We start from the raw sequence: 56,136 nt of genomic DNA, 5'->3' as shown, positions 1-56,136 counted from the left end.
GCCCCTGTATCGTCCAACGGCGTTATCGACGGCCCGCGTCACAGTCGGCTTTCAACTGAGCGCGCAGCTGTGAGCAGGCACACGTCATTGCTCTCTATCCATTTTCCCGCCTTTTCGAGGAAGTCCTATGCGCATCCGAACGAGTCATGTCGTGTTGTTTTTAGCTTTAGCGCTGTCCTTAACCTCTCATACCGCATTTGCAGCGGATCTAGCTGCGCATACTGTTGTTAGGCTGTTTATAGACGCATGCATACCCAACATGGGAAAACCAGAGGATGTGCGAAAGTGGGCAGAAAAAATGCATTTGCGTGAAATCACCGATCCTATCCCGTTGTATGTTTTCGTCGGAGAGGGAAAGAAAGGAAAGGCCTGGGCCGTGCCAACTCGCTACGGAAATTTCGCGCTCGCTATACGCGGACAGACGCAAGCATGCGCTGTCTATGCGCAAGCAGCTAAGGCGGACGAAGTTGAGTCCATGTTCAGAAAGATAGTCGAAGGCAGCAAACGACCCGGGATGAATTTTGACGTGTTAGAAGATAAAACCTTGGAGGAGCCAACTGGAAACACACGTGTACTTGTGTATGAATTGTCTGCAATCGGCGCTTCGACCGGCTTTGTATTTATCATGCTGACTACCGAACATCCGGATGGCGCATTTCAAGCCTCTCTCCGGGTGGCCGCAGCCAACGTCGCTTCTTCATCAAATTAACGGGCACACGTTGGTTGAATCGTTGGAACAAGCGGCGATCCTGAGCGATGTGCAACCGCAGATCGCTGTTGTCGATCACGGCTACAAGGGCGTAGTGATCGACGGCGTAAAGGTTCATCATCCGGGCTTGCGACGCGGTATCACGCGAGATTTACGCGCAATGATCCGACATCGCAGCGCGATCGAGCCGTCCATCGTACACATAAAGTCAGACGGCAAGCTCGATCGCAACTGGTTCAAGGGTACGCTGGGCGATGCGATTCATGCGGTGCTGTGCGGCGCCGGCTACAACCTGCGGATGATCCTGCGCAAGCTGTGGCTTTTTTTGCGCCCTGATGCTCGTCGCTTTGCTCAGCTTCAAAACCACCGCACCGTCAGCGGCCTGAGTTCATCGGAGGCCAAAACGAATTGTTTAGGGCGGACTACGTAATGAGTGTGACGGTCTCAAGCATGATCGGTATGCGAGCCGATTGATGTTGCCAGTGTGCACCGAACCAGCGCTGCCTTAACAAAATTGCGACTCATTGTCACTAACGAGTCCAGTAAATGCGACAGATCAGCCAGCCGCTGCTAACCTCCTCTCCTCGACTTGCGATGCAACCCTTATCTGCCCACTACAGGGCAGCCTTCGCTTTTTCCGCACTCCCATCGCCGTCTAACATCGGCGGTGAAACAACGAACTGCCCGACTTTCGTGTCGCACGAGACGCATAACGTATAAACGCGTTGAAACCCCCAGTATATTCGTATATACTTGTTTATACAATGATAGAAGGAGTGACATCATGGCAAAAACCGCGACGCTCACGATCCAACAGTGGGGGAACAGCCTAGCTGTGCGCATTCCCGCTGCGGTTGCACGCTCAGCGCATTTCCAGGTTGGCCAGAAGGTGGAGGTGACGACGGATGAAGTTGGTGTAACAGTGAAGCCGGTGGGTCCGCGTAAGCTTACGCTCGCGGAGAAACTGGCGCGGTTTGATCCAATAAAGCACGGCGGTGAAGCGATGGCAACAAGCCGCGTTGGTGCGGAGGTGTTTTAATGACAGGTGCTTTGTGGGTGCCTGACCGACGTGACATTATCTGGATTGACTGCAATCCGCAGGTCGGTCGTGAAATGAAGAATTTGCATCCGATGCTGGTCTTGTCACCGAAACCGTTCAACGAGCGAACCGGCATTGTCATCGGGCTTCCGATGACAACTGCCGACTTCAATGACACCAATCCGTTTGCTATCAAGTTTCAGGGGCCGAAAAACGTCACGAGCTACGTGCTTGGACACCAGCCCAAGTCATTTGACTGGCGAACACGGGGAGCAAAGGCACATCCGTGGAAGCGCGTGCCGGATGATGTGTTCGCAGCCGCATGCGAACAATTAAACCAAATTATTGCGATTGGCGATTAAGAAAACGGAAAAAGACAGTCATGGATTATGCTAGGCGTGCGAGCACTGGTCGGGCTTAAAAGTTGACTGTTTAGCAGCGCACACAGAAACGCAGCCGGCGCACGGCATTTGAACCACGCGCTCGCATACACGAGCAGCGCAAAGCTTACCGCCCACCAAGCCAATCAGTCCCACACACTCACCCGCGCGGATGATGTATCGCATGCAGCGCCTTGAGGCGCTCACGTGCAACATGAGTGTAAATCTGGGTCGTCGAAATATCGCTGTGGCCAAGCAGCATCTGCACCACGCGCAGGTCCGCGCCATGATTGAGCAGATGCGTCGCAAACGCATGCCGCAACGTATGCGGCGACAGCGGCACGTGAATGTCAGCGCGCAACGCATATCGCTTGATGAGGTTCCAAAATTGCTGACGCGTCATCGCGCCGCCGCGCGCTGTCACGAACAGCGCGTCGGCGCCGCGCCCCCCAAGGAGCACCGCGCGCGCCTCGCGCAGGTAGCGCTCCAGCCAGCCTCGCGCCTCGTCGCCAAACGGCACCAAGCGCTCTTTTGCACCCTTGCCCATCACGCGCACCACACCCTCGTTCAACCCCACCTCGACCGTCTTGAGCATAACTAACTCTGAGACACGCAACCCGCTCGCGTACATCAACTCAAGCATCGCACGGTCGCGCAATCCAAGTGGCGTGTCCAGATCCGGCGCACCTAGCAATGCTTCGACCTGCGCTTCATTGAGGGTGGACGGAAAACGGGGCGGCTGCCGGGCCGAACGGATGCGCAGCGTCGGATCAGCCGCGACGCGATGCTCGCGTAACGCCCATGCGAAGTAGCGCCGAAACACCGACAAGCGCCGGTTCGCGGAACTGGCCTTGCCATCGCTGCGCACCGCCAGGTAGCCATTCAGGTCCGACTCGCGCGTCGCATCGAGTGTGCGCTCGTGCGTCGCCGCGAGCCAGTCGCAATACAGCGATAAGTCGCGCCGATACGCATCCAGCGTATTGCGGGACAATCCATGCTCGAGCCATAGCGCGTCGCAGAATGCGTCGATCGCCTGCGCGCTCGTGTTGCGATACGCGCTCAACTGTTCGACTTGCACGTCGCTCATGCGTACAACTCACCCTGCTGAGGCACCCGGATGCCTTCATGGCGCAGCAGCCAACACTTGACGTCACGAAAAAACCCCTTGCCCGCATGATGCGCAAAGCCACCGAGGTCGTTTGCTGCCACGACGCGATGACATGGAACGACCAGTGGCGCGAGGTTGGACCCGCATGCCTGTCCGACGGCACGCGGCACCGCGCCGATCGACGCCGCCAGTTGCCCATAGGTCCAAACGGTGCCGGGTGCAATGCGACAGATACCGTCCCATACCCGGCGCTGGAACGTGGTGCCGGCGAGCGACAGCGGCAAGTCGAACACCGTGTCGGCCCGTTCGAAATAGGCGACGATCTGCGCTGCCGCCCGCCGGGCCAGCGCATTGTCCGGTATGCACAGCGGAGTCGTGCCGGGCAGGTAAACAATTTCATGAACGAACCGGTCGTCGCTGCGGATACCGACCCGTCCGAATGGTGCATCGATCACGGCATTGAACATGCCAATTCTCCTGGGGACGCGCGCGGCGGTACGCGGCACGGACGGTCGATTTTACGTCCGAATCGTGTCTACGGCATCACGACGCGGCATCCGCGACGGCCAGCAGATGGGCAATGGCTACCCGTAGCCCAGCGCCCAGCGCACATGCTCGCGCACCAGCGCAGACGGGTCGTCTTCACGCTTGCGCAACGCTGCCAGCACAGCATCACGCCCTGCCGCGCCGCCACCGGCGCGCAGCGCATTGCCGAGTCCGACCGCGAGATTGCGCAGCCAGCGTTCGTAGCCGATCCGGCGGATCGCGCTGCCCGCCAGGCGCGTGTCGAAATCCTGCTCGCTCCAGCCGAACAATTCGATCAGTTGCGCGCCATCCAGCCCATTGCGTACATCGAAGTCCGCGCACCCGCTCGGCTGCGCAAACTTGTTCCATGGACACACAAGCTGGCAATCATCGCATCCATACACGCGGTTGCCAATCGCCTCGCGCAGCTCGACCGGAATGCTGCCGCGCAACTCGATCGTCAGGTACGAGATGCACTTGCGCGCATCGAGCCTATACGGCGCCACGATGGCACCCGTCGGGCACGCGTCGATACAGCGCGTGCAAGCGCCGCAATGCGCGCCCGCGTGTTGCGGCGCGCGCGACGGCTGGCTTTGCGCATCGGTGGGCAACGGCACGTCAACGAAGATCTCGCCGAGAAAAAATAACGAACCGGCGTCGCGATCGAGCAGCAACGTGTGCTTGCCGCGCCATCCGAGTCCGGCCTTTTGCGCAAGTTCGACCTCCAACACCGGCGCCGAGTCGGTGAACACCCGGTAGCCAAGCGGGCCGATGGCGGTTTCGATCCGCTCGGCTAATCGCTGCAGGCGCTGGCGCATCACTTTATGGTAATCGCGACCGCGCGCATAAATCGAGACCACCGCAGCGCTCGGATCGGCCAGCCGCGCATGCTCGCGCGCGCGCCATGACGCCGGCGTCCCGGCGGGCAGATACGGCATCCGTGCGCTGATGACCCGTTGCGTCCCGGGCACAAGTTCGGCCGGCCGCGCACGCTTCATGCCGTGTTTGGCCATATAATCCATCTCGCCGTGATAACCTGCGTCGATCCATGCGGCGAGCGCCGCTTCAGCATGGGACAAATCGGTATCACAAATACCGATTGCGCTGAAGCCCAGTTCGCGCGCCCATTCGCGCACACGCCGCGCCAGCGACACAAGTTCGGCGTCGGTGAGCGTCGTGCGGCGAATTTCAGTATCCGGCGATTGTTTCATCATTTCTATTGTACGCAATGCCAGATGCACAAGCCTCGCCTCGTCCGTTGACAGAACGCGTGTTCGTGCTGCCGGACGAGCACGCGGCTAACGCGTTTGGCGCAACGTTGGCCGCGGCGATCACGGCGGCGATGCGTGCCGCGCCCGCGCATGGCATGCAAGTGCACTTGGTTGGCGACCTCGGCGCCGGCAAAACAACGCTAGTGCGCGCGATGCTGCGCGCGCTCGGGCACACGCAACGCGTGCGCAGCCCAACCTATACGCTTGTCGAGCCCTACACGATCGAGAATGTCGACGGCGCGCCGCTGTCGATCTATCACTTCGACTTGTACCGCTTTGCGGATCCGGCGGAATGGGAGGATGCCGGTTTTCGCGAGTACTTCGGCACTGGGGCGCTGTGCCTGGTCGAGTGGCCGCAGCGCGCCGGCGACGTGCTTGGCATACCCGACCTGCAGATCGACCTCGAAGTCCAAGGCGAAGGCCGCAAGCTGACTGTGCGTGCCTATAGCGAAACCGGAAAAGAGTGCGTTGCCCGATGCTGATCAAACCGTTCCGTTCGATTGAATCCGCGGCCACCGCATCGCATTGCTGGCGACGCCGGCAGATCCTGCGCGCGGGCGCCTCGACGCTGTTGCTGGGCCTGGCCGCGCCGCGCATCGCGCACGCGGCCGCGGTGCTGGGCGTGCGCGTGTGGCCAGCGCGTGACTATACGCGCGTGACGATCGAGTCGGACCAACCGCTGCAGAACTCGCAAAAACTGCTACAGGAACCGGATCGGCTCGTCGTCGATCTCGATGGACTGGAGCTGGACCAAACGCTCAAGGACCTGGTCGCAAAGATCACGCCCAACGACCCGCAGATCCAATCGGTACGCGTGGGCCAGTTCCAGCCGCACGTGGTCCGAATGGTGTTCGACCTGAAGGGGTCAGTCAAGCCGCAGGTGTTCGCACTCACCCCGGTCGGCTCGTACAAGTACCGGCTCGTGTTCGACCTGTATCCGGCAGTGCCGCCCGATCCGCTGATGGAGTTGCTCGCGCAGACGCAACGCAAGGAGGAAGCGCTCGAGCAACGCTCGGTCCCGGGCGCGACGCTGTCGGGCCCGGCGCTCGCGATGCCGTCGCCGTCCGACGGCGCCCCGGGGCGCGACGCGCTGGCCGGCATCGCACCGCCGACCAGCGGACGCGGCCATGCGAGCGACAACAGCGATGCGTTCTTCCAGCGCTTTGCGCAGGCTGATGCGGTGCCGCCACAGAGCACCCCATCGGCCAAGCCTGCCCGACCGCCGTCGGCACCGCCGCAGCCCAACCACAATGCCGATAGGGGTGCGTTGGCGGCGCGCCGCGACAACGACGGCTACGGCTTCAAAGTGCCGCCGGGCAAAACCAGCACGGTCCGCCTGCTGACCGTAGCCATCGACCCCGGACACGGCGGCGAGGACCCGGGCGCGATCGGCGGCGCCGGCACCTATGAGAAGCACGTCGCGCTGGACATCGGCAAGCGACTGCGCGCGAAAATCGACGCGCAGCCGAACATGCGGGCGATGATGACGCGCGACGCGGACTTTTTTGTGCCGCTTGCGGTGCGTGTACAAAAGGCACGGCGTGTCGGCGCTGACCTGTTCGTGTCGATTCACGCGGACGCGTTCACTTCGCCGCAGGCGCGCGGCTCGTCGGTGTTCGCGCTATCCGAGCGCGGCGCAACCAGTGCCGCGGCGCGCTGGATAGCGCAAAAGGAGAACGCTTCCGATCAGATAGGCGGCGTGGATTTCAAGAGTCGGGATGTGACATTGATGCGGGCGCTGTTTGATATGTCAACGACCGCGCAGATCCGCGACTCGCTGAAGTACGGCAATTACGTACTCAAGGAGATCGGTGGCATCAACAAACTGCACAAGGCCAGCGTCGAGCAAGCGGGCTTTGCGGTGCTCAAAGCGCCGGACATTCCATCGATCCTCGTGGAAACCGCGTTCCTCAGCAATCCGGACGAGGAGCAGCGGCTGAACTCCGAAGCGTACCGCGATCAGATGGCTACTGCGATCCTGAAGGGCATCAAGCGCTACTTCGCCGCGAATCCGCCGCTCTCGAAGAACCGGATGGCGTAATGCGTCAGCGCGCCTACGGCTAGTCGGCTCGGCGCCGGCGCAACATCTTCCAGCCCGCGCCCAGCGCCACCGGCACGACCGCCGTGGCCACGCCGACCAGTACGATCGTATTTAGATGATCACGGATGAACGGAATATTGCCGAACAAGTAGCCGCATACCGTGAGCAACACGACCCACAGCAGCGCGCCTAGCACGTTGTATAGCTGGAAACGCGCCGGGCTCATGCCGGATACGCCGGCCACGAACGGTGCAAACGTGCGCACCACCGGTACAAAGCGCGCGAGCACGATCGTCTTGCCGCCGTGGCGTTCATAGAATTGATGCGTCTTCAGCAGCGCGGCGCGATCCAAGAAGCGCTCGCCGAACTTCCAGTGCGCATCGAAGACTTTTGGCCCGATATAGCCGCCGATCAGATAGTTGACCGTGTTTCCGCCAACCGCGGCCACCAGCAACAGCACGTTCAACAGTAGCAGGTCCATTGATCCGGAAGCGCTGAACGCACCGCCGATGAACAGCAGCGAATCGCCCGGCAGAAACGGCAACACGACCAAACCGGTTTCGCAGAACACGATCAGGAACAGCACGACGTACACCCAAGCGCCGTACTGTTGGATAAAGTCGCCCAAAAATTTGTCAATATGCAGGACAAGGCTGAGAAATTGCAGGAAGGTATCCAAAAGGCGTCCTTGAAACCACGAAATTGGCGTGGATGATACCGGAATACTCGGTCTGCTCCGATGAAACCGTCCGGTCGCCAGCGCACCCAACCCCGTCACGACCGAGCAGCGGTGTCTCGCTATAATAGATGAATGTCACAGTCTATTGAGCCGGGCATGTCCGACACGGCACGCCCATCCGTTGACGGCGAATCGCCACCGGCGACGCCATCCTCCCCTGTCGCCGATTCGGCCCCTGCCACCGATTCGGCCCCCGCTGCCGATCCGCCCTCCGTCGCTGATCCGGCTCCCACCGATGGACCTACCGTGCAGCGGCATGGCAGGCCGACGCGCGCCATCCAGCCATTGCCGGATCAATTGATCAGCCAAATTGCGGCGGGCGAGGTCGTCGAGCGGCCGGCATCGGTCGTCAAAGAGTTGATCGAGAATGCGCTGGACGCCGGCGCGACAGCGCTGCGCATCACGCTGGACGAAGGCGGCGTCAAACGCATCATGATCGCAGACGACGGCTGCGGCATCGCAGCCAACGAATTACCGCTGGCGTTGATGCGCCACGCCACCAGCAAGGTTCGCTCGCTGGCGGAGCTTGAGAGCGTCTGCACATTGGGCTTCCGTGGCGAGGCGCTCGCGTCGATTGCATCGGTCGCGCAGACCAGCATCACGAGCCGCACCGCCGACGCGCCGCACGCCACCCGCATCGATGCGCAGACCGGCGCGCTATCGCCGGCCGCCGGCGGCGTAGGCACGACAATTGAGGTGCGCGATCTGTACTTCAGCACCCCTGCGCGCCGCAAGTTCCTCAAGAGCGAGCAGACCGAACTTGGGCACTGCCTGGAGGTGATCCGGCGCGCCGCGCTATCGCGCCCGGATGTCGTATTCTCGGTGCTGCACAACGGCCGCGCCGTCGAACACTGGAACGCGGCCAGCGCCGCCGCGCGCACCGCAAAAATCCTAGGCGAGGCATTCGCGACGTCGCATCTACCGCTCGAGGAAGCGGCCGGCCCGATCGCGATCTATGGTTTCTCCGGCCTGCCGACCGCGAGCCGCAACCGCGCCGACCAGCAATATTTCTTCGTCAACGGCCGCTTCGTGCGCGACAAGCTGCTCGCGCATGCGGTGCGTGCCGCCTACGAGGACGTGCTGCACGGTGACCGCTATCCGGCCTACGTACTGTTCCTCGACCTGCCGCCCGAAGGCGTTGATGTCAACGTTCACCCGTCCAAGATCGAGGTACGCTTTCGTGACTCGCGCTCGATCCATCAGTTTGTCTTCCATGCGGTGCAGCGCGCGCTGGCTCGGCACGCCGGCGCCTCGCCCGACACGACCACGGGCGGCCACGCGGCGCGCCTGACACCTGCCGTGCCGGACACGGCGGACCCGGGGGCCGGATCAGGCGGCGGTGTGGGCGCGGGCTCGCAGGCCGAATCCAGTGCCGTATCAGCAGCGTTGTCCGGCGTGGCGTCGCCCCAGGGCGGGGGGCAGTCCGCCGGGCTTCGCCGTGGCGGGCCTGCCGCGACACCGGGATCCCCGAGCTGGATATCGCATACGCGGATGCGCCAGGGCGTGCTACCGGTCGCCCAACCGCTGGCCGTCTACGATGCGTTGTTCGGCCGGCGCGATGGGGCCACAGCCTCTTTGTTACCCGTACACGGTGACGCCTCTTCCGCGCCTTCGCCGGCACCCGGCTCGGTAGCGGACCAACCATCGTCGCCGACGGACACCGAAAGCATACGACCCAGCCCGTCCGCCACCGACGAGGCTGATTCTGCCTCTGCCACCAACGAGGCCCCTCCCCCCTCTCCCGCTAACGGGCCTGCGGCGGCGCCGGCACAGCCGCTTGACGAGCATCCACTGGGATTCGCGCTCGGCCAGTTGCACGGCATCTACGTGCTGGCGCAGAACACGCGCGGACTGGTGCTAGTCGACATGCACGCCGCGCATGAGCGCATCCTGTACGAGCAATTCAAGCACGCGCTCGCTCAGCGGCGCATCGCTGTACAACCGCTGCTGATCCCGGTGACAATGCAAGCCGATGCGGTCGAGATCGGCGTGGCCTGCGAGGAACGCGAGACGCTTGATGCATTGGGCTTTGACATCGCTTCGCTGTCTCCAACCACGCTGGCTATCCGGGCCGTGCCCGCGCTGCTCAAGGATGCCGACCTAGTCTCGCTGGCGCGCGCGGTGCTTGCGGACCTGCACGCGTACGGCGGCTCGCAGGTGCTGACCGAGCACCAGCATGAGCTGCTCGGCACGCTGGCGTGCCACCATGCGGTGCGCGCGAACCGGCGCCTGAGCATTGACGAGATGAATGCGCTGTTGCGGCAAATGGAAGCCACCGAGCGCGCCGATCAATGCAATCATGGTCGTCCAACCTGGTTTCAGCTCACGCTCAGCGAACTGGACCGGTTGTTCATGCGGGGCCAATAGTCGCGCCGTGGCATCCGCCCCCGTCATCGCATGCCTGCTCGGGCCGACCGCGTCTGGTAAGAGCGCCGCCGCGCTCGAACTGGCGCGCCATGCCCCGATTGAGATCGTCAGCGTCGATTCGGCGCTCGTCTACCGGCAAATGGACATCGGGACCGCCAAGCCGACCGCGGCCGAGCGCGCTGCGGTGCCCCACCATCTGATCGACATCATCGACCCGCTCGACGCCTATTCGGCCGCCCAGTTCCGCACCGACGCGCTACGCCTGTGCGCCCAGATCACCGCGCGCGGCAAATTGCCATTACTGGTGGGCGGAACCATGCTGTACTACAAAGCGCTGGTCGAGGGCTTGAACGAGTTGCCGGGCGCCGACGCGTCGATCCGGGCCGCACTCGACCAGGATGCAGCGCGCGAGGGTTGGCCCGCCCTGCACGCGAAATTGGCGCAGATCGACCCGGTATCGGCGGCGCGGATCGCGCCCAACGATTCACAGCGGATTCAGCGTGCACTGGAGGTCTGGCAGCTGACCGGTCAGCCGATGTCCACGCTGCTGCGGGCGGCGTCCCACCCGGGCGCCGATCCGAGTAGCGGTCGCCAGGCCGCAGGCGACGTCGACGCGCGCGTGACAAAGCGCGCCGGTCTGCCGCCGTCGCCCCGCTTCACTGCCGTTTCGCTGGAACCCTCCGACCGGTCGGTGCTGCACGCGCGCATTGCACGGCGCTTCGACGCGATGCTGGACGCCGGCTTGATCGACGAAGTGCAGCAATTACGTGCACGCGGCGATCTACACCCCGGATTGCCGTCGATGCGCTGCGTCGGATACCGACAGGCGTGGGCGTACCTGGACGGCGAATACGATTATGCAACGATGCGCGACAAGGGCATCTTCGCGACACGCCAGCTTTGCAAGCGGCAATTGACATGGTTGCGCTCGATGCCCGAGCGGATTGTCGTCGACTGTGTCGGCACCGACGCCGGCCCGCGTGCCGTCGACGCAGTGCGGCGGATATGGGCACCGACGTAGCAGACGCCGCGATCAGTGCGGCGGCGCCACGCCAGGGCGTCACACCACGATCGTCTGTGCCTCGCCGGCGTTGCGCTCACGCACTGTACCGAGCGTCCACACTTGTTCGCCGGCTGCCGACAGCATGCCGGCCGCCGTCTGCGCGTGCTCGGCCGCGACAATGACTACCATCCCGATTCCGCAGTTGAAGACGCGATGCATCTCCGCGTCGGCCACGCCACCGTGCTGCTGCAGCCACGCGAACAGTGGCGGCAACGGCCATGCACGGTGGTCCAGTTCCGCGCACAGCTGCTCGGGCAGCACGCGCGGCACGTTCTCGACGAGCCCGCCCCCCGTGATATGGGCGATACCCTTGACCGGGAGTTGCTGCATCAACTCGAGCACGGGCTTCACATAGATGCGCGTAGGCGCCATCAGCGCATCAGCCAGCGAGCGGCCATCGAAATCGGCTTGCAGATCCGGCGCCGCACGCTCGATGATCTTGCGCACCAGCGAATAGCCGTTCGAGTGGATACCGCTGGAGGCCAGGCCCAGCACCACATCGCCGGCGCCGATCGTGCTACCGTCGATGATCTTGCTTTTTTCGACTGCCCCGACTGCGAACCCGGCAAGGTCGTATTCGCCATCCGGATACATCCCCGGCATTTCGGCCGTCTCGCCGCCGATCAGCGCACAGCCCGCCAGCTCGCACCCGACGGCAATACCCTTGACCACGCTCGCCGCCGTCTCGACGTCGAGCTTGCCGCAGGCGAAATAGTCAAGGAAGAACAGCGGCTCGGCCCCTTGCACAAGAATATCGTTGACGCTCATGGCCACCAGATCCTGCCCGACCGTATCATGCCAGTTCAAATGGAACGCGAGCTTGAGCTTCGTGCCCACGCCGTCGGTGCCGGAGACCAGCACCGGCTCGCGGTATTTCTTCGGTACCTCGAACAGCGCGCCGAATCCACCAATGCCCGTCAGCACGCCGTCGCGCATCGTCTTTTTTGCGAACGGCTTGATGCGGTCAATGAGCGCGTCTCCCGCGTCGATGTCGACGCCCGCATCACGGTAGGACAGGCCCGGCGCCGGCGCGCCGGGAGTGGATTTCGGTTGATTCATGGCGAAAGCGCGAGAAGCTCGCGGGAAGGTCGGTAAAATTACAATTTTACCCGATGCGAGTGTGCCACCCGCACGAACTCGTCAAACTGCATTCCAGGACCCTTGCCACCCGTGCCGACCTCGTCTGCTTCCCATCGTCAACTCACACTCGACCTGGGTACACCGCCGCCAAAGACATTCGAAAACTTCTTCGCCGGTGCCCATGCCGAACTGGTCGCCCGTCTCGCCGGCCTGGACACCGCCCTCGCGGCCGGGCCGGTCGCGGACCGCACATTCTACGTGTGGGGAGACGCCGGGAGCGGGCGCAGCCACCTGCTGCAGGCGCTGGTGGCCGGCGCATCCAGCGGCCGCGCGCGCTTTGTCGCGCCACCCAGCCCGCTGTCGGCGTTCGGCTACGATCCGCGTGTCGCAATCTATGCGGTCGACGATGTCGACCAACTCGCCGACGCACAACAGATCGCGCTGTTCAACCTGTTCAACGAGGTGCGCGCCAGTCCAGGCAGCGCGCTGGTGACCACCGGCAACGCCGCGCCACTGCATCTAGCCGTGCGCGAGGATGTGCGCACGCGCCTGGGCTGGGGCCTGGTGTTCCATCTCGGCGCGCTGGCCGACGAGGACAAGGCGGCCGTGCTCAAGCAAGCCGCGCGCGAACGCGGCCTGACGTTCGCCGACGACGTGCCGACATGGCTGCTCACACACTACCGCCGCGACATGCCCAGCCTGATGCACGTCCTGGACGAGCTCGACCGTTTCGCCCTCGAGCACAAGCGCGCGGTCACGCTGCCGCTGCTGCGCGCGATGCTGGCGGGCAGCTTCAAGTAAAATGCGCTCCATGACGAAAACCGCACGCAATCTCGCCCTGTTCGACCTGGACCATACGCTGATCCCCACCGATAGCGATCATGAGTGGGGACGCTTCATGGTCAAGCTCGGCATTGTCGACGCCGACAGCTTCTCGCGCGAAAACGACCGCTTCTACGCCGACTACCAGGCAGGCAAGCTGGACATCCATGCGTACCTGCGCGCGATGCTCACCCCGCTGGCGAAATACTCGCGGCGGCAACTGGACGACTGGCATGAACTGTTCATGCACGAGGTCATCAACCCGCGGATCCTGCCCGCCGCCCGCGCATTGGTGCAAGAGCACCAGGAGGCGGGCGACCTGTGCTGCATCGTGACGGCGACCAACGCGTTCATCACCGCACCGATCGCGGAAGCATTCGGCATCGAGACATTGATTGCGTGCGAGGTCGAGACGACGGACGGGCATCCCGACAGCCCGTACACGGGCAACTCGATGGGCGTGCCGAGCTATCGCGAGGGCAAGATCGTGCGGGTGCAGGCGTGGCTGGATTCGCTCGGCTGCGACTGGACGAGCTTTGCGCACAGCTATTTCTATAGCGACTCGCACAACGACATCCCGCTACTCGAAAAAGTCACCGACCCGGTGGCGACCAATCCAGACGAGAAGCTGCGCGAGTATGCGCTGGCCCGTGGTTGGCACATCCTTGAACTGTTCCAATCGACGTGATTACAAAATTCATCCGCAAGTTGTTCGGCTCGCGTAGCGGCGATGCCACCTCGCCGGCCAACACATCGCGCAGCGCCGACGCCGATCGAGGCGGCGCGAATGCCAACACGGACAGCGCTGCGACAGGCCGTCGGCGCAATACGGCGCGCGACGCGCAGCGCAGCACGCCAGCTGACGCGCGGGGCGCGCAGGACACTAGGCTGCCGTCGCGCAAGCCACCGCGCCGCACGCCGCGCCGCAACACCTTAGCCGCCAGTGGCCATGCCAGCAGCCATACTGCTGCTGATGGTGAAGCCGAAGTACCGGTGATCGTGCCAGCCGACATCCATCGTATCGATCCGGCGCTGATCTCGCGCCATGCCATCCGCGTCACCGACACGCTGCAACAAGCCGGTTTTCGCGCGTTTATCGTCGGCGGCGCGGTGCGCGATCTGCTGCTCAATATCGCGCCGAAGGATTTTGATGTCGCCACGGACGCCACGCCGGATGAGGTCGTCAAGCTGTTCCGCCGCGCCCGGTTAATCGGCCGGCGTTTTCAGATCGTCCACGTCCAGTTCGGACAGGAGATTATCGAAGTATCGACGTTCCGCGCGCTGATGGACGCGGCGCCAGCTGGCACCGGGCCCACGGACAGCGAGCCGGCTGCGCCACCGCGCAAGCTGCGACGCGGCGAGCTGGACCGGCGCACGCATGCGGTGGACGCGAGCGGGCGCGTGCTGCGCGACAACGTGTGGGGCGAACAGCACGAGGACGCGACGCGGCGCGACTTCACCGTCAACGCGATGTACTACGATCCGGCGACGCAGACCGTGCTCGACTACCATCGCGGGATGGAGGACATTCGCCAACGCGTGCTGCGAATGATCGGCGAGCCCACCACCCGCTTTCGCGAGGATCCGGTCAGGATGCTGCGTGTCGTGCGTTTCGCAGCCAAGCTGGACTTCACGATCGAATCGTCGACGCAGGCGCCGATCGCCGAGCTGGCGGATCTGATCAACAACGTGCCGGCGGCCCGGCTGTTCGACGAGATGCTCAAGCTGCTGCTGTCCGGACACGCGCTCGGCTGCCTGAAGCAGTTGCGCGCGCTGGGCCTGCACCACGGGCTGTTGCCGCTGCTGGATGTGGCGCTCGAGCAGCCCGGCGGGGAGCGTTTCATCACGCTTGCATTGACCCATACCGACGAGCGCGTGCGCTTGGGCAAACCGGTCTCACCCGGGTTCCTGTTTGCCTCGCTGCTGTGGCGCGAAATGCAACTGCGCTGGCAGCAATACGAGGCCGGCGGCGAACATTCGATCCCGGCGCTGCATCGTGCCATGGACGACGTGCTCGACCAGCAGACCGAAAAGCTCGCGATCCAGAGGCGCTACACCGCCGACATGCGCGAAATCTGGGGGCTGCAGCCCCGGCTGGAGAAACGTTCCGGCCGCAGCGCGTTGAAGCTGCTGGAGCACCAGCGGTTTAGAGCAGGTTATGATTTTCTCTTGCTACGCTGCGAGGCAGGCGAGTTGGACGCGTCGGTCGGTCAATGGTGGACGGATTTCATCGCCGGCGATCCGGGCACGCGCGAGGCGCTGCTGGCGCAGGGCGACAAGGAGCGCTCGCCGCGCAAGCGCCGGCGCCGTAGCGGCTCGCGCAACCGCAAGGATCCTGGCGAAGGTGCTCAGCAGGCCTCGTCGCCGACCGACGGTGAACCACGTGGCAACGGCGACGCCTAGCGGCTTGCACGAACGCCGGCCATCGAATGCAGGAGTCGACGTCATGACCGTAGCCTATCTTGGCCTGGGCGCGAACCTTGGCGACGCGCGCCAGACGCTAAAGGACGCCGTGGTCTGCCTCGCGCAGCAGGCTCCCGTTACCGTGCTCGCGAAATCGAGCCTGTACCGCACCGCCCCAGTCGATGCCGGTGGCGACGACTTCTACAATTGCGTGGTGAAGATCGATACCACGCTTGCTGCACGGCAGCTGCTCGCCCTGTGCCACGGCATTGAGCATCACTTCGGCCGCGAGCGCCCGTACCGGAACGCACCTCGGACGCTGGACATTGATATTCTGCTGTACGGCACCGGGCAACTCGACGAGCATGACCTGACGGTGCCGCACCCGCGGTTAACCGAGCGGGCGTTCGCGCTAGTGCCGCTGCTCGAACTGGACGCAGCGATTGAGATTCCCGCGCTGGGCCGTGCGCACTGTTACCTGCCTGGCGTCGCGTCGCAGCGCATCGAAAAGGTCGCCCCTTGCCAATGCCCGTTCCGACGCGTCGCTGCTGCGATCGTGGGCGGCAAGTCGGGGCCGCGCCAATGAACCCGTCCACCGTCGTACCACCGCTGACCGTCCATGCGCCGGCGCAGCCCACGCCGTTCGGCTATCTAGTGATCGAGGGGCCAATCGGCGCCGGCAAGACCACGCTGGCGACGCAACTGGCGACACGCTGGTCAATGCAAACGCTGCTGGAGCGCGCGGCTGACAACCCGTTCCTCGAGCGCTTCTATCACGACAACGCGCGCTACGCGTTACCAGCGCAATTAGACTTCCTACTGCAGCGCGAGACGCAAATGCGCGCGATCGCCGATGCACGGCAGCGCGGCACGCCGCTCGTCGTAGACTTCCTGCCGCAGAAAGACGAATTGTTTGCCCGCCTGACGCTGCCCGACGATGAATTCGCGCTGTATCGCGCGCTGGCTGCACATGTGCCGCTCGCCCGGCCAGTGCCGGATCTCGTGATTTACCTTCAAGCCAGCCCGGAAACGCTGTTCGCCCGGATTCAAAAGCGCGCGATTCCGATGGAGACGCATATCACCGATGCGTACCTGCGCGCATTGTGCGACACGTACAGCGAATTTTTCTATCACTACAACGACGCGCCGCTGCTCAGCGTCAATACTGACCATCTGGATCTGGCAGGATCTGACGCAGACCTGGACTTGCTGGTCAAGCACATCGGATCGATGCGCGGCCGCAAGGCGGTATGGGTGAAGGGCACGGCGCGATAACGCTCTCCAAGGATCATTTGTTATGAGCTATCTGCAGAATTCTGGCCGTCGCGCCGTCACTGTTCCGCGCCTTCAGCAGATGCGCGAGGCCGACGAGCCAATCGCGATGCTAACGTGCTACGACGCAAGCTTTGCGGCATTGCTCGAGCGCGCGGGCGTGGACGTGCTCCTCATCGGCGACTCGCTCGGCAACGTGTTGCAGGGCCAGACCACGACGTTGCCGGTCAGCGTAGCGGATATCGCATACCACACCGCCAGCGTGGCGCGCGGCAGCCGCGGCAACGCGCTGGTCGTCTCGGATTTGCCGTTCGGCAGCTATGGTACGCCAGCAGACGCGTATTCAAGCGCCGTCAAGCTAATGCAGGCGGGCGCGCAGATGGTCAAGCTCGAGGGCGGTGCGTGGCTTGCCGAGACGATCCGCTTCCTGGTCGAACGATCGGTGCCGGTCTGCGCGCACCTGGGGCTCACGCCGCAGTCGGTGCACGCGTTTGGCGGCTTCAAGGTCCAGGGCAAAAACGATCTGGCAGCCGAACAGTTGAAAAAGGACGCTCAGTTGATTGAGCAGGCCGGCGCGCAGCTGCTCGTGCTCGAAGCGATCCCTGCCGCATTGGGCGCCCAGGTCACCGCGGCGCTGACGATTCCGACCATCGGCATCGGCGCCGGAGTCGACTGCTCGGGCCAGGTACTGGTGTTACATGACATGCTCGGCGTGTTCCCTGGCAAACGGCCCCGGTTCGTCAAGGATTTCATGGTCGGCCAGCCGTCGATCGAGGCAGCCGTCCAGGCCTACGTGCGTGCAGTCAAGGAACGGACGTTCCCCACCGCAGAACACACGTTCTGAATCGACGTCGCTAAAGGCGAAGAAGGCGAAGTTAACGGCGAAGCAACTGTGCCGGCATCGCACCGCGCAGCGCATTGCAGACAATGAGCGCATCGCGGCGCTCGAAGTCGGCGCGCGTGATCGGCCGCTCGATGGCTTGCCACACCGGATCCGCGAGCAACACCGAGCGCATAACGCCGGGTAATACACCGCTGGCCAGCGGCGGGGTGACCCAGCGGCCGTCGATTCGCACGAATACCGTGCTGCGGCCGCCTTCGGTCAGCTCGCCAAGCCGATTGAAAAACAACAAGTCAAACGCGTGATGGTTTTGCGCCAGCTGCCATGCTCGGTCATAGGTATCCCGGCAGGTGGTCTTGTGACGCAGCAACGGATCGCCCGGGTCCGGCGCAGCGATGCCGTGGTCGGACGCCAGCATTACGCGCACCGGACCGGCCGCAAGCGACGGCAATGGCGTCGCGCTGACGTCGATGGCCCCGTCCTTGCGCAGCGTCGCGCGCATCCGATATGCGCGATCCGGCGCGAGCGCCGCGCAGGCCTGCACGAGCCGTGCCGCAAATACCTCGGCGTCGAACCGGAAGCCGAAATAGCGCGCACTGCGCTCAATACGGGCGACATGTAGACCTGCGTGGCGCACGCCCTCCCGCGTGGCATACATCGTCTCGAATAACTGGAAACCGGGGTCCACCTCGGTTAAGAAGCGCGCCTTTAACGCACATTCGAAATATTCGTCGTGCGCGACGCTGTCCAGCACGATGCCGGCACCCACACCGAGCGTGCCCGCCCGCACGTCGGCGCCCATACCAGTGTCCGATCGCGGTGCCAACACCAGCGTGCGAATAGCCACCGACAGGCAAAAATCGCCAAGCGTGCGTGCGGCAGCACACGTGTCGAGCCACCCAATCGCACCAGTATACAGCCCACGTGGTGTCGTCTCGATTGACTCGATCAACGCCATCGTGCGAACCTTTGGCGCGCCAGTAATCGAGCCACACGGAAAAAGCGCCCGCAGCACGTCGGCAAAACTGATCTCGTCACGCACGCGCGCGTGCACGGTCGATGTCATTTGCCACACTGACGCGTACGGCTCGACCTCAAACAACGCGGGCACGCGAACCGAACCGGTCCGCGCGATCCTGCCCAGATCGTTGCGTAGCAGGTCAACGATCATCAAGTTCTCTGCCCGGTTCTTATCGTCGGCAGCCAATGCCCGCGCTTGCTGCGCGTCGAGCTGCGCGTCATTCGCACGCGGCGCCGTGCCTTTCATCGGCCGCGCGACGATCGTCCCGCCACGATGCTCGACGAACAGTTCGGGCGACAACGACAGCACATGGGTGCCATCGGGCAGCGCCAGCAAAGCGCCGAACGGCACCGGCTGGCGCGCTCGCAAACGTCGATACAATGCAGGCGCTGAGCCGAACATATCGAACGCGAGCCGATACGTATAGTTGACTTGATAGGAATCGCCGTCGCGCAATGCTGTATGAATGCGCGTGATCGCGTCGTCAAATGCGTCACGCGTGACGCTGCTGCGTACGTTCGCGATGCCAGCCACCCCAGGATCCGCGCGGCCGCCGTCCTGCTGCTGCAACCACGCCGCAACCTGCTCCGAGGACAGGCAGCGCAACTCGCGGAACAGAAGAATGCGCAGCGCACCGCCGCCAGCGCGCCTGGCCGAGCATTGCAGCCGTACGCCCCATTCGTAGTCCGCAAGTAACAACGCATGCAGCCCCGTGCGCAAGTCTGCGTCAACTTCGGCGAGCACCGCATCGAGCCGATCGGGATCGGTGCAAGTGCGCTCATGCGAAAACGCCGTGTAGAGACGCGAGCGGCATGCAGGGGCATCAGCCGACGCCTCCTCGGGCGCACAGTCGTCGAGCAGCGCAAACACGCGGGCGCTGTCGGGGTCGCCCGCAGCCTGTGCCACTCCCGCGTCAACTGCCATCATGTCACTCGAAGAAGCTTTTCACGCGGTCGAACCAGCCCTTGCTCTGCGGGCTATGCCGCGCGCCCCCTTCGACCAGCGACTTCTCGAACTGGCGCAGCAGGTCACGTTGCGTATCAGTCAGCTTGACCGGCGTCTCCACCTGCACGTGCACGTACAAGTCGCCCGGCACGCTCGAGCGCAAACCCTTGAGGCCCTTGCCACGCAGACGGAACGTCTTGCCCGATTGCGTGCCCTCCGGCACGGTGAACGATGCCTTGCCAGCCAGCGTCGGCACCTCGATCTCACCGCCCAGCGCCGCGGTGGTGAACGCGATCGGCATCTGGCAATGCAGGTCGTCGCCGTCACGCTCGAAGACGGTGTGCGGCTTGATGTGGATCTCCACATACAGATCGCCGTTCGGGCCACCATTGATGCCCGGCTCGCCGTTGCCAGCAGAACGGATCCGCATCCCCTCATCGATGCCGGCCGGAATCTTCACTTCCAGCGTCTTGTTTTCTTTAACCTTACCGACGCCGTGGCAATGAGCGCACGGCTCCGGAATGTACGTCCCGGTGCCGTGACACTTTGGGCATGCCTGCTGGATGCTGAAGAAACCCTGCGACATGCGCACCTGCCCCTGCCCATGGCAAGTCGGGCATGTCTCAGGCTTGGTGCCCGGCTTCGCGCCGGAGCCATGGCATACCTGGCACGATGCCCAACTCGGCACGCGGATTTGCGTCTCATAGCCATGCGCGGCCTGCTCCAGCGTAATTTCCATGCTGTAGCGCAGGTCCGCGCCGCGGTACACCTGCGGACCAGCCCGCCGGCCACCGCCTGCGGCTTGCCCAAAAATATCGCCGAAGATGTCGCCGAACGCATCGGCAAAACCGCCAAAGCCTTGCGCACCCGCCGCGCCCATGTTCGGGTCGACGCCCGCATGGCCGTACTGATCGTACGCGGCGCGCTTCTGTGAATCGGACAGCATTTCGTAGGCCTCTTTCGCCTCCTTGAAACGCTCTTCCGCCTCCTTGTTGCCAGGATTGCGGTCCGGGTGGTACTTCATCGCCAGCTTCCGATACGCCTTCTTGATATCGTCATCGGACGCATTCTTGGCGACACCCAGCACGTCGTAGTAGTCTCGTTTGGCCATATCGAGTCAATGCCATCAAACAAAATGGGCCCGGAGAGCCGCTAAGCCCGCCAGGCGCTCTGCCTTCGCCACCGTGCTACGGTGCACGATGGCACACAAATGGCCGGCCCGGTGGACGCGGCACGCATCGCGCACCGCGCACCGGCTGCCACCGCCGCTTCGCTCAGTCCTTCTTCACTTCCTTGAAGTCGGCGTCGACGACGTCGTCCTCGGCCTTGCCGGACGGTGCAGCGGACGACGCGCCGTCCCCGGCCGATGCCCCGGCCGCGCCCGCCTGGGCCTGCATGTCGGCGTACATCTTCTCACCGAGTTTTTGCGACACCTTCGACAGCGCTTCGATCTTCGCCTCGACCTGCGCCTTGTCGGACGCGCTCTTCAGCGCTTCCTCCAGTTCCTTGAGCGCAGCCTCGATCGAGCTCTTCTCGCTCGCGTCAATCTTGTCGCCGTAGTCGGACAGCGCCTTCTTCGTGCTGTGCACCAGCGCGTCACCTTGGTTACGCACGTCGGCTAGCTCGCGTAGGCGATGATCCTCCTCAGCGTTCGCCTCAGCATCCTTCACCATTTTCTCGATCTCAGCCTCGGACAGGCCCGAATTCGCCTTGATCGTGATCTTGTTCTCCTTGCCCGTGCCCTTGTCACGCGCATGCACGTGCAGGATGCCGTTCGCGTCAATGTCGAACGTCACTTCGATCTGCGGCACGCCGCGCGGTGCGGGCGGGATGCCTTCCAGGTTGAATTCGCCCAGCAGCTTATTGCCGGCCGCCATCTCACGCTCACCCTGGAACACCTTGATCGTCACCGCCGACTGGTTGTCGTCGGCCGTCGAGTACACCTGCGTGTGCTTGGTCGGGATCGTCGTGTTTTTGTTGATCATCTTCGTCATCACGCCGCCAAGCGTCTCGATGCCCAGCGACAGCGGTGTCACATCCAGCAGCAGCACATCCTTGCGGTCGCCGGAGAGCACCTGGCCCTGGATCGCCGCACCCACCGCGACCGCCTCGTCCGGGTTCACGTCGCGACGCGGCTCCTTGCCGAAGAACGCCTTGACTTTGTCCTGCACCTTCGGCATCCGTGTCATGCCGCCCACTAGGATCACGTCATCGATGTCACTCACCTTCACGCCCGCGTCCTTGATCGCGGTGCGGCACGGCTCGATCGTGCGCTCGATCAGCTCCTCGACCAGCGCCTCCAGCTTCGCGCGGGTGATCTTCAAATTCAAGTGCTTCGGGCCGGATGCGTCCGCCGTGATGTACGGTAGGTTGATCTCGGTTTGTGCCGAGCTCGACAACTCGATCTTGGCCTTCTCGGCCGCTTCCTTCAGCCGTTGCAGCGCGAGCACATCCTTGGACAGGTCAACGCCCTGCTCCTTCTTGAATTCACCGATGATGTAGTCGATGATCCGCTGGTCGAAGTCCTCGCCACCGAGGAACGTGTCGCCGTTGGTCGACAACACCTCGAACTGCATTTCGCCGTCCACGTCGGCGATCTCGATGATCGAGATATCAAACGTGCCACCGCCCAGGTCATAGACCGCGATCTTGCGATCTCCCTTCTCGGTTTTGTCCAGTCCGAAGGCAAGCGCCGCGGCGGTCGGCTCGTTGATGATCCGCTTCACGTCCAGGCCGGCGATGCGGCCTGCATCCTTCGTGGCTTGCCGCTGGCTGTCGTTGAAGTACGCCGGCACGGTGATCACTGCTTCGGTCACCGGCTCGCCAAGGTAATCCTCGGCCGTTTTCTTCATCTTACGCAGCACTTCGGCGGAAATCTGCGGCGGCGCGAGCTTCTTGTCGCGCACCTGTACCCACGCGTCGCCATTGTCCGCCTTGATGATCTGGTAAGGCATCAAGCCAATGTCCTTCTGCACTTCCTTCTCTTCAAAGCGACGGCCAATCAGCCGCTTGACAGCGAATAGCGTGTTCTTCGGATTCGTCACGGACTGGCGCTTAGCCGGCGCGCCGACCAAAATCTCGCTATCGTCCATATACGCGATAATCGAAGGCGTCGTGCGAGCGCCTTCCGAATTCTCGATCACCCGCACCTGGTTGCCTTCCATCAGCGCCACGCACGAATTCGTGGTACCGAGGTCGATCCCGATAATCTTGCCCATTTTTACTAATCTCCTGGCTTTGATCTAGCAGACCCACGCAGCGCGCGGTCATCCATTCACGTCTGCCCACAACGTGGGTGCAACAGTGCTGATTTCAATACCCTGGCATGCACGCGGGCTTTGCCGAGGCGAGACGCCAGCCGCACTCACTTGGGCGCGGCCACGGTGACCAGCGCCGGGCGCAACACGCGGTCGGCGATCACGTAGCCTTTTTGCAACACGCTGACGACCGTGTTGGCCTCCTGCTCGGCCGGCACCATCGAAATCGCCTGGTGCCGGTGTGGATCGAATTTCTCGCCGACCGGATTGATCTGCACAACGCGTCCCTTCTCCAAAGCGCTCGACAATTGACGTAACGTCAGTTCGACACCCTCACGCACCTTCGCCAAGTCGCCGGCGTTGTCCGCCAGTGCAGCCTCCAGGCTGTCGACGACCGGCAGCAGGTGCTCGGCGAAACTCTCGATCGCGAACTTGTGCGCCTTGGCAACGTCGTCCTGCGCGCGCCGCCGCACGTTCTCCGTCTCCGCGCAGGCGCGCAGGAAACTCTCGTGCAGTTCGGCGATCTTGGCATGCGCTTGCTCGAGCGCCTTGGCCTCGGCGGCGGCATCGGCCTCGCCGAATTGCCCATTGTCGGCGCCCGGCTGTGCCGCCGCGGCGTCCTCGCGCTGAGCCTCGGCCGGTTGCACCTGTGCGTCCTGCGCCGTTTGCGTGCCGTTGCCGGCGGGTTCGGTATCCGATGCGGGGCAATTCTGGCTTGCTTGCTTCTCTTCCATGATGGCCGTGGTCAATTTCAGTCAATGGTTCGATTCGGCTATTCCCGCGTCCGGCCGGCCCGACAGGCGCCGGAGCGCGGGAAACCGTAGTTGCGCAATCGACATGGGGTCAACGCAGGCCTTTTCAATAGCTCGCCGCAAAAAGTCACGGCGCGGCGCCGTCTGGCATTGCAATCTACCGTTACACGATTTCCCGTATGTTGCACCGCAAATAGATTGAGCGCCCGCCAACGCTGACCTACACTTCGTTATGAGGCGCTTTAAGACGCGTGTCCCCTGATTGCGTCAACGGCGCTCCCACCGCCCAGCCAAATGCCCGTTTCCGCCCGTGCCATGAAACTGACTTTTGCCATTGGGGTGGTCGCCGTGGTATTGATCGCGGGAACGACCGCCATTTGCCTATCCGGGGCCGTCACCGAATCCACGACTGAGTACGGCGGCGTCCACGCGACGCTCGAGTCGCTATTCAATCCGCACCGGACAATTTGTCAATGATGCGCCGATCGCGCTTCGTTGGCCGCCCGTGAAGTGTCGCAGCAGGCTCCCGAAAAGTCCTGCGCCGCTCCAACTCGGCCAGCCGCCGCGCGTTGCCGGCCGGCGTCTCCTCGTATAGCGTCTGCGCGATCGCCGCCGGACCACGCACATCACATACGCCCCGCACCTGCACTTCCCATACGATGCGCTCGATGTCGATTTGCACAATGTCGCCGACGCGCACCTCCTTGGCCGCCTTCACCGACTCGCCGCCGATGCGCACCCGGCCCTTGCCAAGCGCCTCGGCCGCCAGTGAACGGGTCTTAAAAAACCGCGCCGCCCACAGCCACTTGTCGATGCGCAGCCGCGCGTGAGGACCGGTTAAGATCTTCAAATTCATTGGCGAACTCACGCAGATATCGTCGCTGCCGTGCTCTGTTGCGGCGTAGCAATCGGCCACCCTTGCAGATGGGTGACGACGATCTCGGCCAGCGCGCGGATCCACGGTTGCGCATCGTTGACACACGGGATCCGATGGAACTCGCGCCCCCCCGCCCGCAAGAACGTATCACGACCCTCGATGCCGATTTCCTCGAGCGTTTCGAGGCAATCAGACGTGAAGCCCGGGCAGAACACGTCAACCCGACCGGCTCCGGCCGCGCCCAACTCCTGCAGCGTCGGTGCGGTATAAGGTTGCAGCCATTGCGCGCGTCCGAACCGCGACTGGAACGTGAGCCGGCATTCGACCTCGGTCAACCCGAGCGCGTGGGCCAGCAACGTCGCGGTTTGCCGGCATTGCTCGGCATAGGGATCGCCCAAATCCAACGTGCGCTTAGGCACGCCATGAAAGCTCAACAACAGCCGATCGCCGGCCGTGAAATCAGGTCGGCCGTGCTGCTGCCAATAGTGCAGCACTTGAGACGCCAGCGCCTCGATATAGGCGGGATGGTCCGCATAATGCTTGATCGTGCGGATCTCCAGTTGGTTGCGCATACGCGCCAGCGCGGAGAACGCTGCATCGAATGCGCTGGCGCTGGTCGAGGCCGAATACTGAGGATACAGCGGCACCAATAGCACCCGCTCAGCGCCGGCGCGCTTGAGTTGATTCAGCACATTGCCGATGCTGGGTGTGCCATAGCGCATTGCATAGTCGACGAGCACGGAACACCGGCCTGCCGCCAGCCACTGCCTCAGGCCGTCGACCTGCCGCTCGGTGTGCACGCGCAGCGGCGAGCCCTCCGCGTCCCAGATCGCCGCGTACTTGCGCGCCGACGCGCGGCCGCGCAACGGCAAGATCAGCGCGCGCAGCACAATCTGCCACAGCGGCGCGGGGATCTCAACGACGCGTGGGTCGGACAAGAACTCGGCCAAGTAGCGCCGCACCGCGCGCGGCGTCGGTGCAGCGGGGGTGCCGAGGTTGATCAGCAGCACGCCGACCCGGTGCGATGCGCTCGGCTGCGAGGGCAGCTCAAGATCAAAATGCATGAGAGGATCCGTTGAGCACCGCAATGGTGCACTTGTTATCCGATTATAACGGCCGCTCAGCGCTTGGCGCCGTGGCGCGCCGGCTGGCCATCCGGATAGTGGCGCGCCACGACGAATCGGCTCAGGCTGGAGCCGCAGGCTCGCGTCAATGCTGAGACAACGCGAACGACAGCAGCCGGGCGGTGATGTCCACGATCGGAATCACGCGGTTGTACGCCATGCGGGTCGGACCGATCACGCCGAGCGTGCCAACGATCTTGCCATCGACTTCATACGGGGCGGTCACAACGCTCATTTCCTCGATCGGCACGAGCGTGGATTCTCCACCGATGAAAATCTGCACGCCCTGCGCATGGCTCGATACGTCGAGCAACTGTAGCAGGCTAGTCTTCTGGTCGAAGACATCGAACAGCTTGCGCAGGCGCGCCATGTCGGACGACAGATCAACCACTTCGAGCAGGTTCCGCTCACCCGAGATCAGGACGTTGTCGGATTCGTCGTCGGTTTCCGTGCTGGCGGTGACAGCGGCCTGCATCAGCTGCATCATGTCGCCGCGCAGCGCGTCGATTTCCTCGCGCAGTCGGCGTCGCACATCGTCGAACGACAGGCCCGCATAATGCGTGTTGATATAGTTGGAGGCCTCGGTCAGCTGCGACGGCGAATAGTCGCGCTGGGTCGCCATGATCCGGTTTTGCACGTCACCTTCGGGGGTGACGATGATCAGCAAAATCCGCTTGTCGGACAGCCGCATGAACTCGATTTGTTTGAACACGTGGCTGCGCCGCGGCGTGAGCACAACGCCGGCGAACTGCGACAGGTTGGACAGCACGCTGGCCGCTGCCGCGACGACCTTCTGCGTCTCGCCCGGCTTGAGCTTGTCCTGCACCGCGAGCTTGACCTCGGCTTCCTGGGCGTCGGGCTGCACGGTCAGCATCGTGTCGACGAACAACCGGTAGCCGCGTGGCGTCGGAATCCGCCCGGCCGACGTATGAGGACTGGCGACAAGTCCTAGCTCCTCGAGGTCGGACATCACATTGCGGATCGTCGCCGGGCTCAGTTCGAGGCCCGAATACTTGGACAACGTGCGCGAACCGACCGGCTGACCTTCGGCGATATACCGTTCGATCAGCGTCTTAAGCAGGGTCTGGGCACGAGGATCTAGCATAGTGAAAATTCTAGCGTAAATCTTGCACGCAGCGAGGGTCGGCATCGATCCGACACGCACGTGCGACCCGAACCACGAAAGCATACAGTTTGCCAGACACCTATGGTGTAATGCGGGCATGGAAATGGGCCAATTCAAAACTGTTGCGCTGATCGGCCGCAACAACACGCCTGGCATCGGCGAGCCGCTTGCCGCGCTCGCCGGCTGCCTAACGCAACGCGGGTTTCAGATCGTGTTCGAAGCCGACACGGCGCGCGAAAACGGGCTGCACGCCTATCCGGCGCTCACGCCGGCCGAGATCGGCACGCGCGCCGACGTCGCCGTCGTGCTCGGCGGCGACGGCACAATGCTGGGCATCGGCCGACAACTCGCGCCATACCGCACCCCGCTCATCGGTGTCAACCACGGCCGGCTTGGCTTCATCACCGATATCGCCATCGCCGACATGAACCGGTTGGTACCGCAAATGCTGTCGGGCAGCCATGAGCGCGAGGAGCGCTCATTGTTGGAGGCCCGTATCATGCGCACTGGCGAGCCAATCTACCACGCGCTGGCGTTTAACGACGTCGTCGTGAACCGCAGCGGCTTCTCCGGGATGGCAGAGTTACGCGTGTTGGTCGATGGCAACTTCATGTCGGACCAGCGCTCAGACGGGCTGATCGTCGCCACGCCAACCGGTTCCACCGCGTACGCGCTCTCGTCCAACGGTCCGTTACTGCATCCGCAATTGCAAGGGATCGTGCTGGTGCCGATCGCGCCACACGCATTGTCGAACCGGCCGATCGTGCTGCCCGACACGTGCCGGATCGCGATCCAGATCATCGGCGGGCGCGACGTCAACGTGAATTTCGACATGCAGTCGTTCACCGCGTTGCAACTCGAGGATACGATCGAGGTGCGGCGCTCCAGGCACACGGTGCCGTTCCTCCATCCGGTCGGCTACAGTTATTACCGAACCTTGCGCAAGAAATTGCACTGGAATGAGCACTCGTCGCTTGGCGAGGACGAGCCCGGCTGAGCCGGTGCCAGTCACCGCTGCACGCCGGCTCAATCATTGCAAACCCACCCAATCCGCCTTTCACGACGACCGCTTTCGTTCGCCTATGCTGCGTCATCTGTCGATCCGGGACTTTGTCATCGTCGCCTCGCTCGACATCGAGTTCGAGCGTGGCTTTACCGTTTTTTCCGGCGAAACCGGCGCCGGCAAATCCATCTTGATCGACGCGTTGGCGCTGGCACTGGGCGCGCGAGCCGACGCGACGGTGGTACGCACTGGCCAGAGCCGTGCGGACATCACTGCTGAGTTCGACGCGCATGAGGGCGCCGCGCAGTGGCTGGCCGAGCATGCGTTTGACGACGGCAGCGGGCACGTGGTGCTACGCCGCGTGATCGACGCCAACGGCCGCTCGCGTGCATTCATCAACGGCACAGCCGCCACGCTTGGCCAGTTACGGGACATCGGCGAAATGCTGGTGGACATCCATGGCCAGCACGCCCACCAGTTACTGATGCGCGGCGACGCGCAGCGCGCGCTATTCGATGCGCACGCGGGCCTGACGGCGCTGACCGCGGACGTCGCGCGGGCGTGGCGCGGCTGGCGCGACGCGGCGACGGCCGTGCAGGCCGCGCAAGCGCGGGAGCGCGAGGTGCACCTCGAGCGCGAGCGGCTGGTGTGGCAATTGTCAGAGCTTGAGAAGCTGGCGCCGCAATCCGGCGAATGGGATGAAATCAGCGCCGAGCACCGCCGGCTGTCGCACGCGGCAAACCTGATCGACGGTGTGCAAGCGGCGCTAGGCGCCTTGTCCGAATCGGACGACGCCATGATCACGCAACTGGGTGCCATCATCGCGAAACTGCGCGGCCTGGCCGAAATCGACAGCGCGCTCGGCGACGCATTGGCCGCGCTGGAGCCGGCCGAAATTCAACTGCAGGAAGCGGCCTACTCGCTGACTCACTACGCGCAGCGGCTCGAGCTGGACCCGGCGCGACTCGCGCAGGTCGAAGCCCGGCTCGATGCACTGCATTCGACTGCGCGCAAATTCAGGATGCAACCGGATGCCCTGCCCGACGAGTTGCTGGCACGGCGCGCCCAATTGCAAGCGCTGGATGCGGCGACGGACATCGACGCGTTGCGCGCCGCGCAGGCGTGCGCGGAGCAAGCCTACATGACGCTTGCGGGGCAACTATCCAAAGCCCGCGCCAAGGCGGCCAAGGCGCTGAGCAGCGCGGTGACCACCGGGATGCAGGACTTATCGATGGCTGGCGGGCGGTTCGAGGTCGCGTTGGAGCCCTTGCCTGAAGGCGGCCAGCATGGGCTCGAGCAGGTCGAGTTCCGCGTAGCCGGCCACGCCGGCGTGCCGTTGCGGCCGCTGGCGAAGGTGGCATCCGGCGGTGAGTTGGCACGCATCAGCCTCGCGCTGTCAGTGATCGCGAGCACCGCGAGCCCGACGCCGACACTAATCTTCGACGAGGTCGATAGCGGCATCGGCGGCGCCGTCGCGGAGGTCGTTGGACGACTGCTGCACCAGCTCGGCCAGATCCGACAAGTGTTATGCGTGACCCACCTACCGCAAGTTGCCGCCCGCGGCGAGCACCACTTCAGCGTGGCCAAGTCCACCGATGCGCAAGGCGCAGCGCGCAGCGAAGTGACCGCGCTGGATCGCGCGAGCCGCGTCGAGGAAGTCGCGCGCATGCTCGGAGGCGTCGAGATTACCGCCACCACGCGCAAGCACGCGAAGGAAATGCTGGCCGCTTGAAGCCTCTTCACGCACCGAAGACCTGCTCCCATAGTCGCGTGACCGCGTCGCGCTCGACCTGCACACGCTCGGGCGGCACGCGCGCCTTGTCCATTCCATCGAGCCGCAGCGCATGCTGCAGCTTACGATAGGTCCGATAAGCGCCGCCGACCTGTTCCGCCTGTGTCTCGGACATCAACCCGATGCGGGCCGCATCACGCAGCAACGCGATGTTACCGGTGTTGCGCCGCAGTACGGGATGCGCGCCGGCATGCAGCAGCACCCAGTACTGGACGATGAACTCGATGTCCACCATGCCGCCGCGATCGTGCTTCAGATCGAACAGCGCTGTGGGATTGGGATGGCCTTCGGCCACCTTTTGCCGCATCGTGGCGATCTCCGTGGCCAGCACCCGCGCATCGCGCGGCTGAGCGAGCACCTGGGCACGAATCGCATCGAACTGCGCGCCGATGCGCACATCCCCGGCACAGAAGCGCGCGCGCGACAACGCCTGATGCTCCCATACCCACGCGGTGTTGGCGGCATCCCCCTCGCGCAATTGGTACCGTCGGAAGGCGGCGAGGCTCGTGACCAGCAGCCCGGCCTCGCCGTTCGGCCTAAGCCTCAGGTCCACATCGAACAGCGTGCCGGCGCCAGTGGACATGGTCAGCCACGTGATCAGCCGCCGCGCGAACAGCGCGTAGATCTCTGCGGCACACTCATCGGGATCGTCGTACAGAAAGATGAGGTCCAGGTCTGACGCATAACCGAGCTCCTTACCGCCGAGCTTGCCGTACGCAATGATTGAGAAGCGCGGCACGTCGCAATGACGGCGAGCCAACTGCGGCCATACGGTCTGCAGCGTCACATCCAGGACCGCGTCGGCCAGTTCCGACAACCGGTCGCTGATGTGCTCGACCGATAGATGACCCCTGAGATCCAGCAGCAGGATCCGGAACACCTCAGCCTGGTGCGCGTGACGCAGCAAATCCATCTGATGCTCAGTGCCGTCTGCATCAGCAAGCCGGGCGAGCAGCATCCGCTTGAACTCGGTCCAGTCGAACGGGCTCACCAGCGCCTCGTCGTCGAGCAACTCGTCGAGCACCTGCGGATGGCGAATCAGATAGCCGGCAGCCCAACGCGACTCGCCGAGCACAGCGAACACGCGTGCCAGCGCAGCCGGATACTCAACCAGCAACGCCAGGTACGAGCCACGCCGCGCGACCGCTTCGAGCAGATCGAGAAAACGCAGCAACGTCGCATCGGCCCTTTCATTGCAATGCGTCGGCGTCGCCTCCAATGCACGCAGCACGAGCTTGTCGAAACGCGTCCGATGCCGTTCCGGCAGGCCGGCGTAGCGCGCAGACTGCCAGACCGCATGCAATCGCGACAGGATGGCTGGCGGGTCGTTGAACCCCAGCGATGCAAGCCGAGTGCGCAACTCATCGTCGGCTGCCTCATCGGCGAGTGCACTGCTCCAAATCCATGTGGCGGTCTCCTCCCACGCTGTGCTGCCAATCTTGCCGAGCGCCTGATCGCCTGCGCCGGCCGGCGCCGCCGCGTCGCCACGCTTGTCCGCGAAGATCTGGTCAAACTGCTGCCCGACGAACGCGCGGTGGCGCTCCAGCACAGCCAGTAGTGCCCGATAGTCAGCAAAACCGAGTGATGCTGCCAGTTGCGTGCGCTCGCCTTCATCGACAGGCATCGCATGGGTTTGCGCGTCGTTCACGTATTGCAACCGGTGCTCGATGCAGCGCAGCATTTGATACGCCTGTGCGAGTCGCTGAACCGCGCCACGCGCTATCAAGCCGCGCGCCGCGGCATGATCGAGTACCGCCAGCGTCGGCCGGATACGGAACCCGGCGTCTTGACCGCCCCGGATCAATTGGAAGACCTGCGCGGTAAACTCGATCTCGCGGATGCCGCCGCGACCTAGCTTGATGTCATCGGCCTTGTCGCGGCGCGACGACGCGCGGCGGGTGGCCTCCTGACGGATCTGCACATGCAGCGCCCGGATCGCCGCAATCACGCCGAAATCGAGATAACGGCGATAGACGAACGGCCTGACCTGTGCATCAAGTTGCGCCGCCAGTCGCGCGCCGGCGTCGCTACCCACGTCCGACACCAGCCGTGCCTTGATCCACGCATAGCGTTCCCATTCGCGCCCCTGCACATAGAAGTACTCCTCCAGCATGCCGATGCTGCAGACAAGCGGACCTGAATCGCCGTTTGGACGCAGCCGCATGTCCACGCGGAACACGTATCCGTGCGCGGTATGCTCGGCCAGCGCACCGATCAACCGGCGCCCGACTCGGGTGAAGAAGTCTTGGTTTGAGATCGGCGCGCGGGAGCCGCCCTCGGTTTCGCCGTCGTCCTCGTAGACGAAAATCAAGTCGATGTCCGAAGACACGTTCAACTCGCGTCCGCCGAGCTTGCCCATGCCGACCACTCCGAGCGTCTGCGGCTGTCGCTGCGCGTTCAGCGGCATGCCATACAGCGCGTGCAACTCGGCACTGATCGAGGCAAGGGCGCGGCGGATCGCCACCTCGGCCAAATCCGTCATCGCGCCGGTCACCTCCGACACATCGGCCAACCCGGCCAGGTCGCGCTCCATCACCGCGCAGAATAGCTCGGTGCGCACCAGGCGCAGTGCGCGCTTGAGCACGTTGTCGTCTACGGGCTCGTCCTGCGGCGCACCCAGTTGCGCGAGCCGCTGCTCGATCCATTGCCGCGTCAGCGGCGCGCGCGCAAGTTCACGCACCCGCGCAGCCAGTTCAGGCCGTGCCGCGTACTGCCGGACGGCATAGCGAGAATAGACGGCGCTCAACAGCGGTTCGGCGTCGGAAGCAAGCGGGGAACTTGGCGGCGGCATGTCAGTCATCGTGTCATTGGTACGGCATATGCAATGAAACCCTTGGCGGCGGTAGGTTTGACTCGCATGCCGTATGTTACATTTGGTTTTTCCGCCGCTCCCTATCATACGTTCCGCGCTCCTCGCATGCCCAACCGCCAGGAAACACTCGACCCGAACGATGCGCGCAACGCAAAAGCCGGGGGCGGACGGCTGCACGGGCCGACTGAGCGGATGCTGCGCCGCGTACTCGCGTTCTGCGCGACCCTGGCCATCACACTGTACTTTGGCGCCGCGGCCACGTACGTCGGTCTGCGCTACATCATCTTTCCCCAGTTGGATTCGCTGCGGCCGCGCATCGAGCAACGGATCTCGGATACGCTTCGCGCGCACGTGCACATCGGTCGGCTGATCGGGCGCTGGAGCGGGCTGCAGCCAACGCTGGACATCGAGCAACTGACGATCATGGACCCGGACGGCCAGCGCATGCTCGCGGTGCCTGCCGCCAGTGCAACGCTGTCTTGGCGCTCATTGCCGCGTCTGGCGCCGGTGCTCTCGAGTCTGATAGTGGAACAACCCGAGGTCTTCGCCAAACGGCACCCCAACGGCACCTATACGATTGCCGGCGTGCAGGTGGATCCACGCCAGCACGACAATAGCGCGTTCCTGCGCTGGCTGATGACGCAGCGCGCCATCGCGTTGCACGGCGGCGTCCTGCACTGGACCGACGCGCAGCGCGGCTTGCCGACGCTGACGTTACGCGACATCCACGTGGCCATCGACAACCGCGGCCTAATTCACCGGCTCGGCGTGCAGGCGCAGCCGGACGGACGCTTGCTGCGCGGGCCGCTCGACTTGCGCGCACGCTTGCGTCATTCGCCACTGAAGCCACTCACCGAGCCGGCGGGTTGGACTGGCACGATGTTTGTGTCGAGCAGCGACATGGCGCTGCCCGAACTGGCCCGCTACACGGATGCGCGCCTGGATGCGCAAAGCGGCACGCTGGACGTGACTGCGTGGTTCGACTTTGCGGCCGGTGAATGGAGCGGTGCGCGCGGCGCATTGTCCGGGTCCGAGTTGCGGCTGCGCATGGACCCGACGCTGCCGCGGCTGGACGTGCCCAGCATCGGACTGGACTGGTCGCTGCAGCGCAACGACATGCGCAATCTCGATTACACGCTGAATCTGGGCAATCTGCGCGCCGAACTCGGCGGGCAGCCCCCGCTCGCGGACGGCACGCCGATTACCCGACTGCTGAACATCGGCGAATTCAACGGCCAGTTCCGCCGTGCGACGCTGGGCCGTGGCCAATTGATTCGCATCAGCGGCGATACGGTCGATCTCGGGCTGCTCGCGCAGTTCGTGCGCACGTTGCCGCTGCCACATCACGTGCTCAATGAACTGGACCGGTTCGACCCACGCGGCACGCTGACAAACTACGCGATACAGGTCGAGCGCCGCGCGCCGCGAACCCGCGAGGCCGCCAGCGTGGCGGCCGTCGAAGGCGGCGAGCCGATCGTACGCTATCGCGTCAAGGCCGCACTCGAGGGTGTCAGCGTCAACGCGCAGGAGCCGCCGCCCGGCCTTACACCGGGCGGCCACCCGCACGTGGGCCTGCCCGGCGCGGAAAACATCTGGGGCGAAATTGACGCCGACCAGAACGGCGGTCACGCGGCGATCGATACCCCCCACGCCGCGGTCACGATCCCGGGGGCGTTCGACAATCCACGACTTACGTTCAACCGGTTCGCGGCCGAAGCGACATGGACCGCGCATCCGCTGGCCTCGGACGCGGCCCGCCCGGCTGTTACCGTCAACCTCTCGCGATTCATCGTCGATAACGAGGACGTGCGCGCCAGCGCGACCGGCATCTATTCGAATCCCGGCCACGGACGCGGCAAGCTCGACATGGAGGCGAGGTTCGACCGGCTGTCGCTGCCCCGCCTCGCGCGCTATCTGCCGACCGGCGTCGGCGAACATACCCGCGCCTACCTGGACCATGCATTGACGGCCGGAACCTCGCGCAATGCGACGATCGCCATCCATGGCGAACTGGCCGAGTTCCCGTACACGCACGACCCACAAGCCGGCATCTTCAAGATCGTTGCGCCGTTTCGAGACGGCGGATTCGATCCGACACCGTACCCGCCGAAGCGGATGAGCAACGGCACGCCGCAGGTATGGCCCGCGTTCGACGGCATCGACGGGCTGTTCCGGATGGACCAAAACGTGCTGCGCTTTGATATCCAGCGCGCACGCTACCAACGTGTCGCCCTCACGCAGTTGACCGGCCGCATCGACGATTGGGGCACGCTGAACTCGGATCTGGCGATCAATGGCGTGGCTAGTGGCCCGCTGGCCGACATGCTCGACTACGTGAATCGCAGCTCGCTCGCGGTACTGTCCGACCATCTGGGCGAGACCGTGCAGGCTAAAGGCAACGCGACGCTGGCGCTGCGGCTGGCGATTGCGCGCCATCCGGATAAGCCACATGTCGGCGTGAACGGCTCGGTTACGCTAGCGGACAATACGGTGTCATTCGTGCCCGGCAAGCGGCTCGCGGCGCTGCCGCCGATCACGCAGATCCATGGCAAGGTCGATTTCACCGAACACACGATGACGTTCAGGCGCGCCACCGGCCAATTCCTCGGCGGCGACATCCGCGCCGACGGCGCGATCCAGCAGGATGAATCAAGCAGCTTCGACGTGTCGGGCCACCTGCTCGCCGATGCAGCCCGGACTGCAGTGCCGCCCGGGCCGCTGGCCACGCTGCTCACCCGCATGTCGGGCGGCGCCCCTTACTCGGTGGCCATGCGCACGCGCAAGAACGAACCGCCCGACATCTCGGCCACCTTGGATCTGAGCGGGCTGGCGCTGCAACTGCCGGCGCCATTCAGGAAACCGGCAGGCGCGCCGATGCCGTTCTCGATGCGCCTGCGGCCGACGGCTGCCGGTGAACGACCCACGACAGGCATCAGTCGGCTGGATGCGCGACTCGGTCCGCTCAATGCCATTTATCTGGTGCGGTGCGGCAACCACGACAAGCTGGCCATCATGCGCGGCGCGATCGCCGTGAACCGGAAAGCGGTGCTGCCCAGTGAAGGCGTGACCGCGGCGGTGGATGTGGCGCACTTCGACGCAGACGCGTGGCGCGCGCTGCTCGGCGCCATGTCGGTCCCCGCCGACGCCATATCAACTGAGCCGGTGGCCGCTGCGCCATCCTCGTGCCCCACTGCAGCTTGCGCCGGCCCATCGGTTTGTTCGCCGGACACGGCCACCTCGCTCAGCCTGCCCGACAGCGTCGCGGCACTCGTGCCTACCCGCGTCGGCCTGCACTTCGATACGTTGACATTGTTGAACCGCCGCTGGGAAAACGTGGTAGTCGATGCGACACAAACACCGGGCGCATGGCAAGCGAATATTGCATCGGACGAAGTATCCGGCCATATCGCGTGGCACGCGAAGACGCCGCGCAGCCCATACGGGCAGCTTGACGCGCGGCTAGCCAAACTGGTGATCCCGGACAGCCACGAGGCGACACTGGTGAGTCGCGCGCTCGAAGAGCCGGCGCAGCATGTCCCGGCGATTGACCTGATCGTCAACGAACTTACCGTGCGCGGACACAACTTGGGCAAGCTAGAAGTCAATGCACGCAGCATCGACGAAAACGGCGCGCCAGTCTGGCAATTGGACAAGCTGGATGTGACAAACCCAGCAGCCAAGCTGTCGGCAACCGCGAACTGGAGAACGACGCGCCGCTCCAATGCCAATGCCAGCACTAGCGCCAGCGGCAACAGCAACAGCAACAGCAACAGCAACAGCAACAGCAACAGCAACGATAGCGGCAGCAACGGCAGCAGCAGCGACGATAACCCGCTGTGCACTGTGCTGGATTTCAAGCTCGATATCGCCGACGGCGGTGCCTTGCTCGACCGTCTCGGCCTGCCCCGCACGCTCAAGGGCGGCAATGGCACGCTATCAGGCAACGTTGGCTGGCGAGGCGGACCGACGCACATCGATTATCCGACACTGAGCGGGAACCTGTCGCTCAGACTGTCGCATGGCCAGATCCTGAAGGTCGATCCGGGCGCCGCCAGGCTGCTCGGCGTGCTCAGTTTGCAATCGCTCGCCCGCGTGGCGACGTTGGATCTGAACACATTGTTTGGCGAAGGACTGCCGTTTGACAATGTGTCCGCTACCGGCACGATCCGCAACGGCGTTGCTAGGACCGATGATTTCACGCTGAGCAGTACATCCGCAAAGGTCACGATGCAAGGCAACGCGGATCTTGGACGCGAGCAGCAGGACCTGCTGGTGACGGTGGCGCCATCGCTGAGCGTGGGTACCGCGGCACTGGCCACGGCCGTGGTCAACCCGCTGCTCGGCCTGGGTACCTTCGTCGCCGGCCTGGTCTTGGCGGACCCCATTTCGCAGTCGTTCGCACGCCACTACGCGGTCACCGGCTCGTGGTCACATCCGCAGGTCGAGCAGGTGCCGGGCGATCGCGGTAAGATGGGCCGACCTGAATCTTATGTGTCATGGCAATGAACAACTCCGTTTTCCGCTCAAGCGGTGCCGCGCCCAGCACGTTCGCGCTGGCGGCGCTGCAAATGGTCAGCACGCCGGACGTGTCGCGGAATCTACAGGCCGCCGGCGAGTTAATCGCTGAAGCCGCCGCCGGCGGCGCGCAACTCGTGCTGCTGCCCGAGTATTTCTGCTTCATGGGGCACCGCGACGCCGACAAGCTGGCCGTGCGGGAAACGCCGGGCGACGGCCCGATTCAGCAATTTCTCGCCGATGCCGCGGCGCGCCATCGCGTGTGGGTCATCGGCGGCACGCTGCCACTCGTGGCACCAGAATCCGGGCGGGTGATGAACACCACGCTGGTGTTTGACCCGCAAGGCCGGGCCGTGGCCCGCTACGACAAGATCCATCTGTTTAACTTCGAAAAAGATGATGAGTCGTTTGACGAGACGCGCACCATCCGGCCCGGCACCGACGTCGTCGCGTTCGATGCACCGTTTGGCCGCGTGGGCTTGTCGGTATGCTATGACTTGCGCTTTCCGGAGTTGTATCGCAAGCTTGGCGACTGCGCGCTCATCGTCGTGCCATCGGCCTTCACATACACGACTGGCCACGCACACTGGGAGATGCTGCTGCGTGCGCGCGCGGTCGAGAACCAATGCTACGTGCTGGCCGCGGCCCAGGGCGGCAAGCACGAGAACGGGCGCCGTACATGGGGCCACAGCATGCTGGTGGACCCATGGGGCGAAGTCGTCGCAGTGCGCGCGGACGGTGCCGGCGTGGTAGCGGGCACGATCGATGTCCGACGTATCACGCAGGTACGGCAGAGCTTGCCAGCGTATCGGCATCGGGTGCTGGCATGAGCGCACCGCAGCGTCGTTGCCCGCAAAGCGGCGGCGGCCCACACCGCTTCCAGCAGGGTCGCCCGCGGCTTGAATCGTGCCGTCGCAACGCCAATTTCTGTCCATTTACCAGTCAAACGGGCGAGCCCGCATGAACATCATCGAACCAAACCTCTGCCACCTCGCCACCGCCAAGGACCTGCTGCTCACGCGCTACGGGCTCGATGAGGCCATTCTGGTGCGCACGCTGGGCGAGATTTTCTCCCATCGCGTTGACTACGCGGACCTGTACTTCCAAACAACCCGCAGCGAAGCGTGGAGCCTGGAGGAAGGCATCGTCAAATCGGGCAGCTTCAGCATCGACCAGGGCGTGGGCGTGCGCGCGGTGGCCGGCGAGCGCACCGCGTTCGCGTACTCGGATGACTTGTCGCCGCAAGCGCTGGCACAAGCCGCCCAGGCCACCCGCGCGATCGCCCGTGCGGGTGGCGGAAAGGTTCGCGTGCGGGCGGCCGGTGCGTTGCACGGCGTCGCGGGCCGCGACCTGTACCGGCCGGCCGATCCGCTGCACTCGCTGGATGCGAATGCAAAAGTGGCACTGCTGGAGCGCGTCGAAAAAATGGCTCGCGCGAAAGATCCACGCATCACCCAGGTCATGGCGGGCCTGGCGGGCGAATACGACGTCGTACTGGTGGCACGCAGCGACGGAGCACTGGCCGCCGACGTGCGTCCGCTCGTGCGCATGTCGGTCACCGTAATCGCCGAGCAGAACGGGCGCCGCGAAATCGGCACCGGCGGTGGCGGAGGCCGCTACGACTATGGCTACTTCACCGACGAAGTGCTGACGCGATACGTCGACGACGCGGTGCATGCCGCGCTGGTGAACCTGGAGGCACGCCCCGCGCCCGCCGGCACGATGACCGTCGTGCTCGGGCCGGGCTGGCCGGGCGTGCTGCTGCACGAGGCGATCGGCCACGGGTTGGAAGGCGACTTCAACCGCAAGGGCTCGTCGGCGTTCGCCGGACGCATCGGCGAGCGGGTCGCGGCCAACGGTGTCACGGTGGTTGACGACGGCACGCTGGCGAACCGGCGCGGCTCGCTGAACATCGATGACGAGGGCAACCCCACGCAATGCACGACGCTGATCGAGGACGGCATCCTGACCGGCTACATACAGGACACGCTAAACGCGCGGCTGATGAAGATGAAGGTGACCGGTAACGCGCGGCGCGAATCGTATGCCGCGTTGCCGATGCCGCGCATGACCAACACCTACATGTTGGGCGGCGACAAAGATCCCGCCGAGATCATTGCGTCGGTCGAGCATGGCCTGTACGCGGTCAATTTCGGCGGCGGACAGGTCGATATCACGAACGGCAAGTTTGTGTTTTCAGCCTCCGAGGCCTACATGATCGAGAACGGCAAGATTGCCTATCCGATCAAGGGCGCGACGCTGGTGGGCAGCGGACCGGAGTCGCTCAAATACGTGTCGATGATTGGCAACGATATGTCGTTGGACACAGGCGTGGGCGTGTGCGGCAAGGAAGGCCAGAGCGTGCCGGTCGGCGTCGGGCAGCCAACGCTGCGCATCGACCGCATGACGGTGGGTGGCACGGTATGACGCAATTATGCGTCGTCGTTGACGGCCCTCTGTTGCCAACGGGGGCTCGTCCAGAGTATAAAGTCGATATAGTCGGAACCGACACCACCTTTCCATTCGTTTGCATTTCGCGATGTCCGCCAAGTTTTACTTTTATTTCTTTTGGCATCTCAGGCCGCTGGCGGACCGAGAGGGTGGGTGACGGATAAGCGAATTACCCCACATTCCCGAAAAACCGCCGGCTTCGCCTGGCGGTTTTTTTTCGCCAGGCGCCAGGCCCCGAACACCGCGCGCGAGGCGCGTACCGTTGAACCGGAGAACAATGATGGCCCTGCACAACACCGATGATGTTCGAATCCGCGAGCTTAAGGAATTGACGCCGCCCGCGCACCTGCTGCGGGAGTTTCCCTGCGAGGAGCGCGTCGCTGGCCTGATCTTCAACGCTCGCCAATCGCTGCATCGGATTCTGCACGGCATGGACGACCGGCTCATCGTCGTGATTGGCCCGTGCTCGATCCACGACACGCGTGCGGCACTAGAGTACGCACAGCGCCTGGTGGAGCAACGCAAGCGCTTTGCCGGCGAATTGGAAATCGTGATGCGCGTGTACTTCGATAAGCCGCGCACGACCGTGGGCTGGAAGGGGTTGATCAACGACCCCTACATGGACAACAGTTTCAAGATCAACGACGGATTACGTACCGCGCGCGAACTGCTAGTGCAAATCAACGCGCTCGGACTGCCCGCCGGCACGGAGTACCTCGACATGATCAGCCCGCAATACATCGCCGATTTGATCTCGTGGGGTGCAATCGGCGCACGCACCACCGAATCGCAGGTGCATCGGGAACTGGCCTCCGGATTGTCGTGCCCGGTCGGCTTCAAGAACGGCACCGACGGCAACGTGAAAATCGCGGTTGACGCGATCAAGGCCGCTTCGCAGCCGCACCATTTTCTGTCGGTGACCAAGGGCGGTCATTTGGCGATCGTATCGACCGCTGGCAACGAGGACTGTCACCTCATCCTGCGCGGCGGCAAGACACCGAACTATGATGCAGCAAGCGTCGATGCCGCGTGCTCCGCGATCGGCAAGTCGGGGCTGGCGGCGCGATTGATGATCGATGCAAGCCATGCGAACAGCGAGAAGAAGCACGAAAACCAAATTCCGGTCTGCGCAGACATCGCTCGGCAAGTCGCCGCCGGCGACGAGCGCATTGTCGGCGTGATGGTGGAGTCCCATCTGGTCGCGGGACGCCAGGATTTGAAAGACGGCTGCAAGCTGACCTATGGTCAGAGTGTCACCGACGCCTGCATCGGCTGGGATGATAGCGTGACGGTGCTCGAAGGACTAGCCAAAGCGGTCCGGCAACGGCGCATCGCACGCGGCAGCGGCAATTGAAGCGGGCGGCAACGCTGCGACAACGGCGATTGACCGGAGATAACCACTGACCGGCGACGGCGATTCATCGCAATGCAATCGACGGCGGTGACCACTGACGGACAGCGGAACATAGCCATGCGCCGCAATGGGCTGGCGGCACCATGCCGTGACACCGGCATGAGCGGCCCCTTACGCCCGCTCATGCCGCCACAGCACCTCCGGCTGGCCCGTCTCGCCATTCAGCACGCGAGCCAGGACGAACAGCAGGTCCGACAGGCGGTTCACGTACTGCCGCAGCGCCGCATCAACGGCTTGTTCATGGCCGAGCGCGACGATCGTGCGCTCGGCTCGCCGGCAAACGGTACGGCACAGGTGCGACAATGCAGCCGGCCGCGAGCCGCCGGGCAGAACGAACTCGCGCAGCGGTGGCAGTTGCGCATTGAAGTACTCGAGCCAGTCGTCGAGCCGCGCGACATGCTCGTCCACGATCATCACCTCGCCCGGCATGCATAGCTGCGCACCGACGTCAAACAAATCGTGCTGCACCGCGACGAGCATCTCCCGTACGCGGGCCGGCAAGGTTTCGGCCAGCAGCACGCCCAGCGACGAGTTCAGCTCGTCTACGTCGCCGATCGCCGCGATGCGCGTATCGTCCTTGGCCACGCGGCTCGTGTTCCCCAGGCCGGTGGTGCCGTCGTCACCTGTGCGCGTGACGATCTTGCTCAAGCGGTTTCCCATCATGGCTCCTGTGATTGACAATCGGCTCGAGGGCAATTTGCCGCGTCCGACGCACATTATAGTGACGTGCATGCTGCCACGCGGTCTCGTCCAGCGCCTCACCTCGCGATGCAAGCGGCTTGGGCAATGCGCATTGGCTTAAAATAGCCACTCAGTTGACCCGCTTGCATGCCATGCGTTCAGGAGACCGCCCCGTGACTCATTCGATTGCGCGTGCCGCCGTGCGCAAGCCCTTCCCCCCATCGCTGCTCGAGGCACTCAAGGCCGCATTCGACGAACGCGTCTCGGTCGCCGAAGCCGTACGCGCGCACCATGGGCGCGACGAGTCGATGTTCGATCCGCAATGGCCGGATGCAGTCGTCTACGCCCGCACAACGCAGGAGGTCGCGGCCATTGTCGCACTGTGCGCGCAGTACGAGGTGCCGGTGATTCCGTATGGCAACGGCTCGTCGCTCGAAGGCCATCTGCTCGCGGTGCAGGGCGGTGTGACGATTGATCTGTCCGAGATGAACCGCGTGTTATCGATCGACGCGCACGACCTGACAGCCACCGTGCAAGCCGGCGTGTCGCGCAAGGCGCTCAATGACGCGTTGCGCGACACCGGCTTGTTCTTCCCAATCGACCCCGGCGCCGACGCGAGCATCGGCGGCATGGCCGCCACGCGCGCCTCGGGCACGAACGCGGTCCGCTACGGCACGATGTGCGAGAATGTACTGGGCTTGACGGTGGTGCGGGCCGATGCACGCATCATCCACACGGGCTCGCGCGCGCGCAAGTCGTCGGCGGGCTACGATCTGACACGCCTCTTTGTTGGCTCTGAAGGCACGCTTGGCGTGATCACCGACGTCACCGTACGCCTGTACCCGTTGCCTGAAGCAATTTCCGCGGCCGTGTGCGCATTCCCAAGCATGGGCGACGCTGTGCGCACCGTGATCGAGACGATCCAGTTTGGCGTGCCGGTGGCGCGCGTGGAATTCGTCGACGCGCTCGCGATCCGTGCGATCAACCGCCACTCGAACCTGACATTGCCGCAGACGCAAACACTGTTCTTCGAGTTCCACGGCAGCGAGACCGGCGTGCGTGAGCAGGCGCAGACGGTACAGGACATTGCCGCGCAACATGGAGGGCAAGGCTTTGAATGGGCCACTCGTCCGGAAGAGCGCAGTCGGTTGTGGAACGCGCGACACAGCGCATACTTTGCGATGTTGCAGCTGCGCCCCGGTTGCCGTGCGCTGACCACTGACGTGTGCGTGCCGATTTCGCAGCTGGCTGAATGCATCGAACAGACAGAGGCAGACCTGAAGCAATCGTCACTGCTGTGTCCAATCGTAGGCCATGTCGGCGACGGCAACTTCCACGTCGCGATGCTGATTGACCCCGCTAGCCCGGCCGAGATTCAGGAGGCGGAGCAGTTGAACCAGCGGCTCGTGTCACGCGCGCTGCGCTTTGGCGGCACGTGCACCGGCGAGCACGGCGTCGGCCTGCACAAGATGGGTTTCCTCGTCGACGAGCATGGCGCGGATGCCGTTGACACGATGCGAGCGATCAAGCATGCACTCGATCCGCGCAATCTGATGAATCCTGGCAAGATCTTTGCCTTTCATGGACCGCACTAGACACGTCGCGCGGAGCATGCCATGAACGCTTCAGTCGAACCGTCCCCAGAAGCTATCGCGGCACGACAACGCGAAGTGGTTCAGGCGCTGATGACAGTTGTGCCCACGCATTGCCTGCTGTATCGCGCCGAGGATACGGCGCCGTACGAATGCGACGGGCTTGCCGCGTATCGACGGCTGCCGCTCGCGGTGGTGCTGCCCGAGACAGAATCGCAAGTGCAGCACGTGCTGCAGACATGCTACCGGCTCGACGTACCGGTGGTGCCGCGCGGCGCCGGCACGGGTCTGTCCGGTGGCGCAATGCCGCTGCGCGATGGCATCGTGCTGTCGCTCGCGCGCCTCAAAAAGATCGTCAACATTGATCCCTACGCGCGTACCGCGACGGTCCAGCCGGGTGTACGCAATCTGGCGATCTCGGAGGCGGCCGCGCCATACGGGCTGTACTACGCGCCTGATCCATCATCGCAGATCGCCTGCACGATTGGAGGCAATGTCGCCGAGAATGCGGGTGGCGTGCATGGCTTGAAATACGGCTTGACCGTACATAACGTGCTGCGTGTGCGCGCGGTCACGATGGAGGGCGAGCTGGTCGAGTTCGGCTCACTGGGGCCGGATTGTGCAGGGCTGGACCTGCTGGCGGTGCTGATTGGCAGCGAGGGCATGTTTGCCGTCGTCACGGAAGTGACGGTCCGGCTGCTCCCGAAGCCGCAAGCGGCGCAGGTCATCATGGCCAGCTTTGATGATGTAGTCAAGGGCGGCGACGCGGTCGCGGCGATCATCGCGGCCGGCATCGTGCCTGCAGGCCTCGACATGATGGACAAGCCGGCCACGCACGCGGTGGAGGAATTCGTGCAGGCCGGCTACGACCTGGATGCGCAGGCCATCCTGCTGTGCGAGTCCGACGGCACACCCGAGGAGGTCGCCGATGAGATCGTGCGCATGACTGCGGTGCTGCGTGCGTACGGCGCGACGCGGATCCAGATCTCGCGCTCGGAGACGGAGCGGCTCAAGTTCTGGTCCGGGTGCAAGAATGCATTTCCGGCCGCGGGGCGCATCTCGCCGGACTACTATTGCATGGACGGTACCGTGCCGCGGCGAGCAATCGGGCCACTGCTCGCGCGCATCGCCGAAATGGAAAAGCAATACGGGCTACGCTGCATGAACGTCTTCCATGCGGGCGACGGCAACATGCATCCGCTGATCCTATTCAACGGCAACGATCCCGATGAGTGGCGGCGCGCCGAGGCCTTCGGCACACAAATTCTGGAGGCCTGCGTGGCGTTCGGCGGCACGATCACCGGCGAGCATGGCGTGGGCATCGCGAAGATCGATTCGATGTGCGTGCAGTTCTGTGCGCAGGAGCGCGACGCGTTCCTCGCGGTCAAGCGCGCGTTCGACCCGTCAGGGCTGCTCAATCCGGGCAAGGGCATCCCGACGCGGGCGCGCTGTGCCGAATACGGCAGGATGCGGGTCCATCGAGGTCTGCTGCCGCATCCCGAGTTGCCCAGGTTCTGACACGATGACGCAGATGACGCATCCCTACGCGAGCCTGCGCTCGCAGGTCATGCAAGCCAGCGAGCGCGGCGTGCCGCTGCAGATCCGCGGCGGCGGCACCAAGTCGTGGTATGGCCAGCACATCGAGGGGGAAGTGCTCGATACGCGCGCAGCAAGCGGCATCATCGCCTACGATCCGGCCGAACTGGTGATCACCGCGTACTGCGGCACGCCGTTGGCCGACATCGAGGCGGCACTGGTCGAGCATCGTCAAATGCTCGCGTTCGAGCCGCCGCACTTCGGTCGTGGCGCGACAATTGGCGGCTGCATCGCCGCCGGCCTGGCTGGCCCACGCCGGGCCAGCGCGGGCGCGGCGCGCGACTTCGTGCTGGGTACGACCGTGATGAACGGACGCGGCGACGTGCTGCGCTTTGGCGGTCGCGTGATGAAGAATGTCGCCGGCTACGATATCGCGCGGCTGATGGCCGGCTCACTCGGCACGCTCGGCCTGCTGCTGGACGTGTCGTTGAAAGTACTGCCACGCCCCAATGCGGAGTTGACGCTGAAGTTCGACATGAACGGCACCGACGCGGTACGCAAGCTCAACGACTGGGCTGGCCGGCCGCTGCCGCTGACCGCCAGTGCATGGCGTAACGGCACGCTGGCGTTGCGCCTAGGCGGTGCGGACAGCGCGCTCAAGAGCGCGCGCAACAGGCTCGGCGGCGAGGTGGTCGACGCGGTGGAGGCCGAGCGCTTCTGGATGGGACTGCGCGAGCAGACCGATGCGTTCTTTCAGATGATTCCAGCCGACGCGGCGCTATGGCGCCTGTCGCTGCCATCGATCACCGAACCGCTACAGTTACCCGGTGCCCAGTTGATGGAATGGGGCGGCGCGCAGCGCTGGTGGGTCACCGATACCGATGCGCAGACGGTGCGCATGGCGGCGCGGCAAGCCGGCGGCCATGCGACGCTGTTCCGCTGCGGTTCGCGCTACAATCGTAACGTCGGTGTGTTCACCCCGCTGCCCTCGCCGCTGATGAACATTCATCGCCGCCTGAAAGCGGTATTCGACCCGGCACGCATCTTCAATCGTGGCCGGCTCTACCCGGACTTCTGACTGCTGCGATGCAGACCAATCTCGCGGACTTCATTCGCAATACACCGGACGGCAACGAGGCCAATGCCATCCTGCGCAAATGCGTGCACTGCGGTTTCTGCACGGCAACCTGCCCCACCTATCAAATCCTCGGCGACGAGTTGGACGGCCCGCGCGGGCGCATCTATTTGATCAAGCAAATGCTTGAGGGCGCACCGGTCACGCGTAGCACGCAGTTGCACCTGGACCGCTGTCTGACGTGCCGCAATTGCGAGACGACTTGTCCGTCCGGCGTGCAGTACGGGCGACTGGCGCAAATCGGGCGCAAGCTTATCGAGCAGAAGGTGCCGCGCCGCTGGCGCTCGCGGCTCGTACGGCGCCTGCTGGCAAGCTTGCTGCCGAATGCGACACTGTTCACGCCGGCGATGCGGCTCGGACAGCATTTGCGTGCGCTGCTACCCAAGCGGCTGCGCGACAAAGTGCCACCACGGCAACGTCCGCGCGCGTGGCCAACAGCGCGGCACCCAACCAAGATGCTAATGCTGACCGGCTGCGTGCAGCCCGGCATGATGCCCAACATCAACGTAGCGACCGCGCGCGTGCTCGACGCGCTCGGCATCGAACCGGTCGTGGCCGGCGACGCCGGCTGCTGCGGTACCATCCGGCTGCACCTGGGGTACCACGCACAGGCGCTCGATGACGCACGCCGCAACATCGACGCCTGGTGGCCCTACATCGAGCAGGGCGCAGCGGCCATCGTCATCAATGCCTCCGGATGCGGCGTGACGGTCAAGGAATACGCACACCTGCTGCGCGACGATCCAGCGTACGCCCACAAGGCGGCGCACGTGGCCAGCCTGGCACAGGACCTGGCCGAGCTGCTGCCCCGCTATGAAGCCGAACTCGCGTCCCGCCTACGCCGGCGCGGCGTCCATACGGTCGCTTACCACCCGCCATGCACGCTGCAGCATGGGCAGAAAATCACCGGGCGCGTCGAGCGGCTGCTCCAGGCGCTTGGACTGGAAGTGTGTGTGCCATCCGACGCACACGTTTGCTGCGGCTCGGCCGGCACGTACTCAGTGCTGCAGCCAGCGCTCTCCTACACGCTGCGCAACCAGAAGCTCGAACGCTTGTCGGCACTCGAGCCGCAGATGATCGTCTCGGCAAACGTGGGCTGCATTGCGCACCTGCAAAGCGGCACGTCGACGCCGGTCGCGCATTGGATCGAACTCGTCGATCGCCTGCTGTCCGATTAAACCCTTCCACGTCATGCCCTCCCTCATTGCGCAACATCTGGACGAAGTCCGCCGACGTATTGCCGCGGTGGCTGCAGCCGCCGGCCGCGATCCGGCGAGCGTGCAATTGCTCGCCGTGTCCAAGACCTTTCCAACCGACACTCTACGCGCTGCCCACGCGGCGGGCCAGCAGGCGTTCGGTGAAAACTATGTGCAGGAGGCATTGGACAAGATCGCCGCCCTGCAGCCATTGCGTGCGTCGCTCGAATGGCATTTCATCGGGCCACTGCAGTCGAACAAGACGCGGCCGGTCGCTGAACAGTTCGACTGGGTGCATTCGGTCGACCGACTCAAGATCGCGCATCGGCTGTCCGAGCAACGGCCCGCCCACCTGCCGCCGCTCAATGTCTGCGTGCAAGTCAACGTCAGCGGCGAGGCGTCCAAGAGCGGCGTCGCGCCCGATGAGGTTGCCACGCTGGCACGCGACGTGGCGGCGCTGCCCCGGCTGCGGCTGCGCGGACTGATGTCGATCCCTGAGCCCGTGTCCGGACTGCACGCGCAGCGCGCGCCCCATCGGCGATTGCGCGAACTATTCGATGCTGTCAATGCGCAAGGCCTCGGCCTCGATACACTGTCGATGGGCATGTCGGCCGATCTGGACGCGGCCATTCTCGAAGGCGCGACGATCGTGCGGGTCGGCACCGCGATTTTCGGCGCACGAACCTATCCCACTCACTAAACGGAATCCCCATGAAAATCGCATTCATCGGCGCAGGCAACATGGCCGCCGCCCTGATCGGCGGGCTGCTCAAGCGTGGCATCCCAAGCGCCAACCTGTACGCCATCGACCCATCAGCCGACGCGCGCGCGCGCTTGACGCAGCAACAGCCGATACAGACCGGCGAGGCTGCCGACGCCTCGCTCGGCGACTACGATGCGATCGTCATCGCGGTCAAGCCCCAGGTGATGAAAACCGTGGTCGAATCGCTCGCGCCGTGGCTGCGTGCGCAGCTGATCATCAGCATTGCCGCCGGGATCCGCGCGGCGGACATCTCGCATTGGCTCAACGGCTACCCGCGCGTAGTGCGCTCGATGCCCAATACCCCAGCGCTGATTGGCATGGGCGTAACCGGTCTGGCAGCACTACACGGTGTCGATGATGCCGACCGGGCGCTCGCCGAGCGGGTGCTGCGCGCGGTCGGCGAGATCGTGTGGTGCGACGATGAATCGAAAATCGATGCGGTGACGGCCATTTCCGGCAGCGGCCCGGCCTACGTGTTCTACTTCATCGAGGCCCTGCAGCGCGCCGCGCGCCAGTTGGGACTCGACGATGAACAGGCGCGCGCCCTGGCGCTCGCCACGTTCACCGGTGCCACCCAACTGGCCGCACAGTCAGGCGAGTCCGCCAGCGTGCTGCGCGAGCGCGTGACCTCAAAAGGTGGCACAACGGCCGCCGCGCTCGAGTCCTTCGAGGCCGACGGCATCGGCGCAGCGATCGTACGCGGCGCGTTGGCAGCCCACACTCGAGCGATCCAGATGGGCGACGCGTTCGGCAAACAATGAGCCGGCGCCGCCCGCTCAGAGCCCCGTGCTTGCATAGTGCGCGGCGATACCGGCGAACAGGATACCGCCAAGCCAGTTGTTGTGCATGAACGCCGCAAAGCACCGCATCCGGTCGCGGTCACGGATCAACGTGTAGTGGTACGCCGCACAGCCGAGTGCGCCCGCCCATCCAGCCCAGTACGCGACGGACCAGTGCCGCGCATAGCCGATCCACGCATAAATGCCCAGCATCGCTGCGTAGCACAGCATCACGGCCAGTACGTCGAAACGGCCGAACGTCAATGCGGACGTGCGAATGCCAATTTTGATGTCATCATCCCGGTCCACCATCGCGTAGGCGGTGTCGTAGGCGAGCGACCAGAACACGTTCGCCAGCAGCATCAGCCACGCGAGCGGCGGCACATGGCCCTGGATCGCGGCGAACCCCATCGGGATCCCGAAGCCGAACGCAACGCCCAAGTAGGCCTGCGGAATCGCGAAAAAGCGCTTCATAAACGGATACGTGCCCGCCACGAACAGCGCCGCGACAGAGAGCCACTTGGTCAGCGAGTTCAGCGGCAGGATCAGCAGGAACGACACCAGCGCAAGCACGGCCGCTACCGTAAGTGCTTCCCACGGGGCAATCTGACCCGACGTGAGAGGTCGATCCTGCGTGCGCTTCACATGCTTGTCGAAATCGCGGTCTGCGTAATCGTTGACCGCGCATCCGGCCGAGCGCATCAGAACCGTGCCAATCGCGAAGATCGCAACGATATAGGCAGGGGGATGGCCGTCTGCCGCTACCCATAACGCGTTGAGCGTCGGCCACAGCAACAGCACGCTACCGATCGGCCTGTGCAGCCGCAGCAGACGGAAATACAACGGCAAACGCAAGGTTAGCGTGGACATCATGCAGCACTCGGATCGAAACGTCGTGATCCGTTATTCTAGGTGAAAATGCGCGTAGGCCGCCGCTTGCCGCTTGTCGTTTGCCGCCTGCTGGTCGCGCTGCGCCGCTTTGCGTGGGCCCCGCCCCCGCCGGGTGGCTTCGCGGGAGCGGCGCCACCCAGCTTCGCGTAGGCCGTGCCGCCCGGACAGCAGACCGGCGTACAGGCCATCACCCGTAGTGATGCGCCTCGAGCTTCCACAGGTGTTCATCCACGCCGCGGGAAATTTCGGTGAACAGATCGGACGATGTCGGGTCGCCGACGTCGGCCGTTGCGGCGATCGCCTGGTGGACCTGCTGGCCGTACTTGGCCAACGCATCGGCAAGTTGCCGGACGTGGTCCTTGCCGTCCCTGAGTTCGAGCGGATACGGCGGCAGTGGCGACTGGCCGGCGACCTGCTGAATGCGGCCATCCGCTGTGCCGCCAAGCGCGACCAGTCGTTCGGCGCTCAAGTCCGCCCATTCGACCGCTGCCGAGTGGACTTCGTCGAACAACAAGTGCAATGCGATGAATTGCGGCCCCTGGACATTCCAATGCGCCTGCTTCGCCTGCCGCTGAAGATCGATTGCCGTGATCAATGACTGTCCAAGCAAGCTGATCGATTGGCGGCGGATGTCCTCGGGCAGCGTGTTACGAGTGGGGTGAAGTGACATCATGGCCTCCGTGGAAAAAACAGTCAGTTGACCGAGGCGGGCAATTCGAGTTTGCGCGTACCGGGTAGCTCGCATGCGCGGATCGCATCGCAAATCGCATCGATCGCCGGCATCCGCGTGAAGCTTTTGCGCCATGCCAGCACCACGCGCCGGTCCGGCTGCGGCTCGGTGAACGGCACGTAGCTAAGCAGGCCATTGTCCACGCCGCTCGCATGCGCGCGTACTTCCTGCACCGAGGTGCGCGGCAGCACGGTGATGCCCACGCCGCTGGCCACCATGTGACGGATCGTCTCCAGCGAGCTGCCCTCGAACGTCTTCTGAATCCCGTCCGCGTTCTGCGAAAAGCGCATTAGCTCCGGGCACACGCCCAGCACATGGTCCCGGAAACAGTGGCCGCTGCCCAGCAGCAACATCGTTTCCTGCTTCAGGTCCTCGGCATTGATCGCGTTACGCCGCTCCCACGGGTGCCCCGCAGGAAGCGCGACCACGAACGGTTCATCATACAGCGCACGGACCATCAAGCCGGTTTCCGAGAACGGCAGCGCCATGATCGCGACGTCAATCTCGCCTTGCTTGAGCAGTTCGATCAGCTTCAGCGTGAAGTTTTCCTGCAGCATCAGCGGCATCTGCGGCACCGCCTCGATCATCTGCTTGACCAGCGCCGGCAGCAAATACGGGCCGATCGTATAGATTACGCCGAGCCGCAGCGGCCCGACCAGCGGATCCTTGCCCTGCTTGGCGATTTCCTTGATTGCAAGCGTCTGCTCGAGCACACGTTGCGCCTGGGTGACAATCTGCTCGCCGATCGGCGTGACGCTGACCTCGCTGGTACCGCGCTCGAAGATCTGAACGTTCAGTTCGTCCTCGAGCTTCTTAATCGCAACCGACAACGTCGGCTGGCTGACGAAACACGCCTCCGCCGCCCGGCCAAAATGGCGTTCCCGGGCAACGGCAACGATGTACTTGAGTTCGGTGAGCGTCATTGTCGATTAATCGAGACGATATTTTCGATAGTTTTCTCTTATACGCGTTGCCGGCCCATTTGCCAAGGGCCTTTATCCCCTCGCCGGCATGGTCGCAAACCTGCCTTCTCACCCTCACGCCTTCAAGTACTGCTCGCGGCTGCCGAGCCAACGTGCCAAGTGTGCCGCGGCGGCCTGCGGATACTCGCCCAGCAGCCGCTCGGCCGCGCGCCGTGCCGGCTCGATTAGCCAAGCATCCTGTTCGATGTCTGCAAAGCGCAACATCGCTGCGCCGGATTGCCGCGCGCCAAGGAATTCGCCGGGGCCACGGATTTCCAGATCCCGGCGCGCGATCTCGAAACCGTCCGTGGTCTCACGCATCGTGCGCAGTCGTTCGCGCGCCGCCAAAGACAGCGGGCTGGCGTACATTAGCAGGCACACCGACGACTGGCTGCCCCGGCCGACCCGGCCGCGTAATTGGTGCAATTGCGCGAGGCCGAAGCGCTCCGCGTGCTCGATCACCATCAACGACGCATTAGGCACGTCAACGCCGACCTCGATCACTGTGGTCGCTACCAGCAAATGGATCTCATTGCGGGTAAAGCGCGCCATCACATCGGCCTTATCGGCTGCCGCCAGGCGACCGTGCACCAGCCCCACCTGCAGCTGCGGCAGCGCGGCGACGAGTGTCTCATAGGTGTCCACGGCAGTCTGCAGTTGCAGCGCCTCGCTCTCCTCGATCAACGGGCACACCCAGTACACCTGGCGTCCAGCCAGTGCGGCCTCGCGCACGCGGGCAATCACTTCATCGCGACGCGCGTCCGATACCAGCTTGGTCAGCACCGGCGTGCGCCCCGGTGGTAACTCATCGATCGTGGACACATCCAGGTCTGCGTAGTACGTCATCGCGAGCGTGCGCGGAATCGGCGTCGCGGACATCATCAATTGATGCGGCTGAAACCCCGACACCGCGGCTTCGGCCTGCGCCTTCGCGCGCAATGCAAGCCGCTGCTCGACGCCAAAGCGGTGCTGCTCGTCCACGATCACCAAACCAAGCCGGGCGAATTTCACCGCCTCCTGGATCATCGCATGCGTGCCGACCACCAGCTGCGCGTCGCCGCTGGACGCCGCCTCCAGTGCGGCGCGCTTGTCGCGCGCCTTCAAGCTGCCGGCCAGCCACGCAGTGCGCACACCCAGCGGCTCGAGCCAGCCGCGCAGTTTGCGCGCATGTTGTTCAGCCAGCAACTCGGTGGGAGCCATCAGCGCCGCCTGGTAGCCGGCATCAATCGCCTGCGCCGCCGCCAGCGCGGCGACCACCGTCTTGCCGCTGCCCACGTCCCCCTGCAGCAACCGCTGCATCGGATGCGCCGCGGCCAGATCCACCGCAATTTGTTCGCTGGCCCGCTGCTGCGCGCCGGTCAGTTGGAACGGCAGTGCGGCATGCAACCGCGTGACGAGCGCGTCTCGATCGGCAGCGGGACGACGCGCCATCGCTGGAGCGGCGCGCAAGCGCCGCTCATCATGCGCGCGTTTGAGCGACAATTGCTGCGCGAGTAACTCCTCGAATTTGATTCGCAACCAAGCCGGATGGGTTCGGTCCATTAGTGCGGCCTCATCCGCATCCGCACGCGGGTGATGCAGCGTGCGAACCGCATCGGCCAGCGGCGGCACCCCAAGCGGGGCCAGAAACGCGTCAGCGATCCGCGGCGGCAGCAACTCCGGCAAGGGTGTGCGTTGCAGCGCGCTGTCGATCGCACGGCGCAAATACGCCTGCGACACGCCGGCCGTACTCGGGTACACAGGCGTCAACGCGTCAGGCAACGGCGCGTCGTCTTCGACCACGCGGTATGCCGGGTGCACCATCTCCATCCCGAAGAAGCCCCCCCGCACGTCGCCACGCACGCGCAAGCGCGCGCCAGGCGCGAGTTGCCGGGTCTGAGAGCCCCAGAAGTTCAGAAACCGCAGCATCAGCACATCGCCATGTTCGTCGCGCAGCCGTACCAGCATCTGGCGGCGTGGTCGGTAGGCGATTTCATTGTCCACCACTTCACCCTGGACCTGCGCAGTCATGCCCGGCAGCAGTTTGCCGATCGGCGTCAGCGTCGTCTCGTCCTCGTAGCGCATCGGCAAATGCAGCACCAGGTCGATGTCACGCGCCAGCCCCAGCCGAGCCAATTTATCGCTCGGCCTGCCACCCGACTTGCCGGCGGGCTTGGCCGCCGCGTTGGCGGCGGGTTTGACTGCAGTCTCAGTAGCGGGCTTAGCTGGAGCATCGGTAGCAGGCTTGGCTGGAGCATCGGCATCGGGTTTGGCTGAAGCTTCGGTAGCAGGCTTGGCCGAAGCGTCGGTAGCGGGTTCAGCCAGGGCCTGGGTGGTAGGCTCCATCGTAGCCTTGTCGGTGGGCTTAGCCAAATCGTTGCCAGCGGGCCGAATGGCGGGACGGCCGACAGCTTGGGCAGCCGTGTCAGCAGTGGCTTGGACCGCGGCCTTGTCGCCGCCCGTGGCCGCCGGGGAGCGCTTGCGTGCTGACGGCCCGGCGGCGCGCCCGGGCACGGTGGCACCGCCTGCGGCGGCATCGCCAGGCACGGCATCGGGTTCACCTGATCGCGGTAACACCGGCTGCGGATAACGGGACAAAGGCATTGGGCTATCGCAAGTACAATATCGATTTTATTGGCACGGCCCTGCATTGTGCATCAGGGTAGCGCGGTTGCGCGAGCGTGCCGCTGCGCTGCCCGTCCTATTTCATGTACACGCTGTCCGATTTCGATTTTGATCTGCCCCCGGAGCTGATCGCACAACATGCGTTGCCCGAGCGCAGCGCGAGCCGCCTGCTCGAAGTCACGCCGAGCGGCGCACTGCTGGACCACCGTTTCGGTGAACTGCCGGCTTGCATTGAGCCCGGTGACCTGCTGGTGTTCAACGACACGAAAGTGCTCAAGGCCCGCTTCGACGGGGTCAAGGCGAGCGGCGGACGTGTCGAAGTGCTGATCGAGCGCGTGACCGGTACGCGCACCGCACTCGCGCAAATCCGTGCAAGCAAACGCCCCGCGCCGGGTTCGACAATCCGGCTCGCAGACGCATTCGACGTGAGCGTCGGCGAGCGCGTCGAGCCATTTCATACGCTGCATTTCCCGCACGATTGCATCGAATTGATTGACAGGTATGGGCGGTTGCCGCTACCGCCCTACATCGAGCACAGTCCCGACACGTACGACGAGGCACGCTATCAAACCGTGTTCGCGACGACGCCAGGCGCGGTCGCAGCGCCTACCGCCGGCCTACACTTCGATGCGCCAACGCTGGCTGCGCTGGATGCGCGCGGCGTGCGCCGTGCTACGTTGACGCTGCACGTGGGCGCCGGCACGTTCCAGCCGGTGCGCACCGACGACATTGCGCAGCACAAGATGCACAGCGAGTGGTACCACATCCCGCCGGCGCTCGTTGAAGCAATCGAGGCCACGCGGGCTGCGGGACGCTCGGTGATCGCGGTCGGCACGACGTCGATGCGCGCACTGGAAGCAGCAGCCCGCGATGCCGAGCGCGATGGCCGTGAACTGCGTGCGATCCGTGCCGAAACGGATATCTTCATTACGCCCGGTTACCAGTTCCGCGTCATCGACCGGCTCGTGACGAACTTTCATTTGCCGAAGTCGACGCTGCTGATGCTGGTGTCCGCATTCGCCGGTGTCGAGCCGATCCGCCGCGCGTACCGCCACGCGATCGCGCAACGCTACCGTTTTTTCAGCTACGGCGACGCGATGCTGCTCACGCGGGCCGCGTCCGTTGCACAGCCATGACCCGACATCGCCACCCGCGCTCGCCATCATTGCGCACCGCCCACGCGCCCGACCTGAACCCATCATGTTGAAATTCGACCTCTTGCGCACCGATGGCCTCGCACGGCGCGGCCGACTCACGCTGAACCACGGCACGATCGACACGCCGATCTTTATGCCGGTCGGCACCTATGGCACGGTCAAGGCCATGGCACCACGCGAGCTTGAGGACATCCGCGCACAGATCATCTTAGGCAACACGTTCCATCTATGGCTGCGTCCAGGACTCGATACGGTCACCGCGCATGGCGGCTTACATCGCTTCATGGGTTGGCAACGGCCGATCCTGACCGACTCCGGCGGCTTCCAGGTATTCTCGCTTGGCGAGTTGCGCAAAATCACCGAGGACGGCGTGACGTTCGCGTCGCCGATCAACGGCGACCGGCTGTTCCTGTCGCCCGAGGTGTCAATGCAGGTGCAAAAGGTGCTGAACTCCGACATCGTGATGCAATTCGACGAGTGCACCCCGTACGCGACCGACGGCGTGCCCACCTCGCATGATGCCGCGGCACGTTCGATGCAGATGTCGCTGCGCTGGGCTAAACGCTCGCTCGACGAATTTAGGCGCCTTGCCAATCCAAACGCACTGTTCGGCATCGTGCAGGGCGGCATGTACGAGGCACTGCGCGACGAATCGCTTGCGGGGCTGTCGGATATCGGCTTTGACGGCTACGCGATCGGTGGCCTGTCAGTCGGCGAACCGAAGGAGGACATGCTGCGCGTACTGCAGCACATCGGCCCCAGGCTGCCGGTCGACAAGCCGCACTACCTGATGGGGGTCGGCACGCCGGAGGACCTGGTGGCCGGTGTGGCCGCCGGCGTCGATATGTTCGATTGCGTGATGCCCACACGCAACGCGCGCAACGGCTGGCTGTTCACGCGGTTCGGCGACTTGAAGATCCGCAACGCGATGCACCGCAACGACACGCGGCCGCTGGATGAAAGCTGCGCCTGCCATACATGCCGCCACTTTTCGCGCGCGTATCTGCATCACCTGCATCGCGTCGGTGAGATCCTCGGCGCGCAACTGAACACGATCCACAATCTGCATTACTACCTGAACCTGATGCAGGAGATCCGCGATGCCATCGAAGCGGGAACGTTCAACGCGTTCGTCACGCACTTTCAAGCGGATCGCGCACGCGGCGTCGAATAGCGGCTCGCACACTTAAGCAGGAGCCGGATATCGCAGCGCTGAATCTGGTGCTGCCCCTGTTGGCGAGATGCCGGTGCGCCCGCTTGGCGCCGCGGCTGATGTCGATGTCGATGTCGATGTCGATGTCGATGTCGATGTCGATGTCGATGTCGATGTCGATGTCGATGTCGATGTCGATGTCGATGTC

General features: G+C 64.2%; 47 protein-coding genes. 28 read left to right on the top strand and 19 right to left on the bottom strand.

All coding sequences use genetic code 11. From position 1 onward, the window contains the following. The first annotated feature begins 127 nt into the window (after positions 1-127). The 4 genes from KQH55_RS01510 to KQH55_RS01495 all read left to right on the top strand — a co-directional run bounded on the left by KQH55_RS01510 (position 128) and on the right by KQH55_RS01495 (position 2,110). The gene (locus KQH55_RS01510; RefSeq protein WP_235090058.1) at positions 128-709 is read left to right on the top strand and encodes a hypothetical protein; all 582 of its coding nucleotides are present in this window, start codon (positions 128-130) and stop codon (positions 707-709) included. After that, positions 648-1,139, top strand: coding sequence for a hypothetical protein (locus tag KQH55_RS01505; RefSeq protein ID WP_076785412.1), 492 nt, complete (start codon positions 648-650; stop codon positions 1,137-1,139). The genes KQH55_RS01510 and KQH55_RS01505 overlap by 62 nt, the downstream gene beginning before the upstream one ends. 354 nt (positions 1,140-1,493) lie before the next feature. Further along, entirely contained in the window at positions 1,494-1,748 is a 255-nt protein-coding gene (locus KQH55_RS01500; protein ID WP_076785413.1) for an AbrB/MazE/SpoVT family DNA-binding domain-containing protein, read from the top strand. Continuing rightward, on the top strand, positions 1,748-2,110 hold the full coding sequence (locus KQH55_RS01495; protein WP_076785414.1) for a type II toxin-antitoxin system PemK/MazF family toxin: 363 nt from the start codon (positions 1,748-1,750) through the stop codon (positions 2,108-2,110). The genes KQH55_RS01500 and KQH55_RS01495 overlap by 1 nt, the downstream gene beginning before the upstream one ends. 178 nt (positions 2,111-2,288) lie before the next feature. Here the strand turns inward: KQH55_RS01495 and xerD are convergent, their stop codons facing one another. From xerD to queG, 3 genes are all read right to left on the bottom strand, one after another. Then, positions 2,289-3,215 carry a site-specific tyrosine recombinase XerD gene (gene xerD, locus KQH55_RS01490; protein WP_076785415.1) on the bottom strand — a complete coding sequence of 309 codons (927 nt, stop codon included), beginning with the start codon at positions 3,213-3,215 and terminating at the stop codon, positions 2,289-2,291. Continuing rightward, the gene (locus KQH55_RS01485; RefSeq protein ID WP_076785416.1) at positions 3,212-3,703 is read right to left on the bottom strand and encodes a methylated-DNA--[protein]-cysteine S-methyltransferase; all 492 of its coding nucleotides are present in this window, start codon (positions 3,701-3,703) and stop codon (positions 3,212-3,214) included. Before KQH55_RS01485 ends, xerD begins: the two co-directional genes overlap by 4 nt. Positions 3,704-3,820: 117 nt before the next feature. Continuing rightward, positions 3,821-4,975 carry a tRNA epoxyqueuosine(34) reductase QueG gene (gene queG, locus KQH55_RS01480; protein WP_235090057.1) on the bottom strand — a complete coding sequence of 385 codons (1,155 nt, stop codon included), beginning with the start codon at positions 4,973-4,975 and terminating at the stop codon, positions 3,821-3,823. A gap of 14 nt (positions 4,976-4,989) precedes the next feature. On the opposite strand from queG, the gene tsaE reads away from it, so the two are divergent. After that, the gene (gene tsaE / locus KQH55_RS01475) at positions 4,990-5,514 is read left to right on the top strand and encodes a tRNA (adenosine(37)-N6)-threonylcarbamoyltransferase complex ATPase subunit type 1 TsaE (RefSeq protein ID WP_076785418.1); all 525 of its coding nucleotides are present in this window, start codon (positions 4,990-4,992) and stop codon (positions 5,512-5,514) included. Beyond that, positions 5,508-7,073 (top strand): N-acetylmuramoyl-L-alanine amidase, encoded by a 1,566-nt coding sequence (locus KQH55_RS01470; protein ID WP_235090056.1) that lies wholly within the window; start codon positions 5,508-5,510, stop codon positions 7,071-7,073. The genes tsaE and KQH55_RS01470 overlap by 7 nt, the downstream gene beginning before the upstream one ends. 19 nt (positions 7,074-7,092) lie before the next feature. On the opposite strand, the gene KQH55_RS01465 is transcribed toward KQH55_RS01470, so the two are convergent. Next, positions 7,093-7,752 (bottom strand): VTT domain-containing protein, encoded by a 660-nt coding sequence (locus KQH55_RS01465; RefSeq protein ID WP_235090055.1) that lies wholly within the window; start codon positions 7,750-7,752, stop codon positions 7,093-7,095. Between the two features lie 156 nt (positions 7,753-7,908). On the opposite strand from KQH55_RS01465, the gene mutL reads away from it, so the two are divergent. Together mutL and miaA are read left to right on the top strand one after the other, a co-directional pair. Next, on the top strand, positions 7,909-10,179 hold the full coding sequence (gene mutL / locus KQH55_RS01460) for a DNA mismatch repair endonuclease MutL (protein ID WP_373566345.1): 2,271 nt from the start codon (positions 7,909-7,911) through the stop codon (positions 10,177-10,179). A gap of 7 nt (positions 10,180-10,186) precedes the next feature. Then, the gene (miaA, locus tag KQH55_RS01455) at positions 10,187-11,200 is read left to right on the top strand and encodes a tRNA (adenosine(37)-N6)-dimethylallyltransferase MiaA (RefSeq protein ID WP_076796966.1); all 1,014 of its coding nucleotides are present in this window, start codon (positions 10,187-10,189) and stop codon (positions 11,198-11,200) included. Between the two features lie 39 nt (positions 11,201-11,239). On the opposite strand, the gene purM is transcribed toward miaA, so the two are convergent. Continuing rightward, complete coding sequence (gene purM / locus KQH55_RS01450; RefSeq protein WP_076796965.1) at positions 11,240-12,301, bottom strand: phosphoribosylformylglycinamidine cyclo-ligase; 1,062 nt, start codon at positions 12,299-12,301, stop codon at positions 11,240-11,242. 111 nt (positions 12,302-12,412) lie between these two features. Here purM and hda point away from each other — a divergent pair, with 111 nt between their 5' ends. The 6 genes from hda to panB are packed head-to-tail and all read left to right on the top strand — an operon-like array spanning position 12,413 to position 17,663. After that, complete coding sequence (gene hda, locus KQH55_RS01445; RefSeq protein ID WP_076796964.1) at positions 12,413-13,123, top strand: DnaA regulatory inactivator Hda; 711 nt, start codon at positions 12,413-12,415, stop codon at positions 13,121-13,123. 10 nt (positions 13,124-13,133) lie between these two features. Further along, positions 13,134-13,832, top strand: a complete 699-nt coding sequence (locus KQH55_RS01440) for an HAD family phosphatase (protein WP_076787394.1) — start codon at positions 13,134-13,136, stop codon at positions 13,830-13,832. Then, positions 13,829-15,547 carry a polynucleotide adenylyltransferase PcnB gene (pcnB, locus tag KQH55_RS01435; RefSeq protein ID WP_370643171.1) on the top strand — a complete coding sequence of 573 codons (1,719 nt, stop codon included), beginning with the start codon at positions 13,829-13,831 and terminating at the stop codon, positions 15,545-15,547. The genes KQH55_RS01440 and pcnB overlap by 4 nt, the downstream gene beginning before the upstream one ends. 43 nt (positions 15,548-15,590) lie before the next feature. Continuing rightward, a complete protein-coding gene (folK, locus tag KQH55_RS01430) occupies positions 15,591-16,133 on the top strand; it encodes a 2-amino-4-hydroxy-6-hydroxymethyldihydropteridine diphosphokinase (RefSeq protein ID WP_076796963.1) in 543 nt (180 codons plus the stop codon). Beyond that, the gene (locus KQH55_RS01425; RefSeq protein ID WP_235090053.1) at positions 16,130-16,822 is read left to right on the top strand and encodes a deoxynucleoside kinase; all 693 of its coding nucleotides are present in this window, start codon (positions 16,130-16,132) and stop codon (positions 16,820-16,822) included. Before folK ends, KQH55_RS01425 begins: the two co-directional genes overlap by 4 nt. A gap of 22 nt (positions 16,823-16,844) precedes the next feature. Then, positions 16,845-17,663, top strand: coding sequence for a 3-methyl-2-oxobutanoate hydroxymethyltransferase (gene panB / locus KQH55_RS01420; RefSeq protein WP_076796961.1), 819 nt, complete (start codon positions 16,845-16,847; stop codon positions 17,661-17,663). Between the two features lie 31 nt (positions 17,664-17,694). Here panB and pabB read toward each other — a convergent pair whose 3' ends face one another. The 7 genes from pabB to hrcA all read right to left on the bottom strand — a co-directional run bounded on the left by pabB (position 17,695) and on the right by hrcA (position 26,786). Beyond that, entirely contained in the window at positions 17,695-19,608 is a 1,914-nt protein-coding gene (gene pabB / locus KQH55_RS01415) for an aminodeoxychorismate synthase component I (RefSeq protein ID WP_235090052.1), read from the bottom strand. Between the two features lies 1 nt (position 19,609). Further along, entirely contained in the window at positions 19,610-20,737 is a 1,128-nt protein-coding gene (dnaJ, locus tag KQH55_RS01410) for a molecular chaperone DnaJ (RefSeq protein WP_076785429.1), read from the bottom strand. A gap of 163 nt (positions 20,738-20,900) precedes the next feature. Continuing rightward, positions 20,901-22,844 carry a molecular chaperone DnaK gene (dnaK, locus tag KQH55_RS01405; protein WP_076796959.1) on the bottom strand — a complete coding sequence of 648 codons (1,944 nt, stop codon included), beginning with the start codon at positions 22,842-22,844 and terminating at the stop codon, positions 20,901-20,903. 146 nt (positions 22,845-22,990) lie between these two features. Next, positions 22,991-23,617, bottom strand: coding sequence for a nucleotide exchange factor GrpE (grpE, locus tag KQH55_RS01400; protein WP_235090051.1), 627 nt, complete (start codon positions 23,615-23,617; stop codon positions 22,991-22,993). A gap of 466 nt (positions 23,618-24,083) precedes the next feature. Continuing rightward, on the bottom strand, positions 24,084-24,491 hold the full coding sequence (locus KQH55_RS01395) for an RNA-binding S4 domain-containing protein (protein WP_076785432.1): 408 nt from the start codon (positions 24,489-24,491) through the stop codon (positions 24,084-24,086). A gap of 8 nt (positions 24,492-24,499) precedes the next feature. Then, positions 24,500-25,576, bottom strand: a complete 1,077-nt coding sequence (gene hemH, locus KQH55_RS01390; RefSeq protein ID WP_076796958.1) for a ferrochelatase — start codon at positions 25,574-25,576, stop codon at positions 24,500-24,502. 145 nt (positions 25,577-25,721) lie between these two features. Then, positions 25,722-26,786 (bottom strand): heat-inducible transcriptional repressor HrcA, encoded by a 1,065-nt coding sequence (gene hrcA / locus KQH55_RS01385; protein ID WP_076785434.1) that lies wholly within the window; start codon positions 26,784-26,786, stop codon positions 25,722-25,724. 73 nt (positions 26,787-26,859) lie between these two features. Between hrcA and KQH55_RS01380 the strand changes: the two genes are divergently transcribed. Together KQH55_RS01380 and recN are read left to right on the top strand one after the other, a co-directional pair. Beyond that, entirely contained in the window at positions 26,860-27,759 is a 900-nt protein-coding gene (locus KQH55_RS01380; RefSeq protein WP_139336998.1) for an NAD kinase, read from the top strand. An 85-nt stretch (positions 27,760-27,844) separates the two neighbouring features. Next, positions 27,845-29,497, top strand: coding sequence for a DNA repair protein RecN (gene recN, locus KQH55_RS01375; RefSeq protein WP_076796957.1), 1,653 nt, complete (start codon positions 27,845-27,847; stop codon positions 29,495-29,497). Between the two features lie 7 nt (positions 29,498-29,504). Here the strand turns inward: recN and glnE are convergent, their stop codons facing one another. Continuing rightward, a complete protein-coding gene (gene glnE, locus KQH55_RS01370) occupies positions 29,505-32,357 on the bottom strand; it encodes a bifunctional [glutamate--ammonia ligase]-adenylyl-L-tyrosine phosphorylase/[glutamate--ammonia-ligase] adenylyltransferase (protein ID WP_235090050.1) in 2,853 nt (950 codons plus the stop codon). Positions 32,358-32,474: 117 nt separating this feature from the next. Between glnE and KQH55_RS01365 the strand changes: the two genes are divergently transcribed. The 4 genes from KQH55_RS01365 (at position 32,475) to aroG (ending at position 40,689) form a co-directional block, all read left to right on the top strand. Next, positions 32,475-36,875 carry an AsmA-like C-terminal region-containing protein gene (locus KQH55_RS01365; RefSeq protein WP_235090061.1) on the top strand — a complete coding sequence of 1,467 codons (4,401 nt, stop codon included), beginning with the start codon at positions 32,475-32,477 and terminating at the stop codon, positions 36,873-36,875. Continuing rightward, a complete protein-coding gene (locus tag KQH55_RS01360; RefSeq protein ID WP_139336999.1) occupies positions 36,872-37,714 on the top strand; it encodes a carbon-nitrogen hydrolase family protein in 843 nt (280 codons plus the stop codon). Before KQH55_RS01365 ends, KQH55_RS01360 begins: the two co-directional genes overlap by 4 nt. 130 nt (positions 37,715-37,844) lie before the next feature. Further along, on the top strand, positions 37,845-39,311 hold the full coding sequence (tldD, locus tag KQH55_RS01355; RefSeq protein ID WP_235090049.1) for a metalloprotease TldD: 1,467 nt from the start codon (positions 37,845-37,847) through the stop codon (positions 39,309-39,311). Between the two features lie 304 nt (positions 39,312-39,615). Next, positions 39,616-40,689 (top strand): 3-deoxy-7-phosphoheptulonate synthase AroG, encoded by a 1,074-nt coding sequence (gene aroG / locus KQH55_RS01350; protein ID WP_235090048.1) that lies wholly within the window; start codon positions 39,616-39,618, stop codon positions 40,687-40,689. Positions 40,690-40,860: 171 nt separating this feature from the next. Here the strand turns inward: aroG and KQH55_RS01345 are convergent, their stop codons facing one another. Beyond that, positions 40,861-41,409, bottom strand: a complete 549-nt coding sequence (locus tag KQH55_RS01345) for a cob(I)yrinic acid a,c-diamide adenosyltransferase (protein WP_076787404.1) — start codon at positions 41,407-41,409, stop codon at positions 40,861-40,863. A gap of 173 nt (positions 41,410-41,582) precedes the next feature. Between KQH55_RS01345 and KQH55_RS01340 the strand changes: the two genes are divergently transcribed. The 6 genes from KQH55_RS01340 to proC are packed head-to-tail and all read left to right on the top strand — an operon-like array spanning position 41,583 to position 48,413. After that, on the top strand, positions 41,583-43,025 hold the full coding sequence (locus tag KQH55_RS01340) for an FAD-binding oxidoreductase (protein WP_139337438.1): 1,443 nt from the start codon (positions 41,583-41,585) through the stop codon (positions 43,023-43,025). Between the two features lie 21 nt (positions 43,026-43,046). Beyond that, positions 43,047-44,540: an FAD-linked oxidase C-terminal domain-containing protein gene (locus tag KQH55_RS01335; protein WP_076796954.1), complete on the top strand. Its 1,494-nt coding sequence runs from the start codon at positions 43,047-43,049 to the stop codon at positions 44,538-44,540. 13 nt (positions 44,541-44,553) lie between these two features. After that, positions 44,554-45,636 (top strand): glycolate oxidase subunit GlcE, encoded by a 1,083-nt coding sequence (gene glcE / locus KQH55_RS01330; protein ID WP_076797358.1) that lies wholly within the window; start codon positions 44,554-44,556, stop codon positions 45,634-45,636. Positions 45,637-45,644: 8 nt separating this feature from the next. Beyond that, positions 45,645-46,871 (top strand): glycolate oxidase subunit GlcF, encoded by a 1,227-nt coding sequence (glcF, locus tag KQH55_RS01325; RefSeq protein ID WP_076796953.1) that lies wholly within the window; start codon positions 45,645-45,647, stop codon positions 46,869-46,871. Between the two features lie 13 nt (positions 46,872-46,884). Beyond that, positions 46,885-47,589 (top strand): YggS family pyridoxal phosphate-dependent enzyme, encoded by a 705-nt coding sequence (locus KQH55_RS01320; protein ID WP_076785440.1) that lies wholly within the window; start codon positions 46,885-46,887, stop codon positions 47,587-47,589. Between the two features lie 11 nt (positions 47,590-47,600). Next, positions 47,601-48,413, top strand: coding sequence for a pyrroline-5-carboxylate reductase (proC, locus tag KQH55_RS01315; protein ID WP_235090047.1), 813 nt, complete (start codon positions 47,601-47,603; stop codon positions 48,411-48,413). A 15-nt stretch (positions 48,414-48,428) separates the two neighbouring features. Here the strand turns inward: proC and ubiA are convergent, their stop codons facing one another. The 4 genes from ubiA to recG form a co-directional block, all read right to left on the bottom strand. After that, positions 48,429-49,301: a 4-hydroxybenzoate octaprenyltransferase gene (ubiA, locus tag KQH55_RS01310; RefSeq protein ID WP_076787410.1), complete on the bottom strand. Its 873-nt coding sequence runs from the start codon at positions 49,299-49,301 to the stop codon at positions 48,429-48,431. A gap of 208 nt (positions 49,302-49,509) precedes the next feature. Then, complete coding sequence (gene dps / locus KQH55_RS01305; RefSeq protein ID WP_076797357.1) at positions 49,510-49,992, bottom strand: DNA starvation/stationary phase protection protein Dps; 483 nt, start codon at positions 49,990-49,992, stop codon at positions 49,510-49,512. Positions 49,993-50,015: 23 nt separating this feature from the next. Further along, a complete protein-coding gene (locus KQH55_RS01300) occupies positions 50,016-50,975 on the bottom strand; it encodes a hydrogen peroxide-inducible genes activator (protein ID WP_076785442.1) in 960 nt (319 codons plus the stop codon). Positions 50,976-51,089: 114 nt separating this feature from the next. After that, entirely contained in the window at positions 51,090-53,597 is a 2,508-nt protein-coding gene (recG, locus tag KQH55_RS01295) for an ATP-dependent DNA helicase RecG (RefSeq protein ID WP_373566344.1), read from the bottom strand. 104 nt (positions 53,598-53,701) lie between these two features. On the opposite strand from recG, the gene queA reads away from it, so the two are divergent. Together queA and tgt are read left to right on the top strand one after the other, a co-directional pair. After that, positions 53,702-54,754: a tRNA preQ1(34) S-adenosylmethionine ribosyltransferase-isomerase QueA gene (gene queA, locus KQH55_RS01290; protein ID WP_235090046.1), complete on the top strand. Its 1,053-nt coding sequence runs from the start codon at positions 53,702-53,704 to the stop codon at positions 54,752-54,754. 64 nt (positions 54,755-54,818) lie between these two features. Next, entirely contained in the window at positions 54,819-55,949 is a 1,131-nt protein-coding gene (tgt, locus tag KQH55_RS01285) for a tRNA guanosine(34) transglycosylase Tgt (protein WP_139337437.1), read from the top strand. Here tgt and KQH55_RS01280 read toward each other — a convergent pair. Further along, positions 55,909-56,136 (bottom strand): hypothetical protein (locus KQH55_RS01280; protein ID WP_235090045.1); only part of this gene is annotated, 228 nt, incomplete at its 5' end. The genes tgt and KQH55_RS01280 overlap by 41 nt on opposite strands.

Origin of the sequence: Mycetohabitans sp. B3 (assembly GCF_021498065.1) — a bacterium.
In the GTDB taxonomy this organism is placed as follows: domain Bacteria; phylum Pseudomonadota; class Gammaproteobacteria; order Burkholderiales; family Burkholderiaceae; genus Mycetohabitans.
Note: the sequence above shows the minus strand (reverse complement) of the source record. Positions and strands in the feature narration are given on the sequence as shown.

Excerpts from the sequence above, each read along its gene's own strand:
- KQH55_RS01495 (WP_076785414.1), top strand. The coding sequence starts at position 1,748 with ATGACAGGTGCTTTGTGGGTGCCTGACCGACGTGACATTATCTGGATT.
- KQH55_RS01395 (WP_076785432.1), bottom strand. The coding sequence starts at position 24,491 with ATGAATTTGAAGATCTTAACCGGTCCTCACGCGCGGCTGCGCATCGAC.
- KQH55_RS01300 (WP_076785442.1), bottom strand. The coding sequence starts at position 50,975 with ATGACGCTCACCGAACTCAAGTACATCGTTGCCGTTGCCCGGGAACGC.
- KQH55_RS01340 (WP_139337438.1), top strand. The coding sequence starts at position 41,583 with ATGCGTTCAGGAGACCGCCCCGTGACTCATTCGATTGCGCGTGCCGCC.
- glnE (WP_235090050.1), bottom strand. The coding sequence starts at position 32,357 with ATGACTGACATGCCGCCGCCAAGTTCCCCGCTTGCTTCCGACGCCGAA.
- KQH55_RS01380 (WP_139336998.1), top strand. The coding sequence starts at position 26,860 with ATGGAAATGGGCCAATTCAAAACTGTTGCGCTGATCGGCCGCAACAAC.
- queA (WP_235090046.1), top strand. The coding sequence starts at position 53,702 with ATGTACACGCTGTCCGATTTCGATTTTGATCTGCCCCCGGAGCTGATC.
- pabB (WP_235090052.1), bottom strand. The coding sequence starts at position 19,608 with ATGATGGCAGTTGACGCGGGAGTGGCACAGGCTGCGGGCGACCCCGAC.
- tgt (WP_139337437.1), top strand. The coding sequence starts at position 54,819 with ATGTTGAAATTCGACCTCTTGCGCACCGATGGCCTCGCACGGCGCGGC.
- folK (WP_076796963.1), top strand. The coding sequence starts at position 15,591 with ATGACCGTAGCCTATCTTGGCCTGGGCGCGAACCTTGGCGACGCGCGC.
- KQH55_RS01485 (WP_076785416.1), bottom strand. The coding sequence starts at position 3,703 with ATGTTCAATGCCGTGATCGATGCACCATTCGGACGGGTCGGTATCCGC.
- proC (WP_235090047.1), top strand. The coding sequence starts at position 47,601 with ATGAAAATCGCATTCATCGGCGCAGGCAACATGGCCGCCGCCCTGATC.
- KQH55_RS01500 (WP_076785413.1), top strand. The coding sequence starts at position 1,494 with ATGGCAAAAACCGCGACGCTCACGATCCAACAGTGGGGGAACAGCCTA.
- aroG (WP_235090048.1), top strand. The coding sequence starts at position 39,616 with ATGGCCCTGCACAACACCGATGATGTTCGAATCCGCGAGCTTAAGGAA.
- recG (WP_373566344.1), bottom strand. The coding sequence starts at position 53,597 with ATGCCTTTGTCCCGTTATCCGCAGCCGGTGTTACCGCGATCAGGTGAA.
- hrcA (WP_076785434.1), bottom strand. The coding sequence starts at position 26,786 with ATGCCGACCCTCGCTGCGTGCAAGATTTACGCTAGAATTTTCACTATG.
- tldD (WP_235090049.1), top strand. The coding sequence starts at position 37,845 with ATGAACATCATCGAACCAAACCTCTGCCACCTCGCCACCGCCAAGGAC.
- dnaJ (WP_076785429.1), bottom strand. The coding sequence starts at position 20,737 with ATGGCCAAACGAGACTACTACGACGTGCTGGGTGTCGCCAAGAATGCG.
- hemH (WP_076796958.1), bottom strand. The coding sequence starts at position 25,576 with ATGCATTTTGATCTTGAGCTGCCCTCGCAGCCGAGCGCATCGCACCGG.
- dnaK (WP_076796959.1), bottom strand. The coding sequence starts at position 22,844 with ATGGGCAAGATTATCGGGATCGACCTCGGTACCACGAATTCGTGCGTG.
- KQH55_RS01320 (WP_076785440.1), top strand. The coding sequence starts at position 46,885 with ATGCCCTCCCTCATTGCGCAACATCTGGACGAAGTCCGCCGACGTATT.
- glcE (WP_076797358.1), top strand. The coding sequence starts at position 44,554 with ATGACGCATCCCTACGCGAGCCTGCGCTCGCAGGTCATGCAAGCCAGC.
- KQH55_RS01425 (WP_235090053.1), top strand. The coding sequence starts at position 16,130 with ATGAACCCGTCCACCGTCGTACCACCGCTGACCGTCCATGCGCCGGCG.
- glcF (WP_076796953.1), top strand. The coding sequence starts at position 45,645 with ATGCAGACCAATCTCGCGGACTTCATTCGCAATACACCGGACGGCAAC.
- KQH55_RS01360 (WP_139336999.1), top strand. The coding sequence starts at position 36,872 with ATGAACAACTCCGTTTTCCGCTCAAGCGGTGCCGCGCCCAGCACGTTC.
- purM (WP_076796965.1), bottom strand. The coding sequence starts at position 12,301 with ATGAATCAACCGAAATCCACTCCCGGCGCGCCGGCGCCGGGCCTGTCC.
- dps (WP_076797357.1), bottom strand. The coding sequence starts at position 49,992 with ATGTCACTTCACCCCACTCGTAACACGCTGCCCGAGGACATCCGCCGC.
- ubiA (WP_076787410.1), bottom strand. The coding sequence starts at position 49,301 with ATGTCCACGCTAACCTTGCGTTTGCCGTTGTATTTCCGTCTGCTGCGG.
- panB (WP_076796961.1), top strand. The coding sequence starts at position 16,845 with ATGAGCTATCTGCAGAATTCTGGCCGTCGCGCCGTCACTGTTCCGCGC.
- KQH55_RS01440 (WP_076787394.1), top strand. The coding sequence starts at position 13,134 with ATGACGAAAACCGCACGCAATCTCGCCCTGTTCGACCTGGACCATACG.
- recN (WP_076796957.1), top strand. The coding sequence starts at position 27,845 with ATGCTGCGTCATCTGTCGATCCGGGACTTTGTCATCGTCGCCTCGCTC.
- KQH55_RS01505 (WP_076785412.1), top strand. The coding sequence starts at position 648 with ATGGCGCATTTCAAGCCTCTCTCCGGGTGGCCGCAGCCAACGTCGCTT.
- tsaE (WP_076785418.1), top strand. The coding sequence starts at position 4,990 with ATGCCAGATGCACAAGCCTCGCCTCGTCCGTTGACAGAACGCGTGTTC.
- KQH55_RS01345 (WP_076787404.1), bottom strand. The coding sequence starts at position 41,409 with ATGGGAAACCGCTTGAGCAAGATCGTCACGCGCACAGGTGACGACGGC.
- mutL (WP_373566345.1), top strand. The coding sequence starts at position 7,909 with ATGTCCGACACGGCACGCCCATCCGTTGACGGCGAATCGCCACCGGCG.
- KQH55_RS01510 (WP_235090058.1), top strand. The coding sequence starts at position 128 with ATGCGCATCCGAACGAGTCATGTCGTGTTGTTTTTAGCTTTAGCGCTG.
- grpE (WP_235090051.1), bottom strand. The coding sequence starts at position 23,617 with ATGGAAGAGAAGCAAGCAAGCCAGAATTGCCCCGCATCGGATACCGAA.
- KQH55_RS01365 (WP_235090061.1), top strand. The coding sequence starts at position 32,475 with ATGCCCAACCGCCAGGAAACACTCGACCCGAACGATGCGCGCAACGCA.
- xerD (WP_076785415.1), bottom strand. The coding sequence starts at position 3,215 with ATGAGCGACGTGCAAGTCGAACAGTTGAGCGCGTATCGCAACACGAGC.
- KQH55_RS01470 (WP_235090056.1), top strand. The coding sequence starts at position 5,508 with ATGCTGATCAAACCGTTCCGTTCGATTGAATCCGCGGCCACCGCATCG.
- queG (WP_235090057.1), bottom strand. The coding sequence starts at position 4,975 with ATGATGAAACAATCGCCGGATACTGAAATTCGCCGCACGACGCTCACC.
- KQH55_RS01335 (WP_076796954.1), top strand. The coding sequence starts at position 43,047 with ATGAACGCTTCAGTCGAACCGTCCCCAGAAGCTATCGCGGCACGACAA.